The 56,970-nt window shown below is 44.3% G+C and carries 44 protein-coding genes; 22 read left to right on the forward strand and 22 right to left on the reverse strand.

Going from position 1 to position 56,970, the window contains the following annotated elements; genetic code table 11:
- Positions 1 to 129: 129 nt before the first annotated feature.
- The 5 genes from AB4507_RS03290 to AB4507_RS03310 form a co-directional block, all read right to left on the reverse strand.
- Positions 130 to 984, reverse strand: a complete 855-nt coding sequence (locus tag AB4507_RS03290; RefSeq protein WP_004734686.1) for a MurR/RpiR family transcriptional regulator — start codon at positions 982 to 984, stop codon at positions 130 to 132.
- A gap of 358 nt (positions 985 to 1,342) precedes the next feature.
- Positions 1,343 to 2,986 carry a pyridoxal-dependent aspartate 1-decarboxylase PanP gene (gene panP, locus AB4507_RS03295; RefSeq protein WP_017060397.1) on the reverse strand — a complete coding sequence of 548 codons (1,644 nt, stop codon included), beginning with the start codon at positions 2,984 to 2,986 and terminating at the stop codon, positions 1,343 to 1,345.
- Positions 2,987 to 3,104: 118 nt separating this feature from the next.
- Positions 3,105 to 3,632 (reverse strand): hypothetical protein, encoded by a 528-nt coding sequence (locus AB4507_RS03300; RefSeq protein WP_017066066.1) that lies wholly within the window; start codon positions 3,630 to 3,632, stop codon positions 3,105 to 3,107.
- 174 nt (positions 3,633 to 3,806) lie between these two features.
- Positions 3,807 to 4,712 carry a lysine exporter LysO family protein gene (locus AB4507_RS03305; RefSeq protein WP_372182225.1) on the reverse strand — a complete coding sequence of 302 codons (906 nt, stop codon included), beginning with the start codon at positions 4,710 to 4,712 and terminating at the stop codon, positions 3,807 to 3,809.
- A gap of 54 nt (positions 4,713 to 4,766) precedes the next feature.
- Positions 4,767 to 5,687 (reverse strand): HDOD domain-containing protein, encoded by a 921-nt coding sequence (locus tag AB4507_RS03310; protein ID WP_017066065.1) that lies wholly within the window; start codon positions 5,685 to 5,687, stop codon positions 4,767 to 4,769.
- A 357-nt stretch (positions 5,688 to 6,044) separates the two neighbouring features.
- On the opposite strand from AB4507_RS03310, the gene AB4507_RS03315 reads away from it, so the two are divergent.
- Positions 6,045 to 6,626 (forward strand): TfoX/Sxy family DNA transformation protein, encoded by a 582-nt coding sequence (locus AB4507_RS03315; protein ID WP_017060401.1) that lies wholly within the window; start codon positions 6,045 to 6,047, stop codon positions 6,624 to 6,626.
- A gap of 161 nt (positions 6,627 to 6,787) precedes the next feature.
- On the opposite strand, the gene AB4507_RS03320 is transcribed toward AB4507_RS03315, so the two are convergent.
- The 3 genes from AB4507_RS03320 to AB4507_RS03330 all read right to left on the reverse strand — a co-directional run bounded on the left by AB4507_RS03320 (position 6,788) and on the right by AB4507_RS03330 (position 10,050).
- Positions 6,788 to 7,330 (reverse strand): hypothetical protein, encoded by a 543-nt coding sequence (locus AB4507_RS03320; RefSeq protein ID WP_372182226.1) that lies wholly within the window; start codon positions 7,328 to 7,330, stop codon positions 6,788 to 6,790.
- A gap of 286 nt (positions 7,331 to 7,616) precedes the next feature.
- On the reverse strand, positions 7,617 to 8,114 hold the full coding sequence (locus tag AB4507_RS03325) for a response regulator (RefSeq protein ID WP_017065410.1): 498 nt from the start codon (positions 8,112 to 8,114) through the stop codon (positions 7,617 to 7,619).
- Positions 8,107 to 10,050, reverse strand: a complete 1,944-nt coding sequence (locus AB4507_RS03330) for an ATP-binding protein (protein WP_372182227.1) — start codon at positions 10,048 to 10,050, stop codon at positions 8,107 to 8,109. Before AB4507_RS03330 ends, AB4507_RS03325 begins: the two co-directional genes overlap by 8 nt.
- Before the next feature lie 183 nt (positions 10,051 to 10,233).
- Between AB4507_RS03330 and AB4507_RS03335 the strand changes: the two genes are divergently transcribed.
- The 4 genes from AB4507_RS03335 to AB4507_RS03350 all read left to right on the forward strand — a co-directional run bounded on the left by AB4507_RS03335 (position 10,234) and on the right by AB4507_RS03350 (position 16,164).
- Positions 10,234 to 11,496 (forward strand): DUF945 family protein, encoded by a 1,263-nt coding sequence (locus AB4507_RS03335; protein WP_017068763.1) that lies wholly within the window; start codon positions 10,234 to 10,236, stop codon positions 11,494 to 11,496.
- Positions 11,497 to 11,659: 163 nt separating this feature from the next.
- Positions 11,660 to 12,754, forward strand: coding sequence for a 3-phosphoserine/phosphohydroxythreonine transaminase (gene serC, locus AB4507_RS03340; protein WP_017065411.1), 1,095 nt, complete (start codon positions 11,660 to 11,662; stop codon positions 12,752 to 12,754).
- Between the two features lie 351 nt (positions 12,755 to 13,105).
- The gene (locus AB4507_RS03345) at positions 13,106 to 14,254 is read left to right on the forward strand and encodes an extracellular solute-binding protein (RefSeq protein ID WP_372055821.1); all 1,149 of its coding nucleotides are present in this window, start codon (positions 13,106 to 13,108) and stop codon (positions 14,252 to 14,254) included.
- Between the two features lie 20 nt (positions 14,255 to 14,274).
- Positions 14,275 to 16,164: a GGDEF domain-containing protein gene (locus tag AB4507_RS03350; protein WP_229647311.1), complete on the forward strand. Its 1,890-nt coding sequence runs from the start codon at positions 14,275 to 14,277 to the stop codon at positions 16,162 to 16,164.
- A 210-nt stretch (positions 16,165 to 16,374) separates the two neighbouring features.
- Here the strand turns inward: AB4507_RS03350 and AB4507_RS03355 are convergent, their stop codons facing one another.
- Entirely contained in the window at positions 16,375 to 17,091 is a 717-nt protein-coding gene (locus AB4507_RS03355; RefSeq protein WP_017060409.1) for a 3'-5' exonuclease, read from the reverse strand.
- Positions 17,092 to 17,096: 5 nt separating this feature from the next.
- The gene (locus AB4507_RS03360) at positions 17,097 to 18,986 is read right to left on the reverse strand and encodes a DUF294 nucleotidyltransferase-like domain-containing protein (protein ID WP_017060410.1); all 1,890 of its coding nucleotides are present in this window, start codon (positions 18,984 to 18,986) and stop codon (positions 17,097 to 17,099) included.
- A gap of 150 nt (positions 18,987 to 19,136) precedes the next feature.
- On the opposite strand from AB4507_RS03360, the gene AB4507_RS03365 reads away from it, so the two are divergent.
- On the forward strand, positions 19,137 to 19,778 hold the full coding sequence (locus tag AB4507_RS03365) for an outer membrane beta-barrel protein (protein WP_017068768.1): 642 nt from the start codon (positions 19,137 to 19,139) through the stop codon (positions 19,776 to 19,778).
- A gap of 124 nt (positions 19,779 to 19,902) precedes the next feature.
- Here AB4507_RS03365 and AB4507_RS03370 read toward each other — a convergent pair whose 3' ends face one another.
- From AB4507_RS03370 to AB4507_RS03380, 3 genes are all read right to left on the reverse strand, one after another.
- On the reverse strand, positions 19,903 to 21,093 hold the full coding sequence (locus AB4507_RS03370; protein ID WP_017065416.1) for an amino acid aminotransferase: 1,191 nt from the start codon (positions 21,091 to 21,093) through the stop codon (positions 19,903 to 19,905).
- 202 nt (positions 21,094 to 21,295) lie between these two features.
- The gene (locus AB4507_RS03375) at positions 21,296 to 22,837 is read right to left on the reverse strand and encodes an HD-GYP domain-containing protein (protein ID WP_372182228.1); all 1,542 of its coding nucleotides are present in this window, start codon (positions 22,835 to 22,837) and stop codon (positions 21,296 to 21,298) included.
- A 249-nt stretch (positions 22,838 to 23,086) separates the two neighbouring features.
- Complete coding sequence (locus tag AB4507_RS03380; RefSeq protein ID WP_017060414.1) at positions 23,087 to 23,386, reverse strand: hypothetical protein; 300 nt, start codon at positions 23,384 to 23,386, stop codon at positions 23,087 to 23,089.
- 218 nt (positions 23,387 to 23,604) lie between these two features.
- Between AB4507_RS03380 and AB4507_RS03385 the strand changes: the two genes are divergently transcribed.
- On the forward strand, positions 23,605 to 25,008 hold the full coding sequence (locus AB4507_RS03385) for a PLP-dependent aminotransferase family protein (protein ID WP_372182230.1): 1,404 nt from the start codon (positions 23,605 to 23,607) through the stop codon (positions 25,006 to 25,008).
- Positions 25,009 to 25,135: 127 nt separating this feature from the next.
- A complete protein-coding gene (locus AB4507_RS03390; RefSeq protein WP_372182231.1) occupies positions 25,136 to 25,342 on the forward strand; it encodes a hypothetical protein in 207 nt (68 codons plus the stop codon).
- A 133-nt stretch (positions 25,343 to 25,475) separates the two neighbouring features.
- On the opposite strand, the gene asnS is transcribed toward AB4507_RS03390, so the two are convergent.
- Positions 25,476 to 26,876, reverse strand: coding sequence for an asparagine--tRNA ligase (gene asnS / locus AB4507_RS03395; protein WP_017060416.1), 1,401 nt, complete (start codon positions 26,874 to 26,876; stop codon positions 25,476 to 25,478).
- 557 nt (positions 26,877 to 27,433) lie between these two features.
- Between asnS and AB4507_RS03400 the strand changes: the two genes are divergently transcribed.
- The gene (locus tag AB4507_RS03400; protein ID WP_372083116.1) at positions 27,434 to 28,924 is read left to right on the forward strand and encodes a SulP family inorganic anion transporter; all 1,491 of its coding nucleotides are present in this window, start codon (positions 27,434 to 27,436) and stop codon (positions 28,922 to 28,924) included.
- A 110-nt stretch (positions 28,925 to 29,034) separates the two neighbouring features.
- Here the strand turns inward: AB4507_RS03400 and AB4507_RS03405 are convergent, their stop codons facing one another.
- Positions 29,035 to 30,657: a methyl-accepting chemotaxis protein gene (locus tag AB4507_RS03405; RefSeq protein WP_372055809.1), complete on the reverse strand. Its 1,623-nt coding sequence runs from the start codon at positions 30,655 to 30,657 to the stop codon at positions 29,035 to 29,037.
- 780 nt (positions 30,658 to 31,437) lie between these two features.
- Here AB4507_RS03405 and AB4507_RS03410 point away from each other — a divergent pair.
- A complete protein-coding gene (locus AB4507_RS03410) occupies positions 31,438 to 32,580 on the forward strand; it encodes an amino acid permease (protein WP_372182232.1) in 1,143 nt (380 codons plus the stop codon).
- Positions 32,581 to 32,713: 133 nt separating this feature from the next.
- Here AB4507_RS03410 and AB4507_RS03415 read toward each other — a convergent pair whose 3' ends face one another.
- The 3 genes from AB4507_RS03415 to AB4507_RS03425 all read right to left on the reverse strand — a co-directional run bounded on the left by AB4507_RS03415 (position 32,714) and on the right by AB4507_RS03425 (position 36,358).
- The gene (locus AB4507_RS03415; protein ID WP_017060420.1) at positions 32,714 to 34,075 is read right to left on the reverse strand and encodes an L-serine ammonia-lyase; all 1,362 of its coding nucleotides are present in this window, start codon (positions 34,073 to 34,075) and stop codon (positions 32,714 to 32,716) included.
- Positions 34,076 to 34,195: 120 nt separating this feature from the next.
- Positions 34,196 to 35,449: an aromatic amino acid transport family protein gene (locus AB4507_RS03420; protein WP_048609200.1), complete on the reverse strand. Its 1,254-nt coding sequence runs from the start codon at positions 35,447 to 35,449 to the stop codon at positions 34,196 to 34,198.
- A gap of 309 nt (positions 35,450 to 35,758) precedes the next feature.
- On the reverse strand, positions 35,759 to 36,358 hold the full coding sequence (locus tag AB4507_RS03425; protein ID WP_102320451.1) for a CoA pyrophosphatase: 600 nt from the start codon (positions 36,356 to 36,358) through the stop codon (positions 35,759 to 35,761).
- A gap of 303 nt (positions 36,359 to 36,661) precedes the next feature.
- Between AB4507_RS03425 and AB4507_RS03430 the strand changes: the two genes are divergently transcribed.
- Together AB4507_RS03430 and AB4507_RS03435 are read left to right on the forward strand one after the other, a co-directional pair.
- On the forward strand, positions 36,662 to 37,204 hold the full coding sequence (locus AB4507_RS03430) for a heme NO-binding domain-containing protein (RefSeq protein ID WP_065584176.1): 543 nt from the start codon (positions 36,662 to 36,664) through the stop codon (positions 37,202 to 37,204).
- 1 nt (position 37,205) lies between these two features.
- Entirely contained in the window at positions 37,206 to 38,924 is a 1,719-nt protein-coding gene (locus AB4507_RS03435) for an ATP-binding protein (RefSeq protein WP_102428579.1), read from the forward strand.
- 162 nt (positions 38,925 to 39,086) lie between these two features.
- Here AB4507_RS03435 and pabB read toward each other — a convergent pair whose 3' ends face one another.
- Positions 39,087 to 40,466 carry an aminodeoxychorismate synthase component I gene (pabB, locus tag AB4507_RS03440; RefSeq protein ID WP_102320449.1) on the reverse strand — a complete coding sequence of 460 codons (1,380 nt, stop codon included), beginning with the start codon at positions 40,464 to 40,466 and terminating at the stop codon, positions 39,087 to 39,089.
- A 254-nt stretch (positions 40,467 to 40,720) separates the two neighbouring features.
- Here pabB and AB4507_RS03445 point away from each other — a divergent pair, with 254 nt between their 5' ends.
- The 8 genes from AB4507_RS03445 (at position 40,721) to AB4507_RS03480 (ending at position 48,624) form a co-directional block, all read left to right on the forward strand.
- Complete coding sequence (locus AB4507_RS03445; protein ID WP_102320448.1) at positions 40,721 to 42,238, forward strand: fumarate hydratase; 1,518 nt, start codon at positions 40,721 to 40,723, stop codon at positions 42,236 to 42,238.
- A gap of 164 nt (positions 42,239 to 42,402) precedes the next feature.
- Entirely contained in the window at positions 42,403 to 42,588 is a 186-nt protein-coding gene (locus AB4507_RS03450) for a hypothetical protein (RefSeq protein WP_004734731.1), read from the forward strand.
- Positions 42,589 to 42,787: 199 nt separating this feature from the next.
- Positions 42,788 to 44,161: a YcjX family protein gene (locus tag AB4507_RS03455; protein WP_372051713.1), complete on the forward strand. Its 1,374-nt coding sequence runs from the start codon at positions 42,788 to 42,790 to the stop codon at positions 44,159 to 44,161.
- 14 nt (positions 44,162 to 44,175) lie between these two features.
- A complete protein-coding gene (locus tag AB4507_RS03460) occupies positions 44,176 to 45,228 on the forward strand; it encodes a YcjF family protein (protein ID WP_102333205.1) in 1,053 nt (350 codons plus the stop codon).
- A gap of 123 nt (positions 45,229 to 45,351) precedes the next feature.
- A complete protein-coding gene (gene tyrR / locus AB4507_RS03465) occupies positions 45,352 to 46,896 on the forward strand; it encodes a transcriptional regulator TyrR (RefSeq protein WP_136974821.1) in 1,545 nt (514 codons plus the stop codon).
- An 18-nt stretch (positions 46,897 to 46,914) separates the two neighbouring features.
- The gene (rimJ, locus tag AB4507_RS03470) at positions 46,915 to 47,502 is read left to right on the forward strand and encodes a ribosomal protein S5-alanine N-acetyltransferase (RefSeq protein ID WP_017065430.1); all 588 of its coding nucleotides are present in this window, start codon (positions 46,915 to 46,917) and stop codon (positions 47,500 to 47,502) included.
- A 164-nt stretch (positions 47,503 to 47,666) separates the two neighbouring features.
- Positions 47,667 to 48,140, forward strand: coding sequence for a DUF2947 domain-containing protein (locus tag AB4507_RS03475; protein ID WP_017060433.1), 474 nt, complete (start codon positions 47,667 to 47,669; stop codon positions 48,138 to 48,140).
- Between the two features lie 268 nt (positions 48,141 to 48,408).
- Positions 48,409 to 48,624 (forward strand): hypothetical protein, encoded by a 216-nt coding sequence (locus AB4507_RS03480; RefSeq protein WP_017065431.1) that lies wholly within the window; start codon positions 48,409 to 48,411, stop codon positions 48,622 to 48,624.
- A 171-nt stretch (positions 48,625 to 48,795) separates the two neighbouring features.
- On the opposite strand, the gene AB4507_RS03485 is transcribed toward AB4507_RS03480, so the two are convergent.
- From AB4507_RS03485 to AB4507_RS03495, 3 genes are all read right to left on the reverse strand, one after another.
- Positions 48,796 to 51,648 (reverse strand): Hsp70 family protein, encoded by a 2,853-nt coding sequence (locus tag AB4507_RS03485; protein WP_372074222.1) that lies wholly within the window; start codon positions 51,646 to 51,648, stop codon positions 48,796 to 48,798.
- A gap of 153 nt (positions 51,649 to 51,801) precedes the next feature.
- Positions 51,802 to 53,757, reverse strand: a complete 1,956-nt coding sequence (locus AB4507_RS03490; protein WP_372074224.1) for an Hsp70 family protein — start codon at positions 53,755 to 53,757, stop codon at positions 51,802 to 51,804.
- A complete protein-coding gene (locus AB4507_RS03495) occupies positions 53,757 to 54,389 on the reverse strand; it encodes a DUF2760 domain-containing protein (RefSeq protein WP_102258585.1) in 633 nt (210 codons plus the stop codon). The genes AB4507_RS03490 and AB4507_RS03495 overlap by 1 nt, the downstream gene beginning before the upstream one ends.
- A gap of 348 nt (positions 54,390 to 54,737) precedes the next feature.
- Between AB4507_RS03495 and AB4507_RS03500 the strand changes: the two genes are divergently transcribed.
- Positions 54,738 to 56,276, forward strand: coding sequence for a diguanylate cyclase domain-containing protein (locus AB4507_RS03500; protein ID WP_372132196.1), 1,539 nt, complete (start codon positions 54,738 to 54,740; stop codon positions 56,274 to 56,276).
- Between the two features lie 87 nt (positions 56,277 to 56,363).
- Entirely contained in the window at positions 56,364 to 56,894 is a 531-nt protein-coding gene (locus AB4507_RS03505) for a 3'-5' exonuclease (RefSeq protein ID WP_102321043.1), read from the forward strand.
- Positions 56,895 to 56,970: the final 76 nt, after the last annotated feature.

Below are 56,970 nucleotides of genomic sequence, written 5' to 3' on the forward strand. Positions count from 1 at the left end.
TTTGACAGCTCTGAAGGATCCTTCAACCGATCGCTTTGGCTTTAACTGATCGGCATTAGAGCTCTAGGCTCCGTTTTTTTAATTCAACTTGTTCTCTGGTCATCTGTTTTCAGTTCATGACTAAGCAGATTAGAACTGAGAGTACTTCTCGTAACGTGAATCACGAAGTGACTCTTTGACGCGCTTTAGGTTCTCTCTGAAACCAGAACCACGACGTAGCGTAAAGCCTGTCGCTAGCACATCGATAACCGTCATCTGAACAACGCGACTTGCCATTGGCATGTAAACGTCAGTGTCTTCTGGAACATCCAGAGAAATAGACAACGAGCTCGCTTTATCCAGTGGAGAATCTTTTGCTGTGATAGCAATAACTGTCGCACCGTTTTCACGCGCTAAGTTTGCAATCTCAACTTGGCTTTTAGTGCGGCCAGTATGAGAGATAAGAACAATAACGTCGTTATCACTGCAGTTAATGCAGCTCATTCGTTGCATCACGATGTCTTCGAAACATGTGATTGGGATATTAAAACGAATAAACTTGTTTTGAGCATCTTTGGCGACAGCAGAAGAGGCACCCAATCCGAAGAACGAAATGCGTTTTGCTTGAGTCAGCAAGTCAACAGCACGGTTTACTTGCATCGCGTCTAGACTGTTTTTAGCAACGTCTAGACAAGCCATAGTTGATTCGAAAATCTTATGCGTATAAGCATCTGGACCATCATCTTCTTCAACATTACGGTTCACGTAAGGTGTACCGTTTGCCAAGCTTTGAGCTAGGTGAAGTTTGAAGTCAGGGAAGCCCTTTGTGTCTAATCGACGACAGAAGCGGTTAACTGTAGGCTCACTCACGTCAGCCATTTTAGCTAAGGTAGCAATGCTAGAATGAATTGCAGTTTGAGGGGAAGCCATAATTACTTCGGCTACCTTGCGCTCAGACTTGCTGAAATTTTCCAGGTTTTTTTGTATTTTTTCTAATGTATTCATAGTGTTCACAAGGGTATAGAGAACAACTTGCTAGTTAATATCTTTTACCAGGGGGTATGGCTGAAGCAAATATCAGTAAACACAAAGCCGATGTATATTCGGTTTCGTAAATACTGCTGCGTCAAATAGATATCAAGCTAACTAGCACCATAGAGTCAGTATAAACCCAACATACTATTTACTAATACAAAAACAGGGCATGAATGCTTAAGAATATGACAAACCTCAACAAAATTTTAGAAAACTACAGAATTGGAAGAGAGTTTGAGCAAAAAGAATGCAAAATGGGTATGAACTGACAGCTTAGTTACATCAAAAAGAAAGAAATTTTCAATTTGATGCAACTAAAATTGAATGACTATGCGTTGATTTGCGTAACCAGTTTGTTGATTTTGCCCATCAAGTTTGGTGCTAGTTTAGAGATCTCACGCTGTTCTTCAAGCACTGACGAAAGAATGTCATTGCCTGTTAGTGGGTTTGCTAATACCACGCGGAAAACGATGATTGGCTGATGTACCCATGCTTCAGGGTTTAAGCGTGTACGTGACACGAAAGACTTACCTGTTTCACGCTGCTTCTTCTGAATAAACTTAGTCAGCTCATTGAGCAACTCATTCAGTTCGACACGATGTTCAGGCTCAGCTTTAAGCAGTGCCGCTTTGACTGACTCAGGGACATAGCGATAAGTCAGTAGGCAAAGCTCAGGTTCTGAAACCAGCTCGAAGTCGCTCTGATCTTTAATTAGGTCGGCAAAGTAGCGCGCTTTGTTGATGCTTTGGTCGATCAGCAGTTCATAACCTGGGCGGCTAATGATGTGCATTGCGGCGTAAACCAGCATTGCCATACCTGAACGAGAACCTTCTAACGTATGGCTGCCTAAATCTTTTGAGCCTTTACGAAGAATGTATTGAGCATGATGTTCAATCGCAGTCATCGCATCTGGCTTCTTAAACAGAACCATACCCGCACCCATAGGGATATAAAGCTGTTTATGCGCATCAATCGTGACTGAATCCGCCAGTTCAATACCATCAAGTAGGTGACGATGATTGTTAGACATCAGAGTCGCACCGCCCCAAGCTGCATCAACGTGGAAATGACAATCGGATTCGGCACACACCTCAGCAATGTCTCTTAGCGGGTCGATATTACCGGTTTCGGTTGTACCAGCCACACCAATGACGGCGAAAGGTTTGATCTTGTTCTGCTTGAGCTGCTCGATCTTGAGTCTTAAATCATCAGTACAAATACGGTTGTCGTTATCTGTTTTAACAGACACTAGACCTTCTTGACCAATACCAAGGACATCCGCGGCTTTTTTCAGAGAGTAGTGGCCACGTTCAGAGACTAAGATGGCAAGGCCTTCGTAGTCGTAGTGCTTCATGGCTTTAAACAGGCCTTCTTTTTCTACACCTTTGAACGAACCTTGCGCTTTTAGTGCGTTGTTACGTGCAACCCAGAGCGCTGTAATGTTCGCGATGGTACCGCCAGAACAAAACGCACCTAAAGAGTGGTTTGCGCTGTGCATCCAACGAGAATAAAACTGGTCACTATCTTGATAAATCAGGCGATGTAACATGCCCAGAACTTGACGTTCTAGGGGAGTGAACGCTTTTGAGGTCTCGATTTTTACTAGATTCTGATTCAACGCAATCATGATTTTTGAAAGCGGCATCAGGAAGTACGGCAACGCAGAGGTCATATGGCCAATAAAACTTGGCGAAGACGTGTGAACCGAATGAGACACAAGAGAATCGAGGAGATGCTCAGTATGTTCAGAAACAAACTCAGGCTGCTCTGGGATATGAGCATTTGAAAAATCTTTCTCAATTTCACGTAGCGGCTTTTCTTCAGCCACAATATGTTCACGTAAGAATTGATTCAGGTTTCGTGAAAGTTTGTCTTCAATTTGAGTGAGTGTTGAATCTGGGCCTTCAGGTACCGTGAAGATACGTAGAAGACTGTCGAAGCTAACATCTGCTGTTTTTTGTTCCGTAACCATAGCAAGCGAGTTATTTTTCTAATATTGACGCGAGCGGGACAATCTAAACGAAAACGGGAACAATGTCCCGTCTTAATTATGAAATCCAACTTCTCAAAAAAGCATATTAAATGCGGGGTTATTTACACTTAATCGCTTCAAGTTTACTGATCGACTGGTTGTAACGCTGCAGCGCTGAGTCGATTTGCTTAGGGTGACTAAGCAATTCTGCAAAGGCAGAACGTAGTTCGTAGTTTTGAGCGTGAGGCGTTGATTGGCGGTCATCGAATGTTGTTTTCGCGATTTTACCAAGCTCATCATCACGTGTTGATAGCGTTTTAATGTCGTGTTGCTCAAGTTGCAACCAACCTTCTACAGGTTGCTCTGTTGCCACTTTGCTTGAGTCGTTTACTAAGTAGTAGTGAACCGCAGCACGGTTAAGCTCAAAGTGGTGCTTACGACCTTCTAGGAACCACTCACTCACTTCTGTTAGCTCTGGATATTGCTCAGAGGTTAATGCAGCAAGGTCGGCATACCAATTCAAAGAAGCGTCGATGTACGCATCATATTTTTTTGCTTGGCACTGGTTTGTCTCAGACATTGAATCTGCTGCAAAAGAGAAAGTAGAAGTTGAAGCTAGCAGTAATGCGACGCAAAGGCGTTTCATAGTGGTTCCTTTTGTAAGTTTATTCTTTTTATAACTTTGTCGTTACAGGTTACCGTGATCGTTATTTGTTGAGCAATGACACTTAGTGTCTTTTTATTTCGGTAACTGTATCGGTGTCTTGGGCATTGGTATTCGAGTTGCATTCTAATCTAAAACAAACGCTATTCCTGCGATCTAGTTAGCAAGAGATACAAAGAACAACATCAATATCGGAACAAGCAAGCTGAGGATAAAGCCACTGACGATAGCGATAGGCACACATCTAACGCCGCCTGTTGTTTGAATGACCGGTAAGGTGAAGTCCATCGCAGTCGCACCAGCATAACCAATGGAAGTGCATGGGTAGCTGCGAATTAGCACTGGAATCAGTACCAAGGCAACTAACTCTCTTAACAGCTCAAGCATGAAAGAAGCGCCACCATAGACAGGACCAAAGGCGTCACCCATTAAGATACCAGCCAGAGAGTACCAACCAAATCCAGAAGACATTGCCAAGGCTTTGAACAGAGGGATATCTAGGATGTAAGCCGCGATTACACCACCTAACATTGAGGTGATGATAATGGTGATTGCGATAACCATACCGTGCTTGTTGAGTAAGATCTGACGAAGTGTGAGTCCGCTATTACGCAGCTGAATGCCGATAAAGAATAGAAGAGCAAACAGAATCCATTCGCTTGCGGTATCAACCCAATCAAGGCCAATAGGCAGCACTAAGCCAGCGATTAGCCCTGAACCTACCACTAAGATGAGTTTTGCAGATTCCATCGCCATAGAAGAGAGGGGAAGCTTCTTCTTGCTACTGTCGGTTTTGAGTGGCAATAACTTATCAATAGCGGGCAGTGCCATTAGGTTACATACGCTTAAGCAGACAAAGAAAGTGACGGTATATAGAAGGATTGTCTGCAGGTTACTGCCTAGGTTATCGAGGGCGGCTAAGCTTAGTCCCATTAACGCCAGAATCACGTAGATCAACCGCGATGTTGAGCGGTTGATAAATTCTAATGTCTGAGCGTTCGAAATTGCAAAAAGATACCCCACGACGAGTGGCGCAAATATAAAGATCATCCCTGTAAACATGCTTTCCCCATTGCATTTACTTCATATTACACTTACTTGTAATTTAACAGTGACTTAGAAGCCGCTAGTATTGATCACGTCGCTTAGCTTTGCATTAAAATCATGCTTGCTCAAGTTGCTTAATTTATAAAGCACCTCTGCACCTGTCACGTTAAGTTCAACTTCGTGATCATCGATGTTCTCATCCTTGTTTCTGAACATCAGCAGGTGGTTAGCGATTCGAGCGATATCTAAGTAAGAGACTTCACGCTGTTCGTGGTTATTGATGGTATTGCTGCACACATCAATAAAGTCGCTGTCGAAGCCCCAACGGTTAAGCACCAATTTACTGGTAGCAGAACATTGGCCTTGGAAGATTTGTAGAGCGATGTCGTGATCTAGGTAATTGCCATTTTCGAGGTAGAGGTGGTATTCGCTAACCAAACAGAACAAACCAATATCAGCCAGTAATCCAACAAGCAGCGATTTTTCATGCTCAAGGTAACGGTATTCAGTAGGGGAGAGCTCTTTGAAGCTGTTGGTAACAAGCACCATAGTAGCGCCCAGCTCTTTTGATACAGAAGCGCTCTGAACCAATACCTTATTACATTCTTTACTGAGGTTGACTGAGTGTTTGAGTTGCTCAATAGCCTGAGCCGTCACGATGTCACGTACTCTTAATATGCCAAGGCGCGACACCGCCGTCATAATATCAACACAAGTAATATTACGTCGGTTAAAGACGACAGAGTTAGCCACACGAATGACAATAGCAGCGAGGCCTGGGTCTTCGAGTAAGCACTCGGCAACGTCAGCAATCCCAGTTGATTCAAGGGTACAAAGCGATTGAATCTTCAGTACAACGTTAGGGATAGGAGGAAGTGTTATTTTTCCCGCTGAGATAGAATGTCCAACAAGTTGGGCAAACTCTGATTCTAGACCCTTTAAGAGAAGAGTCTTATTTTGAGGTAGCCAGAAAAACGATAAATGATTCATATAAAAAGTAAAAACAGGTCTGTCCTGCCATTTTACAAGCCACGATGCTGCGAGGCAATACTCACCCGTCTACATAACCTTTAATAATTTGAACCAGTGTATCACTAGGTGTCCAAATTCAAGCATGGTTTGATAGTTTACTGTGAAGTCAATCATGAAAAACCGGAATACTCAATTGATTGATGTGAACTAAGTCCAGACTTATTTTTCTTTTCGAAGTATGATTTATTTAAAGGTGAAAAACGAAACCATAATATTCACCTATAGAATAACAAAATAGATTTAAAATTTTCGCATAACAAGCTGCTTGTCTGGTGATCAACCTAATCGGGGTAATTTGATTAAGGATCAACGGATATGACCGAGACAGCATTTATTAATTACGTGAATCAATTTGGTGAGCATCAAAAACGTTCTATGTTCGGAGGTATTGGCCTCTTTCAAAATGACGCTATGTTCGCTTTATTGAGTGAAGGTTGTTTATTCATTAGAGGTGGAAAATCATTAGATAAAAAACTGACCGATCTTGATTGTGAAAAGTATCGTCATGTAAAGAAGCAGACAACAGCAACCGTAAACTATTACGACATTACGGATCTGTTTACCTGTGAACATCCTGAATTGGATAGTATTATTCGTACTTCAATCGATAATTCAATTCAGCAGCGTAGCTTCAAGAAGTCATCAGCTAGCCGTAGATTAAGAGATCTACCAAACATGCAGCTTACGTTAGAGCGCATGGTTAAAAAGGCGGGTGTGGATGATGTTTCAATGTTTATGCAGTTGGGCGCACCTGAAGTGTTTAATAAGGTTCGCGAAGCGTACGGAAACGATGTTGACCTAAAACTACTTTGGAAATTTGCGGGTGCAATTGATGGTATTCACTGGAAACTATTACAAGAGCCACGCAAGCAGCAATTACTAAAGAGCTGCCACTAAAGAAGTTTACCTTATATGCTTAAGATTACTGTTAATAAATAAAAACCGAGGAATGTCCTCGGTTTTTTTGTTTCTGTCTTAGCCGGATTTCTTAAAAGACTAAGTATCAAAAGGCTAAGTGCTCATAGAGAGCTTATTTGCTAGGGCTTGAGCTTTAAGTATTAGTACTTGAAGCGAGCAGTGAACATAAGTTGGTCACCGTAGAAGTCGTTAATACGAGCTTCAGCACCTAAAGAGAAAAGCTCTGTAGAGTGGAAACGCGCGTAAACAGAACCTGTCCAATCATCGTTGTCTTCGATAGAAACGTAACCACCTTTACCACCAACTTCTAGTTGTGGACCAAGCCATTGGCGAACACCAATGTTGATTTCCATACCGATATCAGTAGAGCTTGAGTTCTCAGGTTGAACGATACGAGCTAGCATTTCACCTGTTAGGTCTGCCCAGTTGTTTAATGGAGCGTGGAAACCAAGACCTACAGCTGAGTCGTAATCGCTTTCAAATTCTGAATCGATACGTGCTATAGCGTGAGCGTTCGGGTGAATGGACTTACTGAACGCACCACCAAATGTTACTGGGCTAGCACCGATACGTGCTTCAAAGTAATCATAGTTAAAGTTGCTCATTACCTGTGGTTGTTCATCAACAGCTAGTGCTTGACCAGAAGCCAATAGCATAGCGGTAGTAAGTAGAATTTTGCGCATAACGACCGTAAACCTATATTAGTGTTAATTCCTTTGGTTTGAGACAAATCGGCAAACCATAAACATTGAGACAGTTTAATCTAACTCACGGAAAAGTAATCCTTTAAAATGTAAAACCTTACTCATTTAGTTAAAAAACAAGCAAATTAAGGATCAGTATGTAACGGAGATCTCATGTTTAGGGCGAATGAGAAAAATAGACGAGCGAATTATCCAAAATTTGTATACATTCGGAAGGTTTTTATATCGGATGATGCTATTCTCAGTATCCATTAACCAATCAGTGCTATTCACCAAAACTGGTGCGTTTATCCGCCATTGAAGTCAGTATGCGCTCGGTATCTAAGATGGAAGTCCAGTTTAGCAATTGCTTGTCGTTGGCAATGACATAGTCAGTCAATTGTTGAGTAATCGTGTCTCTCAGTTGGTCGCCTTGCCAAGGTTTTGAAATATAGAAATCAAGTGCTGCGTTGTTAATGGCTGTGACGGTATCTTCTAGCCCAGCTTGCCCGGTGAGCAACAGCTTACGCGTTGGTTTAGTAGCGTCGTGTTGGTTGAGTTCGATCAGAAAATCAATGCCGGTTTCTTCTGGCATGATGTGGTCGCATAAGATTAACGCGAGCTTAATACCATCTTGTCCCATTTCTTTGATTACTTGCTTGGCTTCATCGACCGACTCTGCACCTTCAACCAGAAAGTTCTCTTCAAATATCGCCAAGTCCTGAAGGACACTATTGAGAACTTCAGGTTCATCATCGACACATAAAATTAGGTACTTATTCATGAGGTGCTCCTTCTTGTTTGAATGGAAGCCACACTTGCATGTTTGTATGGCTGCCTACCTCTGACTCCACCAAAATAAACCCTTGATGAGCCGAAACGATTTGTTGAGAAATGGATAACCCAATCCCTAAACCAAAGTTGCCTTCTTTTTTAGTCGTGAAATTTGGGTTGAAAATGGTGTTGATGTCTTCTTTGGCAATGCCGTGGCCAGTATCGGAGATTTGCACCACAAGAAACGCGTCGTCGCCTTTTGTCTGTTGAGAAGTGGTGATGGTCACTTTTCCTCGTTCAGATAGGGCATCGAGCGCATTGGAGATAAGGTTGGTCCACACTTGTTGCAGCGAGAGCGACTGGCACAATAAAGGCGGTAAGTCGGTATCGTAATGCTTTTCGAGTTGGTGGTGTTTAAGCCTGTTTTCGAAGATCACTAAGGTATCTTCAAGCCCTTCGTGGATATCTGTGTAGTGGCGAACTTCTTCATCTTCTCTAGCATAGCTTTTTAAGCTTTTGACCATATCGGCAATACGCTTGCTGCACACTTGAATTGAGCGGATAGAGTTTCCAACATAATGGTAATGCTCTAAGTCATTGAGCAGCTCTTTGCCTGCGACAGGGGACGCCTTTAATGTGTTTAGAACCGTAGAGTCTTGGCTTAGGTTTAGTCTCACGGCTTTTTTTGCTAAAGCACGGTCATTAATCGTCGACGTAAGATGCTTTACGAGCTGTCTTTCTTGGGCTGTTGATAGTGGCTTAGCTAACTTTGAATGTGCCAGTACGTCAGTCCCTTTATTGGACTCTGGAACGGATAGGTTTGCCAATATTTGGTCGAGATGGTCTGACAGAGTTTCGATGCTTCTTAATATGGCAGCAATCGGGTTATTCAGCTCATGTGCGACTCCCGCGACTAGCTGCCCGAGCATCGCCATTTTTTCTTTCTCGATCAGTTGTTGATGTGCAGACTCTAATGATTCTAGTGTCTGCTGCAGTTTGATCTTATTGGTGATGCTGCGTTGCAAACGTCGATTAAAATGACGGAGCAATAGATTGGTAAATAAAGGCAGCAGGGTATTGTTTGAATGCATCACCTGAGCAAAGCTATCTTTATCCAGTTTGATAACGCGAGTCTGCGTTAGGGTGATCGCCGTAGAAAACGAAGGCTCGCCTGTTACAAATGACATCCCGCCAACAATGTTCCCTTTGGAGTGACGTACCACTTCCCGCTGTTGCCCAAGTTCATCTTTCTTATAAAGAGCTGCTTCACCCTCAATGATCAGCCATAAAAAGCGATTGTCTTCGCCTTCCACAGTGAGTAGATGCTCGGGGGAATAGTCACGAATGGCCTTAGTTTTGTCATCTTTTGAAAACACATCTTGTAAGGCACTGACGACACGTTCTGCAAGGGCATTATCAGAAAGCTGGTGGTAGTCGTGAATGAAACCCGATTGGAAAGAGTGAATCTTTTGCTCAATGTGCGCTCTGAGTAAGCGTTGTTGATCCAATGCATCGCTGTAAGAGAGCAGGTTTTCTGAGTCGTATTGGATAACAAAAGAGGTCAGCTCTTTTTGCGCTGATTTGAACAGAACCTGATCTTGAACCGGTTTGGTTAAACAGTGGTTGAGCCTACCTTCATTCACAGCGGTTAAAATGGATTGAATGTCTGACGAAGCGCTGACTAATATCGTTTTTGCGGTATTACTATGGGGCAGCTGTTGAAGTTCAATCAGGAATTGCACGCCATTAAATTCAGAATGATGATGAGTGATCACCAAGGCAACGGTTTGGTTGTGATCATGAATATCTTCTAATGCGTGATGTGCGTCTTCTATGTTCTCGGCAGTATAAATATCGAATACAGAAGCCAACGGAGCCAGCTCCGAACGTATTCTTTCAATGCTAACCGGATTATTGTCCAAACAGATAACAGCGTATTGATTCACAGCTCAACCTTAATAGTAGCGACGTCTTTAGCCTAGCAAGAACCGCCGAATAAGGATGAGAGCTAGCCGTTAATTTATTGAGGCAATCGAAGTATCGAGCAATAGACTGATTTAACTCAATGTTTCTTGTTTGCTACTGATGGGGTAGACTAAAAAAAACAGTCACGTGTAGAAAGAGAACTCATGGAACAGTTAAGAAAAATTGGTGCAATTGGCGGAGCAATCTCATTGGCACTATGTTGGCCTTTAGCGGTTGGCCAAATTGGACAAAATGCTATTACTGACGGTGTTGCAAAGCTTAACAATTCAAGCATTCAAGCTGAGATCGTGGAATACGATAGAGGTTACTTGTCTTCCAACGTAACCACTCGTTTAACTGTGACGGATGAAAACCTGAAAGAGCAACTTGCGATTGATGGGTTGCCGAGTGAGTTTGTCATAAATAGTGCGGTTAGCCATGGTTTGGTGAGTCTAAATGCACTGTCGACGTTTGAGAATACCGATATTCTGCCTTTAACTCTGACCACTAGTACTGAGCTAAACGGCAACACTGACTTTAACTTTGAGTTAAGCCAGTTCAATCACCAAGGTTCTGATGAGAATGGGACTTCGGTCTCGATCACTAAATCGAATCTTTCTGGCCATGCGACTGTTTTAGGCCAAGTTGATTACGAGCTTTCAATCCCTTCAGTTCAAATTGATTTTGAAACCGGTGAAGAGGTAACGCTGTCTAATCTGAAAGGTGTGGGTTCAGGCCAACAAGCGAAAGGCTACTGGTTAGGTACTCAGAATTTTACTATCGATAGCTTCTTGGTTTCAGATTCTGCAATGCAGCCTTTCATGACCATTGAAAATTCTAAGTACGATTTTGAATCACATCTAGATGAAGCAACTAAGCGTCTGCGCAGCAACCTCAAGCTGGATATCGCAAACATCGAGACCAGTGAAGGCCAGTTGAACAACCTAAACGTCGATTTTGAAATGTCGAAGTTGGATAGCGAGTCGTTTGAGAAAATCTTTGAGATTTACCAATCTAATCCTGTGATGACGCAAGAAGACGTTGCAGAGATCATTCCATTTATCGATATCCTGTTTGCTAAAGGTTTCGACCTTTCAATGAACAACATGTCGTTAGAGTTAGGTAAGGGACAGTTCGAATCTAAGTGGTTGGTGAGCGTGCCGGAAGGGACCGAAAACATCAGCAGCAACCCTTCGATGATCATGCCTGCATTAACGGGCAACGTTCACTCTAGCTTCTCAAATGAACTTGTTGAAGAGTATCCATTCATCCGTGAAGGTATCGATGAATTGCTTGTGATGGAAATGATCAAGGAAACAGACAGTGGTTATGAAATCAGCGCTGACTTAGAAAATGGAAACCTAGTGTTCGAAAATGGACAAGAAATTCCATTAATCGCTCTACTTATGCCGGTTTTGGTTCAATAAACAGAGCAGGCGTGAATACTGATAGGGTGATTTAGCAGGTTAAGCTTAAACATTTTATACGGTACAAAACAAAAGAGGTCTTAAGACCTCTTTTGTTGTTTTTATGTTGGGTAAAACATGGTATTACTTGCATAGTTATTATTTAGCAGGAGCAATCATCCCCATGGAACTTACATTAGATAACGTATTCAACTTCAGTGCTGGCCCAGCTGCACTGCCTAAACCGGTAATGAAACAAGCGCAAGCGGACTTTATTGATTGGAATGGTTTAGGGACTTCCGTGATGGAAATCAGCCATCGCAGCAAGGAATTTATTCAAGTTGCTGACGAGTCCGAACAGGACCTACGTGATCTTCTGAACATCCCAGACAACTACAAAGTTCTTTTCTGTCAGGGGGGCGCTCGTGCTCAATTCGCTGCTGTTCCTCTAAACCTTTTAGGTGATGCGACGAAAGCGACTTACATTGATGCGGGTTACTGGGCAGAAAGTGCAGTGACTGAAGCGAGCAAATATTGCGAAATCGATGTATTCAACGCGAAGACGTCAATTGATGGTAAAGCAGCGGTTGTTCCAGCTAAAGATTGGAAAATTGACCCGGAAGCTGCGTATGTACATTTCTGTCCGAATGAAACCATCGATGGTATTGAAATCAGCGAGCTTCCTCAAACGGATAAGCCAATCGTAGCGGATATGTCATCTAACATTCTGTCTCGTAAGATTGATGTGTCTCAGTACGGTGTTATCTACGCGGGCGCGCAAAAGAATATCGGCCCTGCGGGTATCTGCATTGCAATCGTACGTGATGATCTACTCGAACTCGCAAACGACGTGTTGCCGAGTATTCTGAACTACAAAGTACTTGCTGAAAAAGACTCAATGTTCAACACACCACCAACCTACGCTTGGTACCTATCAGGCCTTGTGTTCAAGTGGCTGAAAGCTCAAGGTGGCGTTGAAGCGATGGAGTTGGTGAACAAAGAGAAAGCAGCGCTGCTTTACGATGCAATCGATAGCTCAGCTTTCTACAAAAACGATGTTCACACTGCAAACCGTTCTAGAATGAACGTGCCGTTCCAACTGGCGAAACCTGAGTTAGATGGCAAGTTCCTAGAATTGGCTGATGCTGCAGGTCTGAAATCACTGAAAGGCCATAGAGCAGTAGGTGGAATGAGAGCTTCACTTTACAACGCAATGTCTCTGGAAGGCGTTCAAGCGCTGGTTAGCTTCATGAAAGATTTCGAAGAGAAATACGCTTAATCGATGATAGGGCTTTGACTGATAAATTGCTTATTTGATTTTTATTGTGTCGAATGCACCGAACGAGATAGATGCCGCTTTTGCGGCATTTTTTTTGTCGTTAATAATAAAGGGTATGGTATGTTGATTTATTGTAAGAACAGTCATCCAGAGATATGACGGATGTATCAGAATGAGCAGACCTTTCTCTTAAAGCGAGAGTATCAACTGTTATTTAGGCACTTTTTACTATATAACGTGTCGCCCAAAGCTAGGTCTCTAATCATGAGCAGTGAGCGATAAGCCGCATCGCCCGGTTTATTGATGGGCGATTAAAATCCAACGTCTAATTTTTACCACAAGGAACCAAGTGTGAGGTTATTGAGTCTATTTGCGATGCTATTTCCGGCCGTTGCTTGTTCGTCCACACTTGAAATATGGGCTGGTATTAATTATGAAACGGCCGATTATGTAAAAGAACATATCGAAGCGATGACTGATCATCGTGTAGAAATTCGTTCGTTTGACGTCAACAGTATTCGTTCTGAACTGCTTGTTGCTGATCCTAGAGACAATACCTTTCCCGACGCCATCTGGGTTCCTTCTGACTTCTTAGGTCTAACTGAATATATCGATTTAGCGACGCTTCCTGATGCTTGGGTCGATACCCAACGCTATGAGAAAAAAGCGCTCGATGCAGTGGTCATCAACGGTGAGCTTAAGGCGTTACCGGTTGGTATTGGAAACCAAGTCGTTCTGTATTCGAGCAAGCCTCAAGCGCAAGTCGTGACATGGGAGAGCCTAATTGAACGCTCTGCTCAGTCCGATCAAGTGAGCGTGCTTTTTCCCAATCCAAACATGTACTTCTATCTAGCTTTCTATCAGCTTTTTTCTGAAGACTTATTATCGTCGAAGAATGTTAATGGTGAAGGGTTAGTTGCTATCTTTGATTTCATCGACATGTTGCAGCAGAAAAAAGTCATCGAATCATCGTGCAGCGATATTTGCGCGAGGCAGAGGTTCATCAATGGGGAAGTCGAGTTTTTGATTGACGGTGATTGGGCGTTCAGCGAACTCGATGCCGCCTTTGGTCGAGATTTGTACATCAATTCGTTGCCGACCTATCGTGGTGAAAGTATGTCTTCATTTAGTGGCGCAAAGGTTTTTGCTGTCACGGAAAAAGGCATGCAAAACCCAGATAAGAAATTGGCTTTGAAAGAAGTCGTTCAATACCTGCAATCAAACAGTTTCACCTCTTTAGCTCACTCGAGTGCCATGGTTTCGCCGTTTTATGAGGTTAATCAACGCCGTGTTGAGGAAGGTAACCAGACACTTTCAAATATGTACGATGAGTTTCAAGCATCGCAAATGATGTCGAGTGACTACAAGATGGCGATCGTTTGGGAGGCATCGGCTCGGGCGTATCAGCGTTACAAGTCAGGGATGCCAAAGAGTGAACTGCATAAATTTTACAATGATTTTGTTCAATATTACTCGGCGAATATGAGGGTAAGAGATTGAAGCTATCATTAAAATACACCATGGGCTTGGTGTTGCTGGCTTGCTCAATGCTTCCTGTTTACCTAGCGGGACAGTTGATTCTCAATAAACAAAACCAAAGTTCTTTAGAGCAAAAAGAAACCAAGCTGGACAACTCTACGACCGGTATTCGTCAAACCGTACAAGAGCAAATTAAGCTGACGGCGAGCCTAACTCAATGGTATTCGCATGACCGATCATTGATTAAAGCGGGTGGTAATATCTTTTTCTCGAGTGTTGTTTGGGACAAGATGGATAGCTTCAATGCGCTAGCGGAGAGTGTGTCCGCGACTTATATTCTGGACCAAAACTGGAAGCCCATTTATGACAGCAAAGGCAGCTTGTACCATTTTGAGCAGAGCCAGTTATTAGAAAGCTTGAAGCGTCCTCAATCGGTTTATGGGCAAGGGAAATTGTTCCACACCGAGTTTACCGAAACTGAAGTGGCGGATAATGCCGCTGCAGGTATCGCTTTTGTCGCGCCGATTTTACCTTATCGTTTGATAGAAGGTTCTACATACACGCCGCAGGGTTATCTTGTGGTTCTTATGGGGTATGACAGACTTAAGACTAAAGTGACGCCTTTCCTTTATCAAAATGAGTCGGTTGAGTTTAACTATATTGATTCAACGGATGCTCAATCTTCTGAACAAAGTGCGAACATTATCTCTATCGACAGCACATTCTTTACCGACAAATTGGTACTGAACGTCAAACATCATATTTCCGACAGTGAGCGTTTATTAGAGATGCAACAAGCTCAGGTGGTCTTTGTCAGAATATTGGTGGCGACGCTTGCCATCTCGATTGTGTTTGCTCTGTTCCTAAGCCGCTGGTTCTCAGGGCAGTTAAACTTGTTGGCTGAATCTGTTACGTCGTATTCGCATAACCAGTCACCGACTCATAGTGTGGATGAACATCGTTTTACAGAGTTCGTCACGCTGAGTCGTTTATTGGAAACCTTGTGGGGTCGCATACAATACCAAGTCCGTGAGCTTACCGAAAGTAACGATAAACTCGAAAGATTTAATGTTCAGCTAGAGGACTTAGTCGAAGAGAAAACCAGCAAGTTAACTAATTCGCTCGCGCGTGAAGAATCCCAGAAGCATCGTATTTTGAAGATCGTTCAGTTTGCATCATCAAGACACGCGGCTGAATATCGGTTGATTCCTCAAATGGTCGATCAAGAGTTAAAGACATTACTTGTTCAACATTCGATTCAGTTTCATTTTAACCGGACTGGCGAGGCTGACCTGATACTCTGTGACTCACAGGGGACGGCGATCGGGTATTTTTGTTCAAGTTCATTTGATGTCCTCAGTGAAGAAGATCTTCTGATTTTTGACATGTACCAAAAACAGTTAGCTGGTTGGCTAGAGCTCGAAAATATTACACGGATTAACATGCCGACTGGCTGTTTGAATCGTAAAGCTTTTAATGAAGATCTCGAATTCAGTAAACGCAGCATTAACGACAATCAAAATCAGATTTCTTTGATCATTATTGATATCAATGGCTTGAAAACGACCAATGATGTTCATGGGCATGAGATCGGGGATGAGCTGATACAGCGCTGCGTAGACGTAATCAGCCACGAATTGACACCTGCCAGTAATCTATACCGTTTGGGTGGAGATGAATTTGCGGTGCTTACCTTAACGTCTGGTGAGTCGAGTTCGCTCAATGTCGCAAAGATGACTGAGCAGTTGTACATTGCTCAGGAGCAACAGGCAATCGAGACTAAAGCGGGTATCTCTATTCCTGTCAGATTCTCGATTGGTGCAGCCTCTAGTGATTCAACAGACGTTGAGCAATTGTTCTCAGTCGCTGATGAGAATATGTATCAGCAAAAGCGTCTTTATTACCAAACGTTGTCTGTGGTTGGGAAGTAATAATGCCAATCGCGCTGACAAATAGCGATCACGATTTTCGACGCCCATTAGAGCGGAACTGCTGGGGTGTGACGTTATAATATGTTTAAACGCTTATGGGAAATGCGCTTAGTCGGGCCAACCGTTGCTTAAACACAGACGATAAAAATGAAAAAGCCGACCAATGGAAGTTGATGGGCTTTGTGTTTGTATTTAGCTTACGTAACTCAGCTAGAGCCAGAAACTCTTCAGAGGCATCTCAGAGTCAAAGTGATGAGCAATTTGCGCTTGGAGTAGCTCAGCGGTCGCAATAGCGTCAGTTAATGCATGATGCGGCGTGTAGTCGGGCAGATGGTATCGACGACGACTCTGACCCAGTCTCACTGAAGCTGGCTTCTTACCTTTCAGCTTGTTCCACAAGCCGCCAGCCAGTTTATTTTGGATCTGAGATTCAATCTCCAGCGTGTCGAGGACTGGGAACTCAATGCCTTCACCGAGTCGCACTTTCAATGCATTGTCCAAAAAGTCACGTTCGATACGACGATAGTGAACCACAGGGATATGTCCCGCCATTGATTCTAAGATCTCGCCCAACACTTCGCTAAGGTCTGGCGCATCAATGATGTCATTGTGAGTGATGCCATGAATCACGACAGACTCTTCTTCAAGTTTCTGTTTTGGTCTTAGAGTCCAGTGTTTGGCTTGTCGCAAGTAGATGCGATTGAGCGTAAATGGCACTAAACCAATGGTAATGATGCCGTCTTTGTTTGGGTTTAACCCCGTTGTCTCAAAGTCGACAGCCAAAAACATCACTTCTGAAAGTGGCGTATCAGGCGCAGGAAGAGGCTGGCTATAAAAGTGCTTTAAGCGCTCGTCTCTCGCTCGTTCAAGCTTCTGAGCAAACTTAAATGGCCAATCGACCGCAGGTGATCTGAATAGTTTGTTCATAGGCCCTACTTAAACTTGTTGCTGGCTTGATAACGGAACTTAAGGAAGTTTTGCGCATTACTTAATATTTGGAATGCATCCTTTAGGTTACGTCGTTCGAAGTCAGACAGGTTCTCTGGCTCGATGTTGTTATCAGGCTCGATGTTGTTGTCGACATCGTGTGCTTGGTGGCGAATACGAACCAGAGAGATAAACTCCATCGCATCTTTCAAATCTTGAGCTCGGCCTTTTGGCAGAATACCGGCGTCAATAATGTCATCTAAGCGTTCGAACGAGTTCTTAGAGCGAGACGCTACCGCGAGCGAGTGAACACGAATCAAATCGGCGAGTGGCGCAGTACCACGACGCTTAAGGTTGATAGAGTTGTTGTGACGGCCATCTTTCTCCATCACGAAATCTTTGAAGAAGCCGAGCGGAGGTGTACGGTTGAGTGCGTTACGTGCAAGGCACGCCAAGAAGCGATTGTTCTTACGTGCGCGTCGAACAATAAAGCTGTTCAATTGCTCGGCCCATTTCAGACGACCATAAACGCCATCTAAGTCGAAGAAGATTGAAGCATTTAACAGTGCTTTCGGGTTTGGATCATCAATCCAATCGGCAAAGCACTCTTCCCATTGTCGACGAGTCATACGCCACGTTGGGTTAGTCGCCATGATATCGCCAGTACAATACACATAGCCACACTGATCTAAGCCATCACAAATAAAGGTCGACAGCTCCTCAAAGTATTTACCGTGCTTTTTCTCGTCGTAGGTATCATCAAGAATGATTGCGTTATCTTGGTCGGTAACCAGCAGCTGCTCATCACGCCCCATAGAGCCCAGTGCGAGGAAACAGTAAGGAATAGGCGACTTGCCCAATTTCTCTTCGCCCAGTTCGATAATTCGCTGCTTAAAGCTACGACCAATTACCGACATTGCAGTACCCACCATGTGGGCGTTGGCATCTTCGTTAACTAAGCGCACAAAGCTGTCTTTTACTTGCTCGGAAAGCACCTTCAGATCTTCGATACTTTGTTGCTGGAAGATACTACTTACCAATAACAGCGAGTTTTGAGACTCATAACGAACAATATCGGTCGCTTCGATAATACCAATCGGCTTCTTATCTTTAAGCACTGGTAAATGATGCACGTTATAGCGAAGCATGGTCATCATAGCTTCGTATACGTAAGCATTGTGATCGAGAGAGATAACCTCAGGTGTCATTACGCTAGAGACTTCATCCGATGGGTCAAGCCCTTCAGCTAAAACGCGAGTACATAAATCTCGGTCGGTGATGATGCCAATCACGGGTGTTGAGTCATCTTCATCATCTTCAACGATTTCTGGGTCGATGATCAACAAAGAGGAAACATTATCCTGTGCCATCATGGTCGCAGCTTGCTGAATCGTGCGCGTTTTTTCGATCATTGGTGCTTCGCTGGTCAGCAGCGTTTTAACCTTGGATGTCGTTAAGTCGTTAGCGTCGTTGCTGTCTGAGTTGGCTTGGCGCAGTCGCGCGTTATCTTCTACTTCTACGAAATCGGCAAAGGAGTCGTAGTTGTCGTAGAGCTCTTGGAAGATAGGCTCAGGAATACAGTAAAGCAGGGTATCTTCGGTGGCTTTAACTGGGAAACGCACCTTGTTGTTGGTCAGTAGGCCCATTTGACCGAACAAGTGGCCTTCATCCAGGCGGTTATAGAGTTCGCCTTTACGGCGGTAGACTTCGACTTCGCCACTTCGAACGATGTATAAGTCATGAATTTGATCACCAAAGTGAATGATAGGGGTATCTTGGCGGTAATAAGAAATTTCCACGCTACTGGTCACTTTCGCCAACATCTCCTCAGGGAGTTCTGTGAAAGGGGGGTATTGTGCCAGAAAGTTTTGAATCTCTAATAACTCAGCATCCATAATGATCATCCATTGGTTTGTATGATTTCATGGTACAACATTTGATAATATTTTGCCGTCACAAATCAATCTGTGAGCTAAAACCTTTTTAAAGTCTTATGGATAGACTAACCTTTCAATTAATGGAGTGACAGTTTAAGGATGATAGGAATGTCGAAGTGGAAGCTTAGTTTTGTATCTGCGGTTTTTATGTTTTCTCCAAGTTTGTGGGCGGACACTAACGCGGTGGATATTTTGGATTACGACCATATTTATGCCACCGCGCATTCGGGCAGTTTAAATGAAGATGCAGGCAGTAATAACAATGCCTCGTCGTATGGATTAGGCGTCAGTTACGCGATGACGGATGATTGGTTGTTGCTTGGAGACTACAGCGCACGCTTTATTCACCCTGATGACACCACAACTCGAATTGATACGCTGATGCCAGGTGTTGGTTACCGTTACAGCATTAAGAAAGATTTAGATATAGTGGCTTACTACCTGCTTGGTATCACAAAAGGTAAGGTTGAAGATAATGACACCAACCGAACTGAATCTTCAGACACTGAGTTCATCCAAGGGGTAAAAGCTGAGCTTAACTATGGCTTTGCGAAACGTTGGATAGCTAACGGGAGTGTGCAAGTGAATCGAAGTGACCTGTTTGATGAAGAGGTCTATCACTTAGGTTTACGTTATCTAGTGACCAATAAGTTTGCGATTGGTGGGTCATATCAACATCGAGATGGTGAAGGTAAAATTCGTAGCGAGCGTACTCACGAGCTAGGAGTGGAATTTTTCCTAGAGTATTAGCCAGTAACGAAAAGGCTAAGTGCACTAATAGCTCTTATATACAAAGAGACAGACACAAAAAAGCCAGCTTAATTGCTGGCTTTTACACATCTATTGGTCTGCAAATACAGGTTTCGCTTTTCGATTAAAGAACCGCAGCGATACCTTTACATAGAGGACCCATGTTTGACTTAGTCATACCAGCAACACTGATACGGCCAGAACCAACAATGTAGATTGCGAATTCGTCTTTTAGGCGAGTTACTTGCTCTTTGCTTAGACCTGAGAACGAGAACATGCCGTTTTGACGTTCGATGAATGTGAAGTCTGCATCAACACCTTCTGATTTCAGTGTCGTTACGAATAGTTCACGCATCTCTTGGATACGGTCACGCATTTCTGCCACTTCTGCTTCCCATTCAGCACGTAGATCAGCATCACCAAGGATGTGAGTAACGACAGCACTGCCGTGGGCTGGTGGGTTAGAGTAGATAGAGCGGATAATGCTCTTAACTTGAGAGAATGCTGTCGTTGCTACGTCTGCTGATTCAGCAACCAGAGTGAATGCACCAACACGCTCGTTGTACAAGCCGAAGTTCTTAGAGAACGAGCTAGCAACAAGGATCTCTTTGTTGTATTGAGCAAAAATACGTAGGCCAGCAGCATCTTCTTCAACGCCTTTTGCAAAACCTTGGTAAGCAAAATCGAATAGAGGCAGCAGTTTCTTCTCAGCAACCAATTTAGCCAGTACTTCCCACTCTTCAGTTGTTGGGTCGATACCTGTTGGGTTGTGACAGCAGCCGTGAAGAAGAACGATATCGCCTTCAGAAGCTTTCTCTAGGTCAGCAACCATACCAGCGAAGTCTTTGTCTTTAGTTTCAGCGTTGTAGTAGCTGTATTGAGCAGTTTCGATCCCCGCAGCTGCGAAAACGCCGTTGTGGTTAGCCCAAGTTGGGTTACTGATCCAGATTTTCACTTCGCCCAGTTGGCGCTTGATGAATTCACCCGCTACGCGAAGTGCACCTGTACCACCTGGAGCTTGTGCTGTTTTAGCGCGTTGAGATGCAACGATCTCTGCGTCTGAACCGAAAAGAAGTTTCTGAACCGCTAGACCGTATTCAGCTGTACCTTCAATCGTTAGGTAAGATTTGGTTTTTTCGTTTTCAAGAAGTGCAGCTTCTGCTTTCTTTACTGTTTTAAGTACTGGTGTTTGACCATCTTCATTTTTGTAGATGCCAACGCCAAGGTTGATTTTCTCTGCACGAGAGTCTTTTTTAAACTCTTCAGTAAGGCCGAGGATAGGATCGGCGGGAGCAGCTAACACTTTTTCAAACATAATCTTCATCCATGTCAATTGAGAGGGGATAGTATCTATGGGTAGTTATACCTGTATGGAATTTTTAAGACAATACGAAGTGAACAGAAAGACCAAAAAAAATCCATTTCAATCAGATTTATTGACTAAAGAGGATATTTGATAACAAAACACCCTACGGATTAACCTATAGGGTGCAAGAAGTTAGTGGATTTTGAATAGATTACTCAGGTTGAGCAATAAAGCTTTCGCGCTCGAGTTCACTCGCTACATTTTTGCCATCTTTGTAGGTCGCAGCAATTGAAACAAACGCTTGTTCGACGACCAGAAAAGCTTGGACAACTTGCGGATCAAAATGCGTCCCATCGCCCTTTAAGATGATCTGTTTAGCTTGTTCATGAGTAAAGGGTGGCTTGTAGACTCGCTTCGAGATGAGCGCATCATAAACATCAGCTAATGCCATTAAACGGCCAGATAACGGGATATCTTCACCAGACAACTGATTAGGATAACCACTGCCATTCCATTTCTCGTGGTGAGTCAGAGATATCTCCTTTGCGACTCTTAAGAAAGAGCTACTTCCCAACTGCTTTTCTGCAATAGATAACGCTTCAGCCCCAATCGCGGGGTGACCTTTCATTATCTCAAACTCTTCGTCCGTCAATTTGCCCGGCTTCAATAACACACTATCAGGAACACCTACTTTGCCCACGTCGTGCAAAGGCGCAGATTTGTAGAGCAACTCGATGTAGTTTGGAGTTAACAAGCTTGAGTGGGTTTCTGATTTGCTGAGCTCTTGTGCGAGTACCTTGACGTACTCTTGAGTTCTTAGGATATGTGCGCCCGTTTCATTGTCTCGAGATTCAGCCAATGCCGATAAGCTCACAATGGCCACGTCACGTGTGGTTTTCACTTCGTTTTGCGCGGTTTCAAGGCTATCAAGCATGGTATTGGTCATAGATGCCATTGATCCAAGCTCGTTGTAGCCGAAAATAGGTAAGCGAACGCCTTGCTCGCCATTGGTGACTTTGTTTAATGCGTGCTCTTGGCTTAGGAGAATACGCTTAATTAGCTTACTCCAAAGCGTCATGATGGTTATCGCGTAGCCACCCAGTACCACAGCCAAATAAATAAACTCTTTGATCACGCTGATCTTGCCGGTGCCATCCAATAAGCGGTCAGGGTTGTGTTCTAGCCAGAAGATGTCTTTAACGGCAATCATCGTCAACATAGTCGTCAGTGTTACCAGAAGCACGATAACCAAGCCTATCATCTGCTTGACCAGTGAACTTCTTTCACCAACCAGTTGGAAGTCGAATTGTCCAGTCGTCTCCATTTTATCCATTTGGCTGAGCTTGGCATTCAATTGAAGAATGGTTCCGGTAAAGAAGCCGAATAGACTCATGCCAAACAGCACCTTCAAATTACTATCTATGGTGAATTCATAGCTTAAGTTGTAGTAGAGCGCGAAAGGCACACTTGCAGCAAAAAATAGCAGGGTATCGAGTTGCGCGAATCGGCCTTGCTTGACCAAGGTATGTTGCGCCAATGGGTAACGACGTGCGAGCCATAATAAGATAAACACAATACTGACTTGTGTGAAAATCTCTAACGTCGTTAAGCTATCGAGCATAGGGCACACCCGACTGCCATAGGTGCCAAACAGCACGCCAGCAATGACGTATAACTTAGTCGTTAGCGATTGATTGTAATTTGAAGTATCCATCGGTAAGCCTTTGTTCTCATTCTTATTAGATTTACGCATTCATTGATTCACGACTTTAGAATTGCGAATGATTAGCATAAGTGACGTGAATAAGACCGGAAATTCTATCGATAGCTTTCGTGGATTGATACAAGAAACTGGTTTGTGTTAGAGATTTGTTAGCTAGGTGGGGGTTATTGCAGCATTTTTATGAAGATACTTGAATAGCCTCGGTCTAGGTTCGAGGCTATTCAGTCTGTGTACTGGTTAGAATCGCGAGTGATTGAGTTTGCTATCTACTTTACCCCGTTACTTTTTGAGATTGATTTCAGCTTCGATTGAGCCGGTTTCAATCTCAGGGTGAGACGCTAGTTTGTCTGCAGCCCATTGGTTGATGTGTTTCAGAATAGCAGACACCGCGTGTTTTTCCGTTGGTGCTTGGTCTTGTTCGACATCGATCTTTTGCTTTGGATGTGAGCCTGTCGCATCTTCAGCAATATGGAGCCAATCTGGGTGCCAGTAATATGGCTGACCGCTCGGTGTTGTCCAACTGTGAACACCGTTTGACTCTCCTTTATAACTTAATTGGTCTGCTTCTATTTTTTTCATTGTTATCTCGCATGTTTTTGGGTTACATCAAATTATTGAGGTAGAAAGCCAACTTAGCTCCTACCTTGGGTACAAACTTAGCAAAGCTTACAAAGTTATCTGTGAATTAATTCACACTATTGTGGAAATTAGGTGCGATCATATGGATAGCAGCAATAGTTGTTGGCGTAAGTGATAAAATCACCGGCTCACAGAATTTCTCTAGGTAGTACAATTAGATGGCGCGTTATGAAGAGCTTGCAAAGGATATTCGAACTCAGATAGCCAACAATACGTGGCGATCCGGAGAGAAGATCCCTTCGGTACGCATGAGTTGTCGAAATTACAACGTCAGCAATAGTACTGTCTTACAAGCCTACCAGTTGCTAGAAAGCGAAGGGTGGATCATCGCTAAACCTCAGTCGGGCTACTTTGTAGCGCCAAGGCTGGACGGCGTTGACTACGCACAGCCACTCGTTAGTGAAAAGAAAGCCATTAATGACCGCTTATTTGATTTCTTGAAGTCGAGTTCAGCCGAAGGTGTGATTCCTTTCGGCTCTGCATTCCCAGATCCCGACCTTTTCCCGTTACCTACCTTGACTCGAAACCTTGCCAGCGCGGGTAGGAAGATGACTGGCGCGAGTGTGATAAATAATTTACCACCGGGCAGTGAGTCCTTGAGAAGGCAAATCGCACAGCGTTATCTGCAGCAAGGGATCACGGTTAATCATCAAGACATCGTGATTACGTCGGGTGCTATGGAGGCGCTCAACTTGAGCCTGCAAACGGTCACCAAGTCGGGTGATAACGTCGTGATTGAGTCTCCCGCATTCTATGGTGCTCTGCAGGCTGTCGAGAGGCTCGGGCTTAACCCGATCGAAGTGGACGTTTGCCCAATCAATGGGTTGAATATAGAGCAGTTTGAAAACGCGCTACAAAACCAAGATGTTAAAGCGTGTTGGCTGATGACGACTTTTCAAAACCCAACGGGAACCAGTTTGTCGGAACAGGCAAAGCGCCGTGTGGTAGAGATTGCAGAACAGCATGGAACCTACATTATTGAAGATGACGTGTATGGCGATCTTTATTACGAAGGGCATAAGCCGAAGCCACTAAAGGCCTTCGATAGGACCGATTCCGTCTTGCTTTGTGGGTCGTATTCAAAAAGTTTGTGTCCTGGTTATCGAGTAGGGTGGGTTGTGAACACGCGTTTTAACGACGCGATTCAAAAGTTACAGCTTCTTTCTACGTTATCGAGTAGCGCTCCTGTTCAACTTGGTGTCGCTCATTTCTTAACGCATGAAAGCTACGACAATCACCTTCGTAAACTGCGTAAAAACCTTGTCGTCAGGAAAGAGCGATTTATCGATGTCATTAAGCAGTGCTTTCCGCATTCAATAGAGATTGAAGAGCCGGCTGGTGGCTACTTGATATGGATTCGCTTTTCTGAAAAATTCGACAGCCAACAGTTTCATCAACTGGCTATCGAGCAAGGCATTAGCGTTGCATCTGGCGATCTGTTTAGTGAGCATGGCAGAGTGGATAACGCGATACGATTGAACTTCTCTTATGAACTGACAGAAGAGAAAGAACAGGCGCTCATCTGGCTTGGCAAACTGGCACATCAACTTACGCACTCGTAAAACCTTAAGTCCCTCATAAAAAAGACAATCATTCCAACTGTACGGGTTGTTTGTGGGGTAACTGTACGCCTAATTGACCAAAGAGTTGTGATTCAATAACGGTAGACCAAATATTGGAGATACCGTTATGTTGAAAATGACTATGGGAAATGAAGTTAAGCTGACTATTGTCGCTATTGTGTGTGCGCTTCTGCTTATTCTCGGCCACGTACTGCTGGCAAAAGCATTCGCTGATATGGCGTGGGCGGAATACACCACTGCCGCGATCCCATTCGTTATGATGGCAATCTGCGGTCTTGCAATAAAATACGCTATCGACCAAGATGTGGATTAGCTTTTGAAATAATGAGTCTCAGATAGTGGCACGCAGAAGCATCTGGACTCGTTTTATTCCGAACATAAAAAAACCTCCGCAAGTGCGGAGGTTTTTGTTTGTTCTTAACTTTTAATATCGAATAGGTTTCGAATTAGAAGTTTGCAGAGCGTGGTGTACGTGGGAATGGAATCACGTCACGAACGTTACCCATACCTGTTACGTAAGATACTAGACGCTCGAAACCAAGACCGAAACCAGCGTGTGGCACTGTACCGTATTTACGTAGGTCGCGGTACCAGCTCATGTGCTCAGGGTCGATACCCATAGCAATCATACGCTCGTCTAGAATGTCTAGACGCTCTTCACGTTGTGCACCACCGATGATTTCACCGATGCCTGGTGCAAGTACGTCCATTGCTGCAACTGTTTTGCCGTCGTCGTTTAAGCGCATGTAGAAAGCTTTGATGTCTTTCGGGTAGTTCTTAACGATAACAGGTGCTTTGAAGTGCTCTTCAGCTAGGTAACGCTCATGCTCAGAAGACATGTCGATGCCCCACTCAACGTCAAACTCAAATTTCTTACCAGAGTCTAGTAGGATTTGGATTGCGTCAGTGTAGTCAACTTGTGCGAAGTCAGCGTCAACGAATTGCTCTAGACGAGTAATTGCTTGCTTGTCGATGCGAGAAGCGAAGAATTCAAGGTCGTCGCGGCGCTCTTCAAGAACAGCAGCGAAAACGTACTTAAGCATGTCTTCAGCCAGTTTCGCTACATCGTTAAGGTCTGCAAACGCAACTTCAGGCTCAACCATCCAGAACTCAGCTAGGTGGCGGCTTGTGTTTGAGTTTTCAGCACGGAACGTAGGACCGAACGTGTAAACCTTGCTTAGTGCACAAGCATAAGCTTCAGCATTAAGTTGGCCAGATACTGTTAGGAACGTCTCTTTACCGAAAAAATCTTCGTTGAAGTCTACGTCGCCTTTTTCAGTGCGTGGTAGGTTTTCCATGTCTAGCGTAGAAACACGGAACATTTCACCAGCGCCTTCTGCATCAGATGCAGTAATAAGCGGAGCAGAAGTCCAGAAGAAACCTTGCTCGTGGTAGAAACGGTGAATCGCTTGAGATAGACAGTTACGTACACGTGCTACTGCGCCAATCACGTTTGTACGTGGACGTAGGTGAGCAACTTCACGAAGGTACTCGATAGAGTGACGCGTCTTAGCCATTGGGTAAGTGTCAGCGTCTTCAACCCAGCCTACAACTTTAACGTCAGTTGCTGCTAGTTCGAAGTCTTGACCTTTCGCAGGAGACTCAACAATCTTACCCGTTACTTCAACAGAGCAGCCAGTTGTTAGCTTTAATACTTCGTTTTCGTAATTATTAAGATTATTAGGAACCACGGCCTGAATCGGGTCGAAACAAGAGCCGTCATAAATGGCAAGGAAAGAGATTCCAGCTTTGGAATCACGACGTGAACGGATCCAGCCGCGAACAGTTACTTCACTGTCTACCGCTAGCTTGCCGCCAAGTACGTCTGTTACAGGCGCGTAAGTCATGTTGATTTCATTCTCCATTGAGGGACAAATTCAACTCAAAGTCTCTGGCATTGCTGCAAATAAATATACATTTGCACAATAATTAGCCGAAACATCAAGTTGTATAAACTTTTTAAATCGATTGAACATATTACCTGTCATACCGACAGCTTCAACCTTTATTCTTGCTTGGTGAAAGAAATATTGTGTCTACTGACGATAAATAGGTTTGAGGGTGTGTTTTTTGTTCGATCTTAGCGTCAGCCTTACCTTTCACCCTATGTGAGCTGCTGAACGAGCATGGCGTAATCGAAACCTTTGTTTTCAATAATGGGAGTGTGATTGTGTTGAGACTCACTCTATATTGGCGCGGATTCAGTCATTTTGGACTTGATCACCTTCTTAATTTCCCACTAAAGTACAAGAGGAGTTTAATATCTACGTGTTAATTACGCCGCCTTAACCCCTGCATTCTCTCTACACCCGCACTTTTCGAGCGCTCGCTCATTCAAGAAAAACAGTCGATCAAATTATGTCTCAACAAGGCAGGACTGGCTGTACAAGTAAAAGAGAATTACATGCTTAATTATTTAAAAAAACACTGGTTATCAAACGTTAAAGGAGATTCATTATCTGGGATTGTGGTTGCACTCGCATTGATCCCTGAAGCCATCGCATTTTCAATTATTGCAGGCGTTGACCCTAAAGTAGGGCTCTATGCCTCGTTCTGTATTTGTGTCGTCACTGCTTTGGTTGGCAGTCGTCCGGGAATGATTTCCGGTGCAACAGGCGCTATGGCGCTACTAATGGTCACTTTAGTGAGAGAGCACGGACTAGAATATCTACTCGCCGCTTCATTTCTAGCTGGCGTCATTCAGATCGCAGCTGGTTATCTCAAGCTTGGTAACCTGATGAATTTCGTTTCCAAATCGGTGATTACTGGATTTGTTAACGCGCTCGCCATTCTAATTTTCATGGCCCAACTTCCTGAATTAATCAACGTCCCTTCAAGCGTTTACGTGTTAGTCGCTTTGGGTTTGGCGATCATTTATCTGCTTCCTTATTTCCCCAAGTTTGGTCGCGCAATACCTTCTCCACTGGTCGCGATTGTTACCCTGACAATCATTAGTTTGCTCTTCGGCTTAGATGTGAGAACGATTGGCGATATGGGCAAGCTTCCCGATTCACTGCCTGTGTTCTTGATTCCTAATATTCCATTCACGTTTGAGACGCTTGCAACCATCCTGCCATATTCGATTGCTCTGTCTCTGGTTGGCTTGTTGGAATCCTTGATGACAGCGACCATAGTCGATGACCTGACTGATACTGAAAGCAATAAAAACAATGAGTGTAAAGGGCAGGGCGTTGCGAACATCGTGGCTTCCCTTTTTGGTGGAATGGCGGGCTGCGCAATGATCGGTCAGTCGATCATTAACATCAAATCAGGTGGCTTAACCCGATTGTCCAGCATGATCGCTGGGGTGGTTTTGTTGCTAATGGTGGTGTTTGTTTCTGATTGGTTGAAGCTGATACCGATGGCCGCTTTAGTGTCTGTGATGATCATGGTTTCTATCGGCACATTCTCATGGCGTTCCATTGTTGAGCTTAAAGATCACACACTGCCAACCAATGTAACCATGCTAGCAACCGTGGCGGTGGTGGTGTTTACTCATAATTTAGCAATAGGTGTTGCGGTTGGCGTGGTGCTGTCGGCTCTGTTTTATGCACATGCCAGCAAATCCATGGTGTTTATATCCGATGAAGTCGTGACAAACGAAATGCACACCATTCACCGAGTAAAAGGCCATGTCTTCTTTGCTTCGTCAGATGCGTTTGTCGACTTATTTGATTATGACAACGCGACCTCTTTAGTGACCATCGATATATCGGATGCGTCATTCTTAGATAATACCTCGGTCGAGGCGCTTGATAAGGTTGTGTTCAAGTTCCGTAAAAAAGGGGCTAACGTTGAAGTGTCAGGAATGGATAGCGTGAGTGCGAACCTGATAGTCAAACACGCGATGTATCACAAGCATAAAGACTTAACCGCGGTTTCCATTACGCACTAATCTTGGTTTACGGTTCTTTTAAAGCCTGAAAGCCTGAAAGCCTGAAAGCCTGAATTAGACGTTGCTATGAAGATAAAGCGCTCATTGTTGAGCGCTTTTTTGTTGGCGATCTATGACTTCTTCTTTGTACTCGACAAAGTAAACTGATTAATCAGTGACTCAAGGTGATCAGACAGCTCTTCTAAGTCATTGCTGATGTTGCGAGTTTCAGCCGCAGATTGCGACGTGTTGTTGGCGTGAGAGGTGATGGTCTCAACCTTTTGTTGAACATCTTGAGTCGCTTGTGTGGTGGATTGTGTTTGCTGCTGAATATTCTGTGCGTGAGCCAAGACTTGTTTCATCTCTTCGACCACACCATTCATTTCAATTGAAAGTGCGTCGATATCGGTTGAGCTTTGATGAGCTTGTTCGCAAACGCGATCGGCAGAAGTTAGCGACTCTTCACTGCCTTGCTGGAATTGATGAATGATTGACTCAATGCTGCCTGTTGCTTCTGCGGTTCGCGATGCAAGGTGGCGAACTTCATCTGCCACTACCGCAAACCCACGACCTTGTTCTCCCGCACGAGCTGCTTCAATCGCTGCATTCAAGGCCAGAAGATTGGTTTGGTCAGCAATGCCACGAATCACACTCAATATTGAAGAGACCTCTCCGGTTTGCTCATTGAGTGTCAGTATTTTGTGTTTCACTTCTTCTATGCTGCTAACGAGGTTTTTTATCTCACTGCTTGCGTCGTGTGCTTGGTTGGCACTCTTACATGCCACATCGGCGGTGTGATTAATAAGCTCTGAAGCCGTTAAAGTCGCTTGTTCTACATTGACTTGCTGTGCCTGTATTCCTTCGACATTATGTTGCACTTCGGCGGTTTCGCTTTGCTGGTCACTGGCGGCTTGCTCGGTAATTTGCGCGACACTAGTCAGTTGGTTGGCAGACGCATTCAGTTTGTGCGAGGTGTTTTGTACCTTTTCTAAGCTGTCGTATACGGTTCCCATGAACGAGTTGATGGAGTTAGCCAGCGTGCCAATCTCATCCTTGCTTTGTTCTGGCAGGCGAGTGGATAGGTTTTTATCGTTGCTGACTTGGGTCATAAAGCGAGAAGTCTGTTGCAGCGGGCGCACGATAATCTTACGAATTAATCCCATCGTAAGGACAAATCCGGCAAACGAGATCACTGCCATAATGCCAATAGCAGCCATGGTTTGAGTGTTAATCAGCGAGTTAACATGGTTAAGGTTATATTCGAGACGAATCGCACCCAAGACTTCACCTTCTGGTGCCATATGACAGGCGACACAATTGGTTCCTCGGTAATCTTCACTCGACTTCATTGGCAGAGCAATAACCAAGCCTTTGCCCCAATCAGCAGAAAAAGGTTCGATAACGGTTTCGCCCGCTAGCGCTCGTTTATCAATATCGTCAACCGGTGTTTGGTTGTCATTACCTGGGCCATATAACTTGCTGACAGCGTCGGCGCGTAAAACACGAACGTCTTCAATGCCTTCTTGAGCCAGTGCTTTCTGACGAAGGGTCTCTTTTTGTGCCATGGTGCCGGTGAGCATCATCATATTGAGGCTATCGAAGTAGTTACTTGCTTTGTCGTGAAGCTGCTCACTTAACACTGAGTTTACAAGTTGCTTTTGTTGCGAATATTGGAAATAGGTCGATATTGCCAGCAAAAAGGTGAACACGATGGCGAGGGCCACTAGGATTTTAAAGGTGATTGTTGAGCGCATAAGGTGTTTGTTTTTATTAATTATAATGACGCAAATACTGTACTAGTAAGAATTCCTACCACCTATGGGGTATAACGAATTGTGTGACCACACTCCGGTTGTGGTTATGTTTCTGTGATGTAACAAGTTTGTGCGGAATCTGGTGTTGAAATGGAACGCGCTTCAAGCTCCTCGCTGTTCTTAAAACAGACTGTTGTTTTGGGAAAATTGAAGTGCAGCATCGAGTTTTGATTGTGCTGATAATTAGAAAAGCCTAGGTTGTTAATTAGCTCGATGTATTTGTCCGCTTGTCTTTTATCAATAAAGACTATTGTTTTAGACGACTTAGTGGTTGATTTATATCCAAATGGCTGTTTTGTTCAATTTAATAGCAAAAATTGTGGTTATAGCGTTGTGTTTCGAGGCTCATTCGATAAGATGAAAAGACCTCTATGATAGAGGTAGGGCAGCAACGGATACGCTGCTTTAAATACTATGGAATGTGACTTATTGGACACATACATGAAATTCAAGATTACATCGCCGATTATTGAACCTACGGAAGGTTCACCACATCAGTTAATGCTTACTCACGCTTCTCGTTTTACCTCTTTTAAGACAAGCTCCCCTTTGAACGCCCTGTTCGACAACGTCTCTGCACGCTTCTTTACCGCTTATCGCTCCTATTGTTATTCGTTTTATAACTTTATTTCTATCTGAACTCCTTTGTCATCCGTTCGATGAACGAAGACTCACATCTATAAAAACTAAACAAATAAGTTAAAAACAATGAATATTAAAATGATGGGTAGCTCCCTAATTATCGCTGGTACCGCTCTCGGTGCTGGTATGCTTGCGATCCCAATGGTATTAGCTCAATTCGGATTGCTTTACGGCACACTGCTTATGGTACTGATCTGCTTCGGTACCACTTACGCAGCATTACTACTTCTAGAAGCGACCATCAAAGCGGGTGGCGGTCTAGGATTAAACTCTATTGCCCGAAAAACCTTGGGTAAACAAGGTCAGTTGCTTACCAACGGCTTGCTATACGCGTTGTTGATTTGCCTATTAATGGCTTACATTCTGGGCGCAGGTGACTTGCTGAGTAAGTTACTGTCTAACTTTGGCGTCGAAATTACCGCGACTACCAGCCAAACCGTGTTTACCTTGCTTGCTGGCGCAGTAGTCGCAAGTGGTACTGGTGTGATTGATAAGCTCAATCGAGCATTGTTCTTCGTGATGCTTGCTAGTTTGTTTGCAACCATGGCCTTCTTAGCGCCGAGCATGACTCAAGAAAACTTGATGCAGGTAACCAGCCATGACCACGTTGACCTAATCAAAACCAGTGCCATCCTGTTTACGAGCTTTGGCTTTATGGTGGTGATTCCAACCTTGGTTTCTTACAACCACGAAGCGACAGACAAACAGCTGCGTAACATGGTGATCATCGGTTCTCTGATCCCATTAGTGTGTTACTTGTGTTGGTTGTTTGCGGTAGTGGGCAACTTGAGTGAAGAGCAATTCAGAAGCTTTGAGAACGTATCAGATTTGATGGCGGCGTTTGAGGCTCAGTCTCCTTGGGTGGGTCACGTTCTGTCTACCTTCACGGGCTTGGCGTTGTTGACCTCTTTCTTTGGTGTGGCGATGGCGTTGTTCAACCAGAACAAAGACATGTTCAACCAAAATACAGCGGTAACGTACTGCATTAGCTTTATCTTGCCGTTGGCTGGTTCATTGCTTGCGGCAGACAAGTTCCTACAAGTACTGAATTACGCAGGTATCATCTTGGTGTTCCTAGCGGTGTTTGTTCCTCTGGTTATGGTCCACAAACAGCGTTTCATGAAAGTTGCTGATGACCGATACCGAGCAGAAGGTGGCAGCGCAATGATGTTGTTCTCACTGCTGTTTGGTTGCTTCCTGCTTATCTCACAAGTGATCTAGTTCTTTGGTCCATTATCTAAGATGCGAATCGAGCATCTTAGATATAAGTGGCCGGAATTCAGATACAAAAAAGGAACGCATCGGCGTTCCTTTTTATTATCTGCTGATTAAAAACAGATTGATTCAAAGGCTATCAACAAACAACCTTAACAGCCAAACCACCTTGAGAAGTCTCACGGTATTTAGCGTTCATGTCTTTACCTGTTTCTAGCATTGTTTCGATAACTTTATCTAGAGAAACAGTAGGAGCAGAAGAACGACGAAGTGCCATACGAGTCGAGTTGATTGCTTTAACTGCAGCAATACCGTTACGCTCGATACATGGTACTTGTACTTGGCCAGCAACTGGGTCACATGTTAGACCTAGGTTGTGCTCCATGCCGATTTCTGCAGCCATACATACTTGCTCAGGGCTACCACCCATAAGCTCAGCAAGACCAGCAGCAGCCATAGAGCATGCCACACCAACTTCACCCTGACAGCCAACTTCAGCACCAGAGATTGAAGCGTTACGCTTGTAAAGACCACCGATCGCGCCAGAAGCTGCGAAGTAACGGATGTAATCTTTCTCTGTCACTGTTTGGATGAACTTATCGTAGTAAGCCAATACAGCAGGGATGATGCCACATGCGCCGTTTGTTGGTGCCGTAACTACACGGCCGCCAGCTGCATTTTCTTCGTTTACTGCGAAAGCAAACATGTTTACCCAGTCAACAACCGACATTGGATCATTGGTTGTTTTTTCTGAAGTCATTAGCTGTTGGCGAAGTGCTGCTGCACGGCGAGGAACACGTAGTGGACCAGGCAGGATACCTTCAGTATTCATACCGCGATCCATACACTCACGCATAGTTTTCCAGATGTTAGCGAAGTAAGTGCGAGACTCTTCGTCTGAGTGGAACGCTGCTTGGTTTTTCATAACCAGTGTACTGATAGAAAGACCGCTTTCTTTGCACTGATTAACCAGCTCTTCAGCTGTTGTGAATTCGTAAGGTGCTTTGATTGGGTTTTCTTCTTCTTTGCCGAAGTTCTCTTCGTCAACGATGAAACCGCCACCAATTGAGTAGTACGTTTTTGAGTATGCAACTTCGTCACCAACCCATGCATGAATGCTCATGCCGTTCTCGTGTAGAGAAAGGTTGCTAGTGTGGAAGTTCATACCGCCATCGCGTGGGAACGATACTGTATGACAGTGCATGCCAACAGGAAGGCGCTCAGTTTCTTCTACGCGAGCAATGAAGCCAGCAATAGAATCGATATCAACACGCTCAGGAGTATTGCCAGCAAGACCCATGATGATTGCGATATCTGTGTGGTGACCTTTCCCTGTCAGTGATAGTGATCCATATACGTCCACGGTGATTTTAGTGATGTCGCGCAATTTTCCCATTGAACGTAGGTCATCAATAAATTCTTTACCCGCTTTCATTGGTCCAACTGTGTGTGAGCTCGATGGACCAACACCGATTTTATAGATATCAAATACACTAATCATAGCGATTACCTCAAAAAGAGAGCCTCCCAAGGGGAGTAGGGAGGCTCATTTATTATCATTATATTTTTTGTCTAATCTCGCGATATAAGATGGATGCTATCTTATAAAAAGGGCTTGAGATTAAAGAGCGCCGTAGATTACAGAACTAATAGCCGCTAGACCACATAAAGCCGTAAAGATTTGCACAGGTGCTGAAGTTTTGTACTTAGCCATAGCTGGTACTTTCTGCATCGCGAACACAGGCATTAGGAACAGGATAGCTGCAATCATTGGAGCACCCATTGTTTCAATCATACCTAGGATACTTGGGTTAACTACCGCAACAATCCAAGTTGTAACAACGATGAACGCTAGAGATGCTTTTTCAATCTTAGAGATTGAAGAACCAGAGCGAGACTTGATTAGACCAACAAGACCTTCGTGAGCACCTAGGAAGTGACCGAAGTAGCTAGAAGTAATCGCTGCGAACGCTACTAGAGGACCCATGTAAGAGATAAGTGGAGACTCATGTACGTTTGCTAGGTAAGAAAGAACAGAGATGTTCTGTGCTTGTGCTGTTGCTAGTTGCTCTGGAGATAGAGAAAGAACTACAGAGAATACGAAGAACATTACAAAACCCATCAGCATCATTGCTGCGCCACCAGTGATCGCGTCAGTTTTCTTAACTGCGTCATCACCGTATACACGACGTTGCTCTTTAGAGAACTGTGAAATGATTGGGCTGTGGTTGAAAGAGAACACGATGATTGGAATAGCAAGCCAGATAATAGAAGGCATTGTTGACCATTCTGGGCTTACGTCCATCATTGAAGTGTTCCAATCAGGAACTAGGTAAAAAGATAGCGCTAGTAGGATGAATACTAGTGGGTAAACCATTGCTGAAGTTGCTTTAAGCATCAGCTCTTTACCGAATACAACACCTGCTGTCATAGCAAGGATAAGTGCACCAGAAAGAAGAGGACGAGGAATAGATTCCATACCCATTTGGTTTACTAGGAAAGAATCAACTGTGTTTGTGATACCAACACCGTAGATAAGAACGATCGGGTAGATAGCGAAGAAGTAAGCAAAAGTAATAATGTTTGCGCCAGTCTTACCGAAGTGCTCTTCAACTGTGTCTGTAATATCAGCTTCAGGGTTTTTAGCAGACAGTACGAAACGAGCTAGAGATTTGTGTGCGAACCAAGTCATTGGTGCCGCAATTAGAGCTAGGATAACTAATGGCCAAAAACCACCCGCACCAGCTTTGATTGGAAGGAATAGTACGCCAGCACCAACTGCTGTACCGAATAGTGATAAACACCAGGTAAAATCTTTATAGTTAAACTTGCTTGAATCTTTAACGGCATTTGCCGAAGAAGTTGTTGTGTTCATGTTAAATTACTCATTTTTTGGGAACAGGAAATAAGTCGGGGCTAATTCTGCAGAATTTTCTTCTGCAAAAAATAGATCTAAATCATGTAATGAAACGGCGTGTCACATGATATGCGAAAAACGAATTTTTGATCACGAAAATAGCGTGCTACATGTGATTTATGTTTATGTCTGGTATTAGTTTTATTTATGCGAAAGGCGGGGTTGTATAGATTTATACCAGGGAAACGTTTGCGTAAAATTGCATTAATAAATCTGTTCCATAGAAAGTCTGGATTTTGTTAACAGAGATTAAACAAAACGTAGTTGCTATGTGATTCGTTGCAGTACGTGTTGCTGCAGCGATTGGATAATTTGCGCCGTAACGCCCCAAATTAGGTGCTCTTGGAAAGGCATCGCAAAAACCCGATGCTTGATTTGTTTAAAGTTAACAGTGTGGCTGTGTAACTTGGCTTGGTCTAAAACATAGGTAGCGGGTACCTCAAAAATTGAGGCAACTTCGTTCTCATCAATGATGGCTTCATAGTCAGGATCGACCATGGCAATAATCGGCGTCACAGAAAATTTACTAATAGTACTCAATGCTGGTAATTGCCCAATAATTTTAACTTGATCCGATCGAATTCCCACCTCCTCATGGAGCTCTCTGAGTGCAGTGAATTGCATAGAAGGGTCAGAAAGTTCGTGTTTACCACCAGGAAAGCTGACTTGGCCGGGGTGATGCTTTAAATGAGCCGCTCTTTTAGTAAAAATGACATGTAAACCATCTTCTCTTTCAACTAAACCTACCACCACTGCCGCTTTACGTAATTGCTCGCCACTGATGTGCGAAACACGCTCTACTGACTCAGGATGATAGCCAACGGTAGGGTTAAGTTGGAATTGCTGAAGGAAGTTTTCTTTATTCATATCAAGCCAATATATTGATTATTATGATTTTAAGTATAGACATAACCGTGGGTTGATTACCAATATCGAGTTTTTCTTCATTCACTTTCCCTCTTTTAGTTATCAATTGGGCGTCATGAGAGGCTGTGTACCGATGAATCTCCTCAAAATGACGATTTTTGCTATATTCAATATGTGCATACAGGCGAGTAAGCGTTACCCATGTCATAAAATTGGGTGACGAAACGTAGATTTTTTGTTTAAGAATTTGATAACAATAACTTAGTGGACCATTCTAAAAAGAAATAGAAGAAAAGGTATGAGATGAAAGGAATCATATTCACCGAATTTTTAGAGCTTGTTGAAGACAAGTTTGGGCTAGAGCTTTTGGAAGAAGTTCTAGAAATGTCAGAAGATGAAGGAATCTATACGTCGGTCGGCAGTTACGACCACAAAGACCTTGTCAGGTTGATTATCAACTTGAGTAAGAAAACCGATATTGATGCGGCAAGCTTGCAACGCGTGTTTGGGCAGTCTGTATTTAAGAACTTACTGGCCTCATTACCGAATAAAGCGAGCCTTGCTCACAGCAATACCACCTTTCAATTTATTCAGCACGTAGAGCGTTACATTCATGTTGAAGTGAAGAAGCTCTATCCAGATGCTGAGCCACCTGAATTCAGTTTTATCACCACGAACGAAGCACAACTTGTTTTTGACTACAAAAGCGCAAGGTGTATGTCTCATGTTTGCTTAGGGCTTATTGAAGGATGTGCTGAATACCACGGTGAATCTATCGCGGTGGAGATGACGCCACAAAATGATGACCAAAGCGTGGTTAGGTTTAATCTCAAAGTAGAAAAGTAATATGGATCTGGCATCTGCCCTAGAGAAGAAGCTTAAGCGTCAAATCGCGGCAAGGAAAGCGGCTGAAGGATTGTTGGAACAGAAGAGCCTCGAACTGTTCGAGGCTAACCAACAGCTTGAGCTTGCTTTGCGTCAGTTAGAAAAGCGCTCCAACGCGAATATACGCCGCATTGAATTCCAAGAACAAATCGACAACCTGTTGATTGATTTTGGGCGCGCGTTTCTAAGAAATGATCTCGATGATGTCATGCTATCTGAACTAACGACCAACGTGACTAACAGTTACTTAATCGAAGCCAGTCGTTTGATTCTACCTCCCAAGCTCATCCCTCAGTTACAGACCTATGATTATGGCGATGAGACTGTCGAGGTGTTAGAGCAAGACATTCAAGAACCTCATTGGCAAGACAACCTACTGACCGTGCCCTTAGAGGTTGAAAAAGTCATAGTTGGTGCGTTAATCGTCAGAGTCAGGTTGTTAGACCAAGACTACGAGTTTATCCAAAGCCAACTGTTGTTGGTCACGGACCTTATCTGCAGTGCCTTAACCCATCAACTAGCAATCAACCGAAATATTGAATCACGTAAACGAGCGGAAGAGTCCGAAAGGGCAACGCGTGACTTTGTGGCCATGATTAATCATGAGTTAAGAACTCCACTTAATGGCTTACTAGGCAGTGCCGAGTTGATCAGTGATACCGAACTGAATAGCTCTCAGCGTGAGATAGTGAACAACCTGAGCCAATCTGGAGAGTTTCTCCGAACCATCATTAATGATCTATTGGATTACAGCAAAATTAACGCAGGGATGTTAGAGCTTATTCCAAAGAAATTTGCCCTACGTGATTTGAGAAACACGATTGAAAGCATCTTCGTCAATCGAGCAATTGAGAAGCAGCTCGAATTCAATATCAGTGTTACGTCAAACGTTCCCTCCCATTTCCAAGGCGATTTAGAGCGCATCACACAACTGTTTGTGAACTTAATAGGTAATGCGATTAAATTTACAGAAGAAGGGCATGTGAATGTTGATATTGAGTGGGACAAAAACCAATTTGTTTTCTCTGTAGAAGATACCGGAGTCGGAATCGCTGAATCGGCGCATAAGACGCTGTTTGAACCTTTTACGCAGGCAGATAACTCAAGTAGTCGGAACTATGAGGGTACAGGACTTGGGTTAGCGATTTGTCGCAAACTGGTGGCTCTGATGAATGGTGATATTGGGGTGACCAGTGTCGTTGGTTCAGGCACGACGTTTACCATCTCGATTCCTCTTCAAGTTGTCGATGTTCCGGCAGAGAGTGATAGTGTCGCCAAGGGCTTTGAGTATGAGGCGGAATTGTCACTACTTAAAGTGCTGGTGGTTGATGATATTAAGATGAACCAGATCATCATCCAACAGATGCTCCGTAAACATGAGATTGAACCAGCTATTGCAAGTAATGGTGTCGAAGGGTTTGAGCTCGCGTCAGACAACGAATACGACATTGTATTCATGGATTGCAGAATGCCTGTTATGGACGGGTTTGAAGCAACAGAGAAGCTAAGAGAGAAGGGTTACGTTAAATCTATTGTGGCACTGACCGCCGGAACGACACTTGAAGAACGCGAACGTTGTATTCAGTGTGGGATGGATGACATTTTGAGTAAACCTTACACCGCCAACGATCTGAAAGAGATGCTTAAGAAGTGGGGTGTCTCTGCGGTGAAGGTCGCTTAAACACGCGAATAAAGCGTTGTGAGTTATGTACTCTAACTTACAGACTAAAAAACCGAAGTGATCTTACGATCCTTCGGTTTCTTTTTATATCGAACTTTTGCTAGCCGTTAAGCTACGGAACTCGTCATTAAGTCGCGGAACTCGCAGTTAATGACACTAGGTTTAGCAATCTTCAAGTATCGGTAGAATTCGACTCAGCTTATCCAGTGTTTCTTGGTATTCAGAAGCACAATCACTATCAAATACCACACCACCGCCAGCCCAAGCATAAAGCGTGTTGTTCTCGGCGACTAATGTACGAATGGTAATACTGGTATCCATTCTGCCATTTCGGCTGATGTAGCCAATACTGCCGCAGTACGCTGAACGTCGATGCGGTTCTAACTCTTCAATGATCTGCATCGCGCGAACTTTTGGTGCGCCAGTAATCGATCCTCCAGGGAAACAGGCTCTCAGAAGGTCAGTTGCAGAGTATTGGTCATCAAGGTCCGCTCGTATCGTGCTCACTAAGTGGTGCACGGCAGGGAAGCTTTCAATATCGAAGAGCTTTGGTACATGCACTGTGCCCGGTTTTGCTACTCGGCCAATGTCATTACGAAGTAGGTCGACGATCATCAAGTTTTCCGCCTGATCTTTATCGGCGCTTGCTAGGTCTTGCGCGTTGGCATTATCAATCATCGGGTCCTCAGAACGAGGTCGTGTGCCTTTGATTGGCTTGGTTTCAATGACGTTGTCTTTGAGTTCTAAGAAACGCTCTGGCGAAACACTGATGATTGCGCAGTCGGCCAAACGGATAAAACCCGAAAAGGGCGCTGAGTTGTACTGTTCTAACTTGTCATAAGCCAGCCATTCACTACCTTGGTATTGGGCATTGAAGCGCTGAGCTAAGTTAATCTGATAGCAGTCCCCGGATAACAGGTACTCTTGAACACTATCGAACTTAGTGGCGTAGCTCTCTTCGCTCATATTGGATTGCCACGGTGTGGTTAACCCAAAGGGCGCATGTGATAGGTGTGATTGAGCCATCTGCTGCATTAGCCAATCATGATGTTCATCGATATTGCTACCGACAATACACGCCGTTTTCAATTGGTGGTCAACGATAACAGCCCATTCATACAAGCCAACTGCCATGTCAGGTGCTTCAATATCACGCTTTGCGAGTGATGGAAGTGTCTCGACTCTGCGCCCTAAATCATAGCTAAAATAGCCTAAAGCGCCGCCAACGAATGGCAACTGAGTGTGCTCTTTAGTCGCAGGCAATAATTGTTGCTGATATTGGTCGAGTAGTTCGAAAGGATCAGAGTCTGAAACCTCGCACGTCTCATTAACATTAACGGTCGTTTCTGCACCGATTGTCTCGAAGGTGGCGATGGGTTGAGCAACTAAAATATCGTATCGACTATCAACGTGGCTTTCTGAAGCGGAGCGTAATAGCATTGCCCACGGCAGGTTTTCAATATGGGAAAACAGCTGTTTAGCTAAAGTTGATTGATATTCAAGCGGCTTGATTTGGATAGAGCGAAATTCGTTGTTATTCATTTGTTTAATTTGTGACAAAGAGTTCGATCACTGCATGGCGTGTGAGAGGAAGCAAGAGTATCATAAATTGAAAATAAAATGGGTTCTTGATTAGAACGGAGTAATCCAAGTGGTTTAGTTTAAAGCTATGCAAGCGATTGCTAAAGCAACTAAATACAGCTCAACACAATAAAAAGCTAAACCACCTAATTCGATTTGGCACATATAGTCAAACTGTGAACCCACATGGAACCAGAACAATAAAGAGGCATGCAATGACGGTTATTCGTAAGCAAGATGTGATCAGCAGTGTCGCTGACGCACTTCAGTACATTTCTTATTATCACCCTTTAGACTTTGTCCAAGCCCTAGAAAAAGCGTACGAGAAAGAAGAGAGCCAAGCAGCTAAAGATGCGATCGCTCAGATTCTTATCAACTCGCGCATGTCTGCGGAAGGCCATCGTCCAATTTGTCAGGATACTGGTATTGTTACTTGTTTCGTGAACATCGGTATGGATGTTAGGTGGGAAACGGATCAAACAGTACAACAGATGGTTGATGAAGGCGTTCGTCAAGCTTACAACAACCCAGATAACCCATTGCGTGCATCTGTCCTAATGGACCCTGCAGGTAAGCGTATTAATACCAAAGACAACACACCAGCGGTTGTCCACATTAATATGATTCCAGGCAACAAAGTTGAAATTCAAATCGCGGCTAAGGGCGGCGGTTCTGAGAACAAAACCAAGATGGTTATGTTGAACCCTTCTGATGATATTGCAGAATGGGTAGAGAAGACGTTACCAACAATGGGTGCAGGCTGGTGTCCACCGGGTATGCTAGGTATAGGCATTGGCGGTACGGCTGAGAAAGCAGCGGTACTAGCGAAAGAATCTTTGATGGAACACATCGATATTCAAGAGCTTATCGAAAAAGGCCCTGAGAACGCAGAAGAAGAACTTCGCCTAGACATCTTCAACCGTGTAAACAAGCTAGGTATTGGTGCACAAGGTCTTGGCGGTCTAACGACTGTGGTTGACGTAAAAATCAAAACAGCACCAACACACGCAGCATCTAAGCCAGTTTGCTTAATCCCGAACTGTGCAGCAACGCGTCACGTTCACTTCACGCTAGATGGCAGCGGCCCAGCAGAGCTAACGCCACCTAAGTTAGAAGAGTGGCCAGACATCACTTGGGAAGCGGGCGCAAATACACGCCGTGTTAACCTTGATGAAGTGACTAAAGAAGACGTACAAGAGTGGAAGACCGGAGAAACGGTTCTTCTGTCAGGTAAGATCTTAACCGGTCGTGATGCTGCTCATAAACGTATTCAAGGCATGCTAGAAAGCGGCGAAGGCTTACCAGCTGGCGTTGATTTCAAAGGTAAGTTCATTTACTACGTGGGTCCTGTTGATGCTGTAGGTGATGAAGCGGTAGGTCCTGCAGGCCCAACAACTTCAACACGTATGGATAAGTTCACTGACATGATGCTGAACGAAACTGGCATTATGGGCATGATCGGTAAAGCGGAACGTGGCCCTGCAACGGTTGAATCAATCAAAGAGCACAAAGCGGTTTACCTAATGGCGGTTGGCGGTGCAGCTTATTTAGTCGCAAAAGCAATTAAAAAAGCACGCGTTGTTGCGTTTGAAGATCTCGGTATGGAAGCGATTTACGAGTTTGAAGTTGAAGATATGCCTGTAACGGTAGCGGTTGACTCTAACGGCGTGAACGCACACCAGATCGGCCCTGACACGTGGAAAGTGAAGATTGCTGAAGCTGAGAAAGCGTAATTAATCGACGCCAAAAAATCGTAATTGTCGCTAACTTCAGCGTTTGAATTGCAATTTTTGACAGAAAGTTAAAGACAAAAGTGCAGCATTATCTGCACTTTTGTCTTATTATCAATGATATAGTGATAAACACATAGTTTGATATAAGAACATAGGAGAGAGGAATGCCTCGTTTTATTCAGATCCTACAGATTATCTTGGCAGTGGTGATTGGTGCTTTTGTTGGCTACGACCTGATCTTGAAAGGGATCAGTATCTTTGATAATAAATACGTGACGATTACATGTGCGCTTTGGCTAATTGCAGAGATTGCACTGTTTGTTATCTACAAGTTGATTGAAGACGATTAGACGTCGGATATCGTGCAAAAATTCTAAAGCCCCTGATTATGAATGTAGTCAGGGGCTTTTATTCATCTAGCATTAAGAATGTGTATTGCATACTCATCAACATAAGCAAAAGCATACAAACTATCCCAACGGGGAAAGAACATAGGCTTGCCTTTCTATTATCATAACCAGCTAGCCTAACTATCACGGAGTCGTTCTAATGAAACACCTAACTCAAGAAATGAGTGACTTTATAAGCAGAGGAACGGATTCTCATATTCGAGTAGCGGTCACGGGGCTCTCTCGTGCGGGTAAGACAGCATTCATTACTTCGCTGGTTAATCAGCTTCTTCATACGTCTACCCACAAAAATCTACCACTGCTTGCATCGGCGAGAGATGGAAGAATTATTGGCGCAAAGCGCATCCCGCAACACAACATGATGATCCCACGCTTCTCTTATGATGAAGCGATGGAGTCGTTGAATGCACAGCCACCAGAATGGCCGGTACCAACGCGTGATGTCAGTGAGATTCGTTTAGCCATCAAATATAAGCCTGCGAAGGGCGCAAAGAAGCTACTGAGTAAAAACAGCACCCTTTATCTCGATATTGTCGATTATCCAGGTGAATGGCTGCTTGATTTGCCGTTACTGGATATGGACTTCGATACCTGGAGCCAATCTCAGTTTGCCGCATTGAAAGGCGACAGAGAAACTTACTCGCAACAGTGGAACGTAATGCGTGGTGATATCGATTTGCTAGCAGAAGCGGACGAAAAGAAACTGGTCGCGATTGCCGATAGCTACACCCAGTACCTTCATACTTGTAAAAGTAACGGACTGCATTGGGTACAACCGGGTCGATTCGTATTACCGGGTGAGCTTGAAGGCGCGCCTGTGTTGCAATTCTTCCCGTGTCTCGCACCTGAGGGTAAGTTCTCAAAAACAAGTAACTATGCGGTACTGAAAGCGCGTTATGAAGAGTATCAACAGAAGGTCGTCAAAGCGTTCTACAAGAATCACTTCGCGACGTTCGACAGACAAATCGTGCTAGTGGATTGCTTACAGCCACTTAATGCGGGCTATGACTCTTTCATGGACATGCGTGGCGCGTTAGAACAGTTACTTAAGAGCTTTAAGTACGGTCGAAGCAATATCTTAAGACGTTTATTCGCGCCGAAGATCGACAAGATCTTGTTTGCAGCCACAAAAGCTGACCACGTGACACCGGATCAACATCCGAACTTGGTGTCACTGTTACAACAGATGGTGCATCCAGCTTGGCAGCAGGCGGCGTTTGAACACATCGACATGAGTTGTATGAGTATCGCGTCTATTCAAGCGACCAGCGCGGGTTATATCTCGTCGGGTTCAGACAATGTTCCGGCGTTGCAAGGTGTGACTTTGGATAATGTCCCTCAAACCATGTATCCGGGAGAGGTGCCGCGTAAGTTGCCTAATAAACAGTATTGGGAAACCAACCAGTTTGATTTCACGAGCTTTAGACCGATGGAGCAACATTCCGATGAGCCTTGCCAACATCTAAGAGTCGACAAGGTTTTAGAGTATCTCATTGGCGACAAGTTGAAGTAATTGAGGCAATCAAAATGAGTGAATTAAAAACAAAGCAGGTCTTTAATGAACCGTTGAAGACCTCTTTTGATGAGCAAGACAAGAGTGACGTTGGCCCGGATTTAGGCGCTCAACAACTGTTCACAGAGCAAGAGAAATTTGTCCCTGTCGCACCGCAAGTGAAAGCTGATCTTGATGGTGAAGCTGAGCAGCAATTGGAACAAGTGATTCGACCGAGCAAAAAGAAGAAGTGGTTTGGAACGGGTTTATTGGTCGCTTTCTCTGGCCTAGTTGGATGGCAGGCAATTGATTCGGTCATTACCGCGATTCAATCGGCTGACTGGCTGGCGTTAGGTTGGGCAGGCTTCATTGCTGCCATTGCTTCATTGGGTTTAGGCGCAATAGGCAAAGAGCTGTGGAAACTGCGTTCACTTAAAGATCACTTTAGTGTGCAAGAGCAGAGTGAAGAGCTACTCCAAAGTCAAAGTGTCGGCAAGGGCAAAGCGTTCTGTGAAAACATCGCCAAGCAAGGCGGCATTATCGCTGAGTCTCCTTCGTACGATAAGTGGCGAAACAGCATTAACCCTGCACACAGTGATGCAGAAGTGTTGGATATGTACGATGCGTTAGTCGTGAGTCAACAAGACAAAGTAGCGACTCAAATCGTCACTAAGTTTTCGACCGAATCGGCGGCTTTGGTCGCGGTGAGTCCATTGGCGGCGGCTGATATGTTGTTGGTGGCTTGGCGAAATTTCACCATGATAGACAAGCTTGCTGATGTGTATGGCATTGAGCTTGGCTACTGGTCTCGCATTAAGCTATTTAAACTGGTGTTAATCAACATGGCCGCTGCAGGAGCAAGTGAGCTCGCGATTGATGCAAGTATGGATCTCGTCTCGATGGATCTTGCAGGCAAAGTCTCAGCTCGAGCAGGGCAGGGGCTAGGTGTCGGTATCCTTACTGCAAGACTGGGCTTAAAAGCCATGACATTGCTGCGTCCTATGCCTTGGCATAACGAACGAAAAGTAAAACTGGCAGACCTCCGCAAAGCCGTCCTATCTGAAATAAAGCGTATCACTCTTAAATAAAGCATTTGAAGCTCAATAGTTTGAGAAGAAGAGTAAACATATGTTTACTCTTCTTCTTGACTGAACTCAGAGCTTAATCCACACTACTGTCAACTTATCCTGACACCTATAATAGGACTATTTGTGCGTCTTGAAGTATTGTGTGAAGACAGACTCGGCTTAACGCGTGAGTTGCTCGATATCTTGGCCTCAAAAAGCATTGATTTAAGAGGAATCGAAATTGATGTTAAAGGTATTATTTATCTAAACTGCCCTGATATTGATTTTGATGCTTTTAGTGAACTTATGGCTGAAATTCGCCGAATTTCAGGTGTGAAGGATGTACGTAAAATCCAATTTATGCCAAGCGAAAGGCATAACACAGAGCTGATTGCTCTGCTGGCAAACCTACCTGATCCTGTGATTGCGATTGACCTTAAAGGCTCAGTCGATATGGCTAACCACGCCGCATTGAGCCTCTTCAACAAACAAGAAGATGAAGTCATCGGTGAACCGCTCGCGACGTTTGTTCCTAGTTTTAACTTTGCTCGTTGGATCGAAGGCGATGTAACGCGCCATCGTGAAGTTGTCGTGTTGGATGGCTTAGATTTCTCTATTGAGATCCTGCCGATTTACCTTGGTGGTGATGTCAACGAAGCGGTACTGGCAAGCGCAGTAATGACGATTCGTTCTTGTAATCAAGAGATGAACTCGCCAGATTCAATCCCAGAACAGAACAACCTGGGTTTTGAACACTTTGTTGGTGTCTCTAATCGCCATAAAGCCTTGATCAGCCAAGCTAAGAAATTGGCTATGCTGGATCAGCCTCTATTAATTGAAGGCGATACAGGTACGGGTAAAGAGATGCTGGCGAAAGCGTGTCATAACCGTTCAAATCGATCGTCTTTCCCATTCTTGATTCTAAGCTGTGCATCGATGCCTGATGACGTAGCGGAAACGGAATTGTTTGGTCATGCGCCGGGTTCATTCAACCATGAGCAAGGTCATAAAGGCATTTTCGAGCAAGCGAATGGCGGTACGGTATTTTTAGATGAAATTGGCGAGATGAGCCCGCATCTACAAATCAAATTGCTGCGTTTCCTACAAGATGGTTCATTCCGTCGTGTTGGTGAAGAAGAAGAGATGCACGCTGATGTTCGTATTATTGCATCAACGCGCCACCGTCTTTCTGAATTAGCCGACTCGGGTTCGTTCCGTGAAGATTTGTTTTACCGCTTGAATGTACTGACTCTGTCTATCCCTGCATTGCGTGAACGCTCAAACGACGTAGCACCGCTATTGGAACTGTTCGTTGCAAAGTACGCGCAGCAGTTAGGTATGTTAAAACCAAAATTGACTCAAGAGTTAGTCGACCAGCTTGGTAATTACCAATGGCCGGGCAACATTCGTCAGTTAGACAACATGGTTCTACGCGCACTAACAGAGTTGGATTCAGACACGCTAACGGTTGAGCAATTCCACTTGCCACAGCTTGAAACAATGACGGCAGGAATGGCGAACCTGAGCTTAGATGGTTCGCTCGATGAAATCATGAAAGACTATGAATCTCAGATTCTAGAGAAGCTTTATCAGTCTTTCCCATCAAGCCGTAAGCTAGCAAAACGTTTGAATGTATCTCATACCTCAATTGCGAATAAGCTTCGTGATTACGGTATCAGAAAGAACTGATCGAATAAGAACAAGATTATGGAAGATTTGAGTACACCAGAGCGCATTTATAAGCATGATGGTAATCTGATTCTACGCACGGCTGAAATCGATGATGCTGGCATGATCAGCGAGTACTTTCAGGTTAACAGAGAGTATCTGAAACCTTGGGAACCGATTCGCGAAGACGCGTTCTTTGATAGAGCGAGTTGGGCGCAGCGACTGATCAAGTTAAACGAGCTTCATAAAATGGGGCTAGGCTATTACTGTTTACTGATTAACGCTGACTCTAATGAAATGTTAGGCACCATATCGTTCAGTAATTTGTCTCGTTTCCCGTTCTACGCTTGTAATGTCGGTTACTCATTGGCGCAAAGTGCACAGGGCCACGGTTACATGCGCAGAGGTTTGAACATGGCCAAAGACTACATGTTTGATGTGCAGAACATGCACCGCTTAATGGCGGGCTACATGCCTCACAACGAACGCAGTGCTGGCGTATTAGAACATCTTGGTTTTGTCCGAGAAGGTTTTGCTAAAGACTACCTACAGATTAACGGTAAATGGGAAGACCATATACTGACAGCATTAGTTAACCCAAATTGGGAAGATAGACGCGTTATTTAGCGGCAATATTGCTAAGACGTAGTACTAGTTAAAGGCAAATAGCTTTTAAACGTAAACAAAATTTAGACGCAGCGTATATCAAGCTTTGCTAATCGCCGCTGCATCAAAAAGAACAGATAGGCATGGTAAATCCATCAGCCTGAGCAGATATTTGAGGAATTTTGATGTCATACACAACTTTGGACGAATACCAAAGAAAATGGATTTTCACACACCAGTCAATGCCGCTTCCGGCAGAGGACTTGGAAAAGATTAAGCCAATGACACAGGCGAGAGCATCTCAGTTCTGGAAAGAGAACGTGAGCCCTCAAAGCCCAGACGCAGAACGACTGAGCTCGCAAGACTGGCCAAGCAAAGCATCGAACTGGAATGAAGAGATCAGTTGGATGGCGCATTGGGAAGCGGATGAGCCTGAAATGCCAGAAGAGATTCTTAACTTTATTGATTGGCAAGATGACGTAACTGTTTATTTTTGTTACGAAAAGTACAATGTTCTTGAAACCAAATGGGCGATTTTCAAGAAGCATTGGAAGAACTTCTTGTTCTACGATGATGGCCCGATTCTAATCGGTCGTCGTCGTTCAGAAGCCCTTTGGTTTGCTACCAATGGCAAGGTGAAAATTGGTAACCGTGCTTAACCTCGGTGTGATTTAATCGAGCTAGTGCTGGTAATCCGAGCAACAGATAGATAAACAAAAAGCGAGCATCGAGCTCGCTTTTTTTGTGCCTAATGATCTTCGAAGATCATGGGGAAAGACCCACTATTTGAGCCCAACTAAAAGTGACCATATCCACTCATTTAAAGCGAGTGAATTACGAAATTGAGATCGCTATCTTATTGGGTTAGTTGAAGTTTCATGGGGTTGAGCTATCTTTATATTACTGCCTTAGTGGAGGTGAAGTATTATGATTTGGGATACTCTCGAACGTGTAAATAAACTTCGCAAGGAAGCAATGGAGGATCCAGAGTTTTTGGATTCAGCAAAAATGCATGAGGAATGGCTTTTAAGCGAAACTCATAATCAATCGAACAAAGGAGCAAAAGAGAATAAACCGAAAAAACTATCTGACATTTATGAAAATACGGATTTTCCTATCAACCCAACTGGAACCAAACATTAACAATGATGAACTGCAACACGGCTAAGGCTCTTAACCAAAAAGCTATAAGTCGATTACACATACCAGCCTTAAGCCACCAATAAAAAAGCCACTTTCAACGAATCGAAAGTGGCTTTTTCTTTTCTTGCTAGCTTCTTTACCATTAGCAACGAAAGCTAATCGTTTTCAAACCTAGTTATTGATTAGGCTTAATCCGCTTGGTAACGCATCACCAAACACACGCTTAGATTCACTCTCAGAAAGCTCAGTCACTTCACTCACTAGTGTTAACCATGAGTCAGGTACCTTGCTTTGCTTAAGCTTCTCAATCACTTGATTGCGATAGTCGTCAGAGATATCAAACTGACGGTCACCGGTTTTTCGACAAATCATCACCGCTGCGAAGGCGATCATCTGCTCTTTCTGCCAGTTCTGTTCAAGCAGTTTTGGTAACCACTGTTCAGCTTGCTCTCTAGGAATTACGCTGTGTTGGCTGCCATACAAAGGCGTTCTTGATGCTAATCGTCCTAGCGCCCACCAGTGAGCCTGTTCAAATTGGTTATGGTTGATCGCTTTGCTTAAGAACCAACTTGCCAGCAGCACTTTGTCTTCAACCTCAAGTTGCTCAAGTGACGCCGCTAAACGGACCATGGCTTCATAACCATTATCTTGCGCATCTTTGGCTGTCTTAGGGTTCTTCATTGCACCTGGGTGAAGGTATTTAGCGATGTCAGCCAAGATACTCTCTTGCTGCTCTTGGTTTAATCCACCGGCAACACGACGCCAGAATACCCACCAGTCCGTCCAACCTTGGTGGTTCTGGAATTGAATGTTTTGTTGGTAAAGGCCCCAAATTTGTTCGATACGCCATGAGTCAGTCGGATCGCCAAAGCCTGGACGCAGCGAGTAACCCGCCAAACGCAGCCAGTTCTTCTCGTGTGCTTCTGAACGACGGCGGCGTTTACGACCTAATGAAAAGGTATCAAACAGATGGCGAAGGGTCGTGAAATCCCATTCATCACGCTTACCGAGTCGCTTCTCAAGATCTTTCGATAGTGTTTTGATCTCTTTTGATTCAGCACTCTTCTTGTTGCCGCTGTACAGACGAGAAATCAACTCCTTACATTCATCCAGTCTTGGGTGAAGTTTAGCGGTATCAGACTCATCACCTTGCTTGTTTCTTACTTCAAACTCGAGCAACCAACGCTTAGAGTCATCTTCTATACTCACACACTCCATTTTCAATGTGCCGACTTCGGTTAACTGACAAGCGAGCAGTACTTCAACACGCTCTTTTTGGTTGGCTTGAAGTTCTGCAGTACCTGAGCCTTCCAGCGTAGAAATATACGGTGGGAGAGGGGAGAACAAGTCGGCATCCACATTGACCATCACACCGTTTTGAATGGCGGTGTCATGAGCAATTTGATCGTGTGTTGAAGTCAGAAGATTAAATCGTACTGGCTCACCTAAAGTCAGCGAGAAACGACGGCTGTTCAAGCGTATCTCTTGGCCTTCTTCGGTTCCTTTGGCAAGCAGACAAAGCGCTTTACCCATCTTGTTTTTCTCTTGCAGATGCAAGAAGTAAGAACGGGCAGCACCGCCACCGATTTTCAGCTGTGCACCGCGGCGTGCTTTACCAAAGGCAACCGCGCCAAGGGCAACAGACCAATCTGGATGAGGGTTATCAAGCACTGTGATAGGAGAACCGTTCCAGTTGCCCAGTAGCTGAGTAATTCGCTCTGTTACCAGTTCACTGTTAAACACACCACCATTGAGCAGCACGCCAACTGGAATTGCAGGTTTGGTGTCATCGAACTCAATAGAGTCTGAGTTTTCCAATGCGGCTTTAGACACTTGTTGGTGCGTTGCTAGGAATTCTGCAACGTGCTTACTCACCGCAGGGTCAGCCACGTAAGGCAGACCAAACTCAACCACAGCACTGCGGCGTTTGTCGGGTGTTTCAGCAAACTCAGAAAGCGGGAAGAAACCTTCCAGTGCAATCTGATGAACTTCTTGTTTCGTTAAACCAATACTCTTGGTACCGCCAAGTAGCTTTGAGCCGCTGCCCAGCATGGTGATCTTCACATCGTCTGGCGCGTTAGCAGAAAGTAGGCTCTCTTTTGCGGCGCGAGTTTGTTGAATAAGCTTGGTTAAGCTTGAGGCATTCAGCTTTTTGTTTTGATTGAAGCGTTGCTCTGCAAGGTGGGCAAGGGCCAAATCTAGATTATCACCACCTAGCATTAAGTGTTCGCCAACACCGATACGGTCGAGTGCTAGCTCGCTATGACCAGCATTATCTGCATCGCTATTCTCATTGAAGCTGGCTTCAATTAAGCTCAAGTCGGTAGTACCACCGCCGACATCACACACTAAGATCAATGGGATCTGTTGAAGCTCTTCGGCAGCAGTTTGTTGGTGACGAGCATACCAGTCGTAACAAACCGCTTGAGGCTCTTCGAGTAATAGAATCTTACCTAAGCCAGCAAGCTCTGCCGCTTCAAGTGTCAGCTTACGTGCTGTCTCATCGAATGATGCAGGAACCGTTACAACAACATCTTGATCTTCAAGCTTGTTGCTTGGATTGCGGTAGTTCCATGCTTGGCGAATGTGATTCAGATAGCTCGCACTCGCGACAACTGGCGATACTTTATCGACATCCGCTGCGCCAGCCCAAGGTAGAATATCTGAGCTACGATCCACCGCTTGGTGTGACAGCCAACTCTTCGCACTCGATACTTGGCGGCCTTCTACCTTCGCACCCAGTTCACGAGCCCATTCACCGACGATAACGTTTTTGATATCGCCTTTTACTGGGCTTGGTTCCCACGGCATCGTCAGGTCAGAAGGGGAGATTTGACCTTGTGCTGGGTGGTAACGAAAGGATGGGAGTAAGGGCTTGCGAACCACTTCACCGGGGCCGATGAGTTGGTCAATATCGAAAAGAGAAACGGGAGCATGTTGTAGGTCGTCGTTGATTTCACAGTAAGCGACAACCGTATTGGTTGTACCTAAGTCAATGCCGACTAAAAAACGAGGAGTTGCCATACAAAACCTTATTCTTCCAGAGTGATGACCAGTTTTTTGATAGCTTTGGTCTTATTGTTGTTATTCGTAAACGTCATTCCTGAGAAACAGGCAGGACTAGATTGAGAAATGCATTGATAAAGTAACGGCACCCGCTAAGGTGCCGTTGATTCATTATGCTTGTTCGTTTGAGTCGTTATTCGAGTCTTCACGAACATCGAACTCAACGTGCCACTTCTGACCGTTGTCAGTAGCAATCGCTTCTAGGTGTAAGGTGCCTAGCTCAGTAACGCGAGAAGCCAAAGTCACTGGAACCACTTCACCTTCGCGACGGCCTTCAGAAACCGGCAATGTCACTTGGATTTCAGGAAGCTCATCAAGCTCTTCAGGCGCCCAGTGATCAAGGTGCGTACCCGCTTCATCTTCACGACGAATGGTTGAACCGAAGAACTGGAAGTGTACTGGCTGACCAATCACTAGACCGAATTCTTGGCTAGGTACTTGTACGCTTGAACCTTCTTCCATACCAAATGGTGCAACACACAAAGCTTCCATCGGAGGAGCCATACCTGGGATAGCTGGCATCGCGCTTTCAATTCCTACGTAGTAAGAAGAAGCGATACCACCGCGGATACGAACGCCTTGGCCACGACGAACTGCGCCGTAGTATGAAGCGCCACTTGCAACCGCTAGGTCTAAATCTAAACCTGAAAGCTGTTTTGCGAACTCTTCGTCAGCATTGATCAACCATTCGTTGATCGTATCTGAAAGACGATCAGCAAGTAGGTTCGATTTTAGAACACCACCATTGAACAGGATTGCTGTTGGCTTGATGAAGTCTGCCGCTGGCGCTTCTGACCCTTGCGTACCGGGCATACCGGGCATGTTTGCAAACGGGTTGAAATCTTGCTGAGCCGTTTCGCTATTTCCAGAAAGCGCATTCGCTTGCTTAGAAAGGAATGCGGCAATGTGACGAGTAATACCTGCGTCTTGAGCGTAAGGCAGACCCATTTGAGTCAGTGCGCCACGCGTCTTTTGTACAGGGTGCTCAGTTACAGCAACTTTAGGGAAGAAGCCGTCCACTAATGTTTGTTGAACTTCTTGCTGAGTCAGTTCTGTTTTCAGTGTTGCGCCAAGCAGTTTAGAACCACGGCTTGGAACAACGATAGGAACAGATTGCAGTTCAGCATCGTTAAGCAGTGCTTCTTTCGCATCACGACATGCGTGAGTCATTGCTTGAACCTGCCAAGGAGCCAGTTCTTTGCCTTCTTGAGCCAGTTTCATCTTCAGACGATACGCTAGAGCTAAGTCCATGTTGTCGCCGCCAAGTAGGATATGTTCACCTACTGCGATACGGTTCAGGCTTAGATTGCCATCGTCTTGTGTTACTTCAACTAAAGAAAGGTCAGTTGTGCCACCACCGATATCGACAACAAGCACGATGTCACCAACGTCTACTTCATCACGCCATGTGTCGTTGCTGTTATCAATCCAACTATAAAGTGCGGCTTGTGGTTCTTCTAGAAGAGTCAGGTGAGTGAAGCCCACATTACGTGCAGCTTCTGCCGTTAGGTCACGAGCCGCAGGGTCAAACGAAGCAGGGACGGTAATCGTTACATCTTGGTCTGCCAGTTTGTGTTCTGGATTCGCGTGATTCCAAGCATCTTTAAGGTGCTCAAGGTACAGTTCAGTGGTCTTAAGTGGCGATACTTTTTCAACTTCTTCAGGGCTGCCTGCAGGAAGAAATGCGTCGCGACGGTTTACACCACTGTGGCATAACCAAGATTTCGCGCTAGCGACCAAGCGAATAGGGGTCTTCGAACCAAGGTTACGAGCAATAGCACCAACCAGTGCTTTTGGCTCAGATGACCAAGGTAGAACGCGAGAACCTGAGTTCATTTCGTGTTCGTGCGGTTGGTATAGAAACGAGCCTAGTTGGCTGCGAGTTTCTACCGTACCAGGAGCCGTAAGTTGAGGGATTTGCATCACCTCAACGCGAGCGTCTTCATTGCTTGTGTCGATGTAAGACAAAACGCAGTGTGTTGTACCTAAATCGATACCAACACTGAACTTAGGCGCCTGATGTTCTTGTGAATGCTCTTGCGATGAAGAATGGTTTTGGTGTTCCATTATAGCTCCACCTCTGCCGGTGCAATTACAGATGCATCGTAGTTTTCAGCAAGCTTAGGCAGGTTCATGTTAGTTGCTTTCCAACCTTTGTGAACCAATGTGCCGTTGAATGGTGCGTTACCCGTTACGTTGCCAGTTAGGCGAATTTCTTGAGGGTTGAAACCTTCAGCAATAGTGATACGTGTTTCTTCATCTTCAGTGCGGATGTGAGACAGCGTTACGTAATCGGCTAATACTTTTTGACCGCCAGTGTGAATAACACGAGCTGCTGCGCCAACTTCTTCATCAGAGAATGACGTTAGGTCTTCTTTTAGGAAGTCAATTAAACGAGCTTCTTGCTGCATGATAGACAGTAGTTGCATTGCAGAATCTGTTGGTGCTGTTGCCAGCTTAGATTCAACTTCTACTACTTTTTCGATCACACGTTCAACTTCAACAACTTTCTCTACTTCGACAATTTTCTCAACTGGCTTTTCAACTTCAACGATCTTTTCTACTGGTTTTTCTACGACTTTCTCAACCACTTTGGTTTTACGAGAAACGGCAATTAACAGTAGTAAAACGCTTGATGCAGTTAGGCCTGCGTGAAGCATATCAAACGTTTGTGGGATTAGGTTCAAATCAACGATCATAGTGATTTCTCTTTAAAATTGATTTAACGGTATATTCGTCGGTTCAAAGGAATATACAGGTTGGAAAGAAACTCATTGGCACTAAGCCGAAACGGTCACTTTCAAGCTATAAATATGGATGGATACTAGCATATTCAAGGCTTAAGAGTGGTATTTAATGTTTTTAATCAAGTGGGTTTTTGGTGTGTTAGCTTGAAATTTAGTCGAGATTCGGTCGAATATTGGTCGTCGATGTGAGGGCAAGGTAAACAATGCCCGTTTTATGTCAGTTTTAAGACTAAACAGAAATGGAGCATGATTCCCTTCCGTTATATACTTTTAACTCATTAGAGACTATTTGGAAGCCACATGCCGCAAACTACCGACCCACTTACAGGGTTGAAGAGACGAACTCTCCCATTGGTCGTATTTTTGGTCAGTTTTTTGATTACTGTGTTGTGTTTTATATTAGTCGCGTTAAACCAAAACCGCGCGTTAAATATGAATTTGGATAGCTTTGCTACTCACCAGACACTGAGTTTGGAAGCGTTTATCGCTAATGACGTGGCTTACATTGGTTCTGGTGCTAATTTTTTCTACGCAAATGATCCTGAAAACTGGGATAAGTTTGATCGTTTTGCACAACAAACGATTAATGTTTCAAAAAGTCTAATTGGCTTGCAGTGGATGCAAAAAGTGGCAGCAGACGAGATTGCCGAGCATACCGCTAAGATGAAAGAAAAATACCCGTCTTGCGAGCTGTTCACTATTCCAAAACACGAAGCCAAAGTCTTTGGTTACATCTTAGATGGTGAGCCGGCGTTCATTGCTAGTGACCTGTATCCCAACACACAAGCAAACGACAATGTACTTGGCTTTTATTTTTCTCGTGAGCGCTTCAAGCTGGTTTTAGATAATATTAAACAGACACGTAAAGCGAATATTTCAGACAAAGTTCGCTTGCTTCAAGACGGCTTAGATCAAAATACACCAAAGACTGGCATGTTGGTTTATCACCCTGTGTTTGAAGGCGAAAGCGATAATCTACTTGGCGTTGTGATTGGTGTGGTTCGAACGACTTACTACTTTGAAAATCTACTGGCTTCGGCAGTGGGAGACATGGATGTCTATATTCGTGTTACCGATACGGGTTTCGAAGCAGAAGACTCCCCAATATTGTTTGAAACCGAGGGTTATGAAGCGGTATCTGGGCACCACATTACCAAAACAATCTCACTGACCAATCGAGATTGGAAGGTCGATTACAAAATAGATTCATGCATCTCTTTCTATGGTTATCTGGTATTAACCGGAATCGCGTTAGTCGGAACAACTATCTCATTGCTGTTGGCGTATATCGTTAATATGCAAATCCGAGAGAAAGAGCGCTTGTATCAAATGCTTGATAAAAGAACAGAAGAGCTTCGTTTTCTAGCCAACCACGACAGCCTGACCGAGGTTTATAACCGACGTGCTTTCAATAAGATGTTAGATAAAGCGATACAGCGAAATGAACCCTTTAGTCTCATCGGATTTGATGTCGACAAGTTCAAAGGCATTAACGACCAATTCGGTCACCCTGCAGGGGATGCTTTACTCATTCATGTAATTAAATTGATTTCAGTGAGCTTGAAAGAGGGGGATAACCTGTTTCGTATAGGTGGAGATGAGTTCTGTATCATTTCTAGTATTACAAACCATGAAGCCCTAGAACGATACTTACAATGTATTCTAAGAACAGTGAGCCAGTCTCATTGTGAGCACAAAGGTCGACAGCTCAGTTGTACTTTGAGTATTGGTGCTGCTATTTACGCTAATGAAAACACGGAAGAGATTCTGCAAAAAACAGACAGTATGCTCTATCAAAGTAAGTCGAATGGCCGAAATCGAGTGACAATTGCAGGCTAAATGAGCACTTGATACAACTAGGGTCGAGTTCTGTATTGGGCTCATGTACAATTTCACAAAATTTTTGACGAGAGAATTAGGCGACGTATGAATCACAATCGAGTTGTGTGTTTCGATTTGGAAATGTGCTGTTGGAGCGAAGACGGTGTGGGAACAACAGGAGAGATCATTGAAGTTGGTCTTGCTGAGATTGATCTAGCATCCGGTACTATCGTGAAGCGAGCACAATACTACGTTAAGCCAGAGAAAGACGAAGTCTCTCTATTCTGTGCCGAGTTAACGGGCATTACACCTCGTAAAATCGAAAAGCAGGGTCGCCCATTAGAGTCTGTCATCAAGTCGATGATTAAGAACTTTGGTGGTCCCAAAAAAATCTACGCAGCGTGGGGACGTGACGACCTTATCTTACACAAAGAGTGTATTGAAAAAGGCATCGAGCCTCCGTTTAGCGAGTTCTTAAACATCGCAACGCTTTACCGTGTTCAGAATCGCTTGAAAGACAAACGCATTGGTCACCGCGCTGCTCAAGAAGCCAAAAATATTGAGTGGGAAGGTCGTCAGCACTCGGGTTATGTCGATGCTTATAACCTCGCGAAGTTGGCGTTAACGATGCTCTAGATAGCAGCAGTGAACACCCGAACATAGAAAAGCCATCTACTTGTAGATGGCTTTTTGGTTGTGCGCCGAGCATGGC

The sequence above is a fragment of the Vibrio sp. 10N.222.54.A3 genome (assembly GCF_041474095.1).
Lineage (GTDB): Bacteria > Pseudomonadota > Gammaproteobacteria > Enterobacterales > Vibrionaceae > Vibrio > Vibrio crassostreae_C.

Coding starts and splice junctions, on each gene's coding strand:
- AB4507_RS03500 (WP_372132196.1), top strand. CDS start 54,738: ATGCCGCAAACTACCGACCCACTTACAGGGTTGAAGAGACGAACTCTC.
- AB4507_RS03505 (WP_102321043.1), top strand. CDS start 56,364: ATGAATCACAATCGAGTTGTGTGTTTCGATTTGGAAATGTGCTGTTGG.
- AB4507_RS03405 (WP_372055809.1), bottom strand. CDS start 30,657: ATGCGCTCAACAATCACCTTTAAAATCCTAGTGGCCCTCGCCATCGTG.
- AB4507_RS03460 (WP_102333205.1), top strand. CDS start 44,176: ATGAGTGAATTAAAAACAAAGCAGGTCTTTAATGAACCGTTGAAGACC.
- AB4507_RS03450 (WP_004734731.1), top strand. CDS start 42,403: ATGCCTCGTTTTATTCAGATCCTACAGATTATCTTGGCAGTGGTGATT.
- AB4507_RS03400 (WP_372083116.1), top strand. CDS start 27,434: ATGCTTAATTATTTAAAAAAACACTGGTTATCAAACGTTAAAGGAGAT.
- AB4507_RS03350 (WP_229647311.1), top strand. CDS start 14,275: ATGGGCTTGGTGTTGCTGGCTTGCTCAATGCTTCCTGTTTACCTAGCG.
- AB4507_RS03430 (WP_065584176.1), top strand. CDS start 36,662: ATGAAAGGAATCATATTCACCGAATTTTTAGAGCTTGTTGAAGACAAG.
- asnS (WP_017060416.1), bottom strand. CDS start 26,876: ATGACTTACGCGCCTGTAACAGACGTACTTGGCGGCAAGCTAGCGGTA.
- AB4507_RS03325 (WP_017065410.1), bottom strand. CDS start 8,114: ATGAATAAGTACCTAATTTTATGTGTCGATGATGAACCTGAAGTTCTC.
- AB4507_RS03375 (WP_372182228.1), bottom strand. CDS start 22,837: ATGCGTAAATCTAATAAGAATGAGAACAAAGGCTTACCGATGGATACT.
- AB4507_RS03300 (WP_017066066.1), bottom strand. CDS start 3,632: ATGAAACGCCTTTGCGTCGCATTACTGCTAGCTTCAACTTCTACTTTC.
- AB4507_RS03355 (WP_017060409.1), bottom strand. CDS start 17,091: ATGAACAAACTATTCAGATCACCTGCGGTCGATTGGCCATTTAAGTTT.
- AB4507_RS03490 (WP_372074224.1), bottom strand. CDS start 53,757: ATGGAACACCAAAACCATTCTTCATCGCAAGAGCATTCACAAGAACAT.
- AB4507_RS03435 (WP_102428579.1), top strand. CDS start 37,206: ATGGATCTGGCATCTGCCCTAGAGAAGAAGCTTAAGCGTCAAATCGCG.
- rimJ (WP_017065430.1), top strand. CDS start 46,915: ATGGAAGATTTGAGTACACCAGAGCGCATTTATAAGCATGATGGTAAT.
- AB4507_RS03320 (WP_372182226.1), bottom strand. CDS start 7,330: ATGCGCAAAATTCTACTTACTACCGCTATGCTATTGGCTTCTGGTCAA.
- serC (WP_017065411.1), top strand. CDS start 11,660: ATGGAACTTACATTAGATAACGTATTCAACTTCAGTGCTGGCCCAGCT.
- AB4507_RS03480 (WP_017065431.1), top strand. CDS start 48,409: ATGATTTGGGATACTCTCGAACGTGTAAATAAACTTCGCAAGGAAGCA.
- AB4507_RS03455 (WP_372051713.1), top strand. CDS start 42,788: ATGAAACACCTAACTCAAGAAATGAGTGACTTTATAAGCAGAGGAACG.
- AB4507_RS03475 (WP_017060433.1), top strand. CDS start 47,667: ATGTCATACACAACTTTGGACGAATACCAAAGAAAATGGATTTTCACA.
- AB4507_RS03335 (WP_017068763.1), top strand. CDS start 10,234: ATGGAACAGTTAAGAAAAATTGGTGCAATTGGCGGAGCAATCTCATTG.
- AB4507_RS03425 (WP_102320451.1), bottom strand. CDS start 36,358: ATGAATAAAGAAAACTTCCTTCAGCAATTCCAACTTAACCCTACCGTT.
- AB4507_RS03360 (WP_017060410.1), bottom strand. CDS start 18,986: ATGGATGCTGAGTTATTAGAGATTCAAAACTTTCTGGCACAATACCCC.
- AB4507_RS03290 (WP_004734686.1), bottom strand. CDS start 984: ATGAATACATTAGAAAAAATACAAAAAAACCTGGAAAATTTCAGCAAG.
- AB4507_RS03390 (WP_372182231.1), top strand. CDS start 25,136: ATGTTGAAAATGACTATGGGAAATGAAGTTAAGCTGACTATTGTCGCT.
- AB4507_RS03315 (WP_017060401.1), top strand. CDS start 6,045: ATGACCGAGACAGCATTTATTAATTACGTGAATCAATTTGGTGAGCAT.
- AB4507_RS03365 (WP_017068768.1), top strand. CDS start 19,137: ATGTCGAAGTGGAAGCTTAGTTTTGTATCTGCGGTTTTTATGTTTTCT.
- AB4507_RS03380 (WP_017060414.1), bottom strand. CDS start 23,386: ATGAAAAAAATAGAAGCAGACCAATTAAGTTATAAAGGAGAGTCAAAC.
- AB4507_RS03310 (WP_017066065.1), bottom strand. CDS start 5,687: ATGAATCATTTATCGTTTTTCTGGCTACCTCAAAATAAGACTCTTCTC.
- pabB (WP_102320449.1), bottom strand. CDS start 40,466: ATGAATAACAACGAATTTCGCTCTATCCAAATCAAGCCGCTTGAATAT.
- AB4507_RS03445 (WP_102320448.1), top strand. CDS start 40,721: ATGACGGTTATTCGTAAGCAAGATGTGATCAGCAGTGTCGCTGACGCA.
- AB4507_RS03485 (WP_372074222.1), bottom strand. CDS start 51,648: ATGGCAACTCCTCGTTTTTTAGTCGGCATTGACTTAGGTACAACCAAT.
- AB4507_RS03415 (WP_017060420.1), bottom strand. CDS start 34,075: ATGATTAGTGTATTTGATATCTATAAAATCGGTGTTGGTCCATCGAGC.
- AB4507_RS03410 (WP_372182232.1), top strand. CDS start 31,438: ATGATGGGTAGCTCCCTAATTATCGCTGGTACCGCTCTCGGTGCTGGT.
- AB4507_RS03495 (WP_102258585.1), bottom strand. CDS start 54,389: ATGATCGTTGATTTGAACCTAATCCCACAAACGTTTGATATGCTTCAC.
- AB4507_RS03305 (WP_372182225.1), bottom strand. CDS start 4,712: ATGTTTACAGGGATGATCTTTATATTTGCGCCACTCGTCGTGGGGTAT.
- panP (WP_017060397.1), bottom strand. CDS start 2,986: ATGGTTACGGAACAAAAAACAGCAGATGTTAGCTTCGACAGTCTTCTA.
- AB4507_RS03420 (WP_048609200.1), bottom strand. CDS start 35,449: ATGAACACAACAACTTCTTCGGCAAATGCCGTTAAAGATTCAAGCAAG.
- AB4507_RS03370 (WP_017065416.1), bottom strand. CDS start 21,093: ATGTTTGAAAAAGTGTTAGCTGCTCCCGCCGATCCTATCCTCGGCCTT.
- AB4507_RS03385 (WP_372182230.1), top strand. CDS start 23,605: ATGGCGCGTTATGAAGAGCTTGCAAAGGATATTCGAACTCAGATAGCC.